At 56.5% G+C, this 48,086-nt stretch carries 57 protein-coding genes and 1 tRNA gene; 49 read left to right on the top strand and 9 right to left on the bottom strand.

Annotated features, from left to right (window positions below; translation table 11 throughout):
* The first annotated feature begins 350 nt into the window (after nucleotides 1–350).
* From rpsL to rplQ, 34 genes are all read left to right on the top strand, one after another.
* The gene (gene rpsL, locus VFU50_12330; GenBank protein HEU5233641.1) at nucleotides 351–725 is read left to right on the top strand and encodes a 30S ribosomal protein S12; all 375 of its coding nucleotides are present in this window, start codon (nucleotides 351–353) and stop codon (nucleotides 723–725) included.
* A 20-nt stretch (nucleotides 726–745) separates the two neighbouring features.
* The gene (gene rpsG, locus VFU50_12325; protein ID HEU5233640.1) at nucleotides 746–1,216 is read left to right on the top strand and encodes a 30S ribosomal protein S7; all 471 of its coding nucleotides are present in this window, start codon (nucleotides 746–748) and stop codon (nucleotides 1,214–1,216) included.
* Between the two features lie 48 nt (nucleotides 1,217–1,264).
* Nucleotides 1,265–3,361 carry an elongation factor G gene (fusA, locus tag VFU50_12320; protein HEU5233639.1) on the top strand — a complete coding sequence of 699 codons (2,097 nt, stop codon included), beginning with the start codon at nucleotides 1,265–1,267 and terminating at the stop codon, nucleotides 3,359–3,361.
* Nucleotides 3,362–3,429: 68 nt separating this feature from the next.
* Nucleotides 3,430–4,617 carry an elongation factor Tu gene (gene tuf, locus VFU50_12315; protein ID HEU5233638.1) on the top strand — a complete coding sequence of 396 codons (1,188 nt, stop codon included), beginning with the start codon at nucleotides 3,430–3,432 and terminating at the stop codon, nucleotides 4,615–4,617.
* A gap of 194 nt (nucleotides 4,618–4,811) precedes the next feature.
* Entirely contained in the window at nucleotides 4,812–5,129 is a 318-nt protein-coding gene (gene rpsJ, locus VFU50_12310) for a 30S ribosomal protein S10 (GenBank protein ID HEU5233637.1), read from the top strand.
* A gap of 49 nt (nucleotides 5,130–5,178) precedes the next feature.
* Entirely contained in the window at nucleotides 5,179–5,949 is a 771-nt protein-coding gene (gene rplC / locus VFU50_12305; protein HEU5233636.1) for a 50S ribosomal protein L3, read from the top strand.
* Nucleotides 5,950–5,951: 2 nt separating this feature from the next.
* The gene (gene rplD, locus VFU50_12300) at nucleotides 5,952–6,626 is read left to right on the top strand and encodes a 50S ribosomal protein L4 (protein ID HEU5233635.1); all 675 of its coding nucleotides are present in this window, start codon (nucleotides 5,952–5,954) and stop codon (nucleotides 6,624–6,626) included.
* Nucleotides 6,626–6,967, top strand: coding sequence for a 50S ribosomal protein L23 (rplW, locus tag VFU50_12295; protein HEU5233634.1), 342 nt, complete (start codon nucleotides 6,626–6,628; stop codon nucleotides 6,965–6,967). The genes rplD and rplW overlap by 1 nt, the downstream gene beginning before the upstream one ends.
* Before the next feature lie 81 nt (nucleotides 6,968–7,048).
* A complete protein-coding gene (gene rplB, locus VFU50_12290; GenBank protein ID HEU5233633.1) occupies nucleotides 7,049–7,873 on the top strand; it encodes a 50S ribosomal protein L2 in 825 nt (274 codons plus the stop codon).
* Nucleotides 7,874–7,959: 86 nt separating this feature from the next.
* Nucleotides 7,960–8,271, top strand: a complete 312-nt coding sequence (gene rpsS / locus VFU50_12285; GenBank protein HEU5233632.1) for a 30S ribosomal protein S19 — start codon at nucleotides 7,960–7,962, stop codon at nucleotides 8,269–8,271.
* Nucleotides 8,272–8,283: 12 nt separating this feature from the next.
* Nucleotides 8,284–8,772: a 50S ribosomal protein L22 gene (gene rplV / locus VFU50_12280; GenBank protein ID HEU5233631.1), complete on the top strand. Its 489-nt coding sequence runs from the start codon at nucleotides 8,284–8,286 to the stop codon at nucleotides 8,770–8,772.
* A gap of 2 nt (nucleotides 8,773–8,774) precedes the next feature.
* A complete protein-coding gene (gene rpsC / locus VFU50_12275; GenBank protein ID HEU5233630.1) occupies nucleotides 8,775–9,440 on the top strand; it encodes a 30S ribosomal protein S3 in 666 nt (221 codons plus the stop codon).
* A 113-nt stretch (nucleotides 9,441–9,553) separates the two neighbouring features.
* Complete coding sequence (gene rplP / locus VFU50_12270) at nucleotides 9,554–9,967, top strand: 50S ribosomal protein L16 (GenBank protein HEU5233629.1); 414 nt, start codon at nucleotides 9,554–9,556, stop codon at nucleotides 9,965–9,967.
* Nucleotides 9,968–10,107: 140 nt separating this feature from the next.
* Nucleotides 10,108–10,488 carry a 50S ribosomal protein L29 gene (rpmC, locus tag VFU50_12265; protein ID HEU5233628.1) on the top strand — a complete coding sequence of 127 codons (381 nt, stop codon included), beginning with the start codon at nucleotides 10,108–10,110 and terminating at the stop codon, nucleotides 10,486–10,488.
* A gap of 43 nt (nucleotides 10,489–10,531) precedes the next feature.
* Nucleotides 10,532–10,855 (top strand): 30S ribosomal protein S17, encoded by a 324-nt coding sequence (rpsQ, locus tag VFU50_12260; GenBank protein HEU5233627.1) that lies wholly within the window; start codon nucleotides 10,532–10,534, stop codon nucleotides 10,853–10,855.
* 109 nt (nucleotides 10,856–10,964) lie between these two features.
* Nucleotides 10,965–11,336, top strand: a complete 372-nt coding sequence (gene rplN / locus VFU50_12255) for a 50S ribosomal protein L14 (protein HEU5233626.1) — start codon at nucleotides 10,965–10,967, stop codon at nucleotides 11,334–11,336.
* Between the two features lie 113 nt (nucleotides 11,337–11,449).
* The gene (rplX, locus tag VFU50_12250) at nucleotides 11,450–11,779 is read left to right on the top strand and encodes a 50S ribosomal protein L24 (protein HEU5233625.1); all 330 of its coding nucleotides are present in this window, start codon (nucleotides 11,450–11,452) and stop codon (nucleotides 11,777–11,779) included.
* Nucleotides 11,780–11,781: 2 nt separating this feature from the next.
* Nucleotides 11,782–12,327, top strand: a complete 546-nt coding sequence (gene rplE / locus VFU50_12245) for a 50S ribosomal protein L5 (GenBank protein HEU5233624.1) — start codon at nucleotides 11,782–11,784, stop codon at nucleotides 12,325–12,327.
* 41 nt (nucleotides 12,328–12,368) lie between these two features.
* Nucleotides 12,369–12,593 (top strand): type Z 30S ribosomal protein S14, encoded by a 225-nt coding sequence (locus VFU50_12240; GenBank protein HEU5233623.1) that lies wholly within the window; start codon nucleotides 12,369–12,371, stop codon nucleotides 12,591–12,593.
* A gap of 154 nt (nucleotides 12,594–12,747) precedes the next feature.
* Nucleotides 12,748–13,146, top strand: a complete 399-nt coding sequence (rpsH, locus tag VFU50_12235; GenBank protein ID HEU5233622.1) for a 30S ribosomal protein S8 — start codon at nucleotides 12,748–12,750, stop codon at nucleotides 13,144–13,146.
* Nucleotides 13,147–13,212: 66 nt separating this feature from the next.
* Nucleotides 13,213–13,752, top strand: coding sequence for a 50S ribosomal protein L6 (gene rplF, locus VFU50_12230; GenBank protein ID HEU5233621.1), 540 nt, complete (start codon nucleotides 13,213–13,215; stop codon nucleotides 13,750–13,752).
* Between the two features lie 189 nt (nucleotides 13,753–13,941).
* Nucleotides 13,942–14,316 (top strand): 50S ribosomal protein L18, encoded by a 375-nt coding sequence (rplR, locus tag VFU50_12225; protein ID HEU5233620.1) that lies wholly within the window; start codon nucleotides 13,942–13,944, stop codon nucleotides 14,314–14,316.
* Nucleotides 14,317–14,321: 5 nt separating this feature from the next.
* Nucleotides 14,322–14,834 carry a 30S ribosomal protein S5 gene (rpsE, locus tag VFU50_12220; protein ID HEU5233619.1) on the top strand — a complete coding sequence of 171 codons (513 nt, stop codon included), beginning with the start codon at nucleotides 14,322–14,324 and terminating at the stop codon, nucleotides 14,832–14,834.
* A gap of 3 nt (nucleotides 14,835–14,837) precedes the next feature.
* Nucleotides 14,838–15,047 (top strand): 50S ribosomal protein L30, encoded by a 210-nt coding sequence (gene rpmD, locus VFU50_12215; GenBank protein HEU5233618.1) that lies wholly within the window; start codon nucleotides 14,838–14,840, stop codon nucleotides 15,045–15,047.
* Nucleotides 15,048–15,161: 114 nt separating this feature from the next.
* A complete protein-coding gene (rplO, locus tag VFU50_12210) occupies nucleotides 15,162–15,605 on the top strand; it encodes a 50S ribosomal protein L15 (GenBank protein ID HEU5233617.1) in 444 nt (147 codons plus the stop codon).
* 16 nt (nucleotides 15,606–15,621) lie between these two features.
* Nucleotides 15,622–17,019, top strand: a complete 1,398-nt coding sequence (gene secY, locus VFU50_12205; GenBank protein ID HEU5233616.1) for a preprotein translocase subunit SecY — start codon at nucleotides 15,622–15,624, stop codon at nucleotides 17,017–17,019.
* A gap of 298 nt (nucleotides 17,020–17,317) precedes the next feature.
* Nucleotides 17,318–18,070, top strand: coding sequence for a type I methionyl aminopeptidase (gene map / locus VFU50_12200; GenBank protein HEU5233615.1), 753 nt, complete (start codon nucleotides 17,318–17,320; stop codon nucleotides 18,068–18,070).
* Between the two features lie 42 nt (nucleotides 18,071–18,112).
* Nucleotides 18,113–18,331 (top strand): translation initiation factor IF-1, encoded by a 219-nt coding sequence (infA, locus tag VFU50_12195; protein HEU5233614.1) that lies wholly within the window; start codon nucleotides 18,113–18,115, stop codon nucleotides 18,329–18,331.
* A 96-nt stretch (nucleotides 18,332–18,427) separates the two neighbouring features.
* A complete protein-coding gene (gene rpmJ, locus VFU50_12190; protein ID HEU5233613.1) occupies nucleotides 18,428–18,541 on the top strand; it encodes a 50S ribosomal protein L36 in 114 nt (37 codons plus the stop codon).
* 6 nt (nucleotides 18,542–18,547) lie between these two features.
* Nucleotides 18,548–18,934 (top strand): 30S ribosomal protein S13, encoded by a 387-nt coding sequence (rpsM, locus tag VFU50_12185; GenBank protein HEU5233612.1) that lies wholly within the window; start codon nucleotides 18,548–18,550, stop codon nucleotides 18,932–18,934.
* Between the two features lie 2 nt (nucleotides 18,935–18,936).
* Complete coding sequence (gene rpsK / locus VFU50_12180) at nucleotides 18,937–19,374, top strand: 30S ribosomal protein S11 (GenBank protein ID HEU5233611.1); 438 nt, start codon at nucleotides 18,937–18,939, stop codon at nucleotides 19,372–19,374.
* A 210-nt stretch (nucleotides 19,375–19,584) separates the two neighbouring features.
* On the top strand, nucleotides 19,585–20,214 hold the full coding sequence (gene rpsD, locus VFU50_12175) for a 30S ribosomal protein S4 (GenBank protein ID HEU5233610.1): 630 nt from the start codon (nucleotides 19,585–19,587) through the stop codon (nucleotides 20,212–20,214).
* A gap of 206 nt (nucleotides 20,215–20,420) precedes the next feature.
* A complete protein-coding gene (locus tag VFU50_12170) occupies nucleotides 20,421–21,488 on the top strand; it encodes a DNA-directed RNA polymerase subunit alpha (protein HEU5233609.1) in 1,068 nt (355 codons plus the stop codon).
* A 252-nt stretch (nucleotides 21,489–21,740) separates the two neighbouring features.
* Nucleotides 21,741–22,244, top strand: coding sequence for a 50S ribosomal protein L17 (gene rplQ, locus VFU50_12165; protein HEU5233608.1), 504 nt, complete (start codon nucleotides 21,741–21,743; stop codon nucleotides 22,242–22,244).
* Nucleotides 22,245–22,485: 241 nt separating this feature from the next.
* Here rplQ and VFU50_12160 read toward each other — a convergent pair whose 3' ends face one another.
* Nucleotides 22,486–23,022, bottom strand: coding sequence for an isoprenylcysteine carboxylmethyltransferase family protein (locus tag VFU50_12160; GenBank protein HEU5233607.1), 537 nt, complete (start codon nucleotides 23,020–23,022; stop codon nucleotides 22,486–22,488).
* A 156-nt stretch (nucleotides 23,023–23,178) separates the two neighbouring features.
* A complete protein-coding gene (locus tag VFU50_12155) occupies nucleotides 23,179–23,430 on the bottom strand; it encodes a hypothetical protein (GenBank protein ID HEU5233606.1) in 252 nt (83 codons plus the stop codon).
* A gap of 360 nt (nucleotides 23,431–23,790) precedes the next feature.
* On the opposite strand from VFU50_12155, the gene VFU50_12150 reads away from it, so the two are divergent.
* Nucleotides 23,791–24,234 carry a hypothetical protein gene (locus VFU50_12150; GenBank protein HEU5233605.1) on the top strand — a complete coding sequence of 148 codons (444 nt, stop codon included), beginning with the start codon at nucleotides 23,791–23,793 and terminating at the stop codon, nucleotides 24,232–24,234.
* A gap of 198 nt (nucleotides 24,235–24,432) precedes the next feature.
* Here VFU50_12150 and VFU50_12145 read toward each other — a convergent pair whose 3' ends face one another.
* The 3 genes from VFU50_12145 to VFU50_12135 all read right to left on the bottom strand — a co-directional run bounded on the left by VFU50_12145 (nucleotide 24,433) and on the right by VFU50_12135 (nucleotide 27,937).
* The gene (locus VFU50_12145) at nucleotides 24,433–25,113 is read right to left on the bottom strand and encodes an NAD(P)-binding domain-containing protein (protein ID HEU5233604.1); all 681 of its coding nucleotides are present in this window, start codon (nucleotides 25,111–25,113) and stop codon (nucleotides 24,433–24,435) included.
* Between the two features lie 212 nt (nucleotides 25,114–25,325).
* Nucleotides 25,326–26,870 (bottom strand): hypothetical protein, encoded by a 1,545-nt coding sequence (locus VFU50_12140; protein HEU5233603.1) that lies wholly within the window; start codon nucleotides 26,868–26,870, stop codon nucleotides 25,326–25,328.
* Between the two features lie 215 nt (nucleotides 26,871–27,085).
* Nucleotides 27,086–27,937: an arsenite methyltransferase gene (locus tag VFU50_12135; protein HEU5233602.1), complete on the bottom strand. Its 852-nt coding sequence runs from the start codon at nucleotides 27,935–27,937 to the stop codon at nucleotides 27,086–27,088.
* An 88-nt stretch (nucleotides 27,938–28,025) separates the two neighbouring features.
* On the opposite strand from VFU50_12135, the gene VFU50_12130 reads away from it, so the two are divergent.
* From VFU50_12130 to VFU50_12120, 3 genes are all read left to right on the top strand, one after another.
* Nucleotides 28,026–28,430: a metalloregulator ArsR/SmtB family transcription factor gene (locus tag VFU50_12130; GenBank protein ID HEU5233601.1), complete on the top strand. Its 405-nt coding sequence runs from the start codon at nucleotides 28,026–28,028 to the stop codon at nucleotides 28,428–28,430.
* A 91-nt stretch (nucleotides 28,431–28,521) separates the two neighbouring features.
* Nucleotides 28,522–28,644: a hypothetical protein gene (locus VFU50_12125; protein HEU5233600.1), complete on the top strand. Its 123-nt coding sequence runs from the start codon at nucleotides 28,522–28,524 to the stop codon at nucleotides 28,642–28,644.
* 690 nt (nucleotides 28,645–29,334) lie between these two features.
* The gene (locus tag VFU50_12120; protein ID HEU5233599.1) at nucleotides 29,335–30,216 is read left to right on the top strand and encodes a hypothetical protein; all 882 of its coding nucleotides are present in this window, start codon (nucleotides 29,335–29,337) and stop codon (nucleotides 30,214–30,216) included.
* A 38-nt stretch (nucleotides 30,217–30,254) separates the two neighbouring features.
* Here the strand turns inward: VFU50_12120 and VFU50_12115 are convergent, their stop codons facing one another.
* On the bottom strand, nucleotides 30,255–31,007 hold the full coding sequence (locus VFU50_12115; GenBank protein ID HEU5233598.1) for an SDR family NAD(P)-dependent oxidoreductase: 753 nt from the start codon (nucleotides 31,005–31,007) through the stop codon (nucleotides 30,255–30,257).
* Between the two features lie 94 nt (nucleotides 31,008–31,101).
* Here VFU50_12115 and VFU50_12110 point away from each other — a divergent pair, with 94 nt between their 5' ends.
* Entirely contained in the window at nucleotides 31,102–31,875 is a 774-nt protein-coding gene (locus VFU50_12110) for an SDR family NAD(P)-dependent oxidoreductase (protein HEU5233597.1), read from the top strand.
* A gap of 62 nt (nucleotides 31,876–31,937) precedes the next feature.
* Here the strand turns inward: VFU50_12110 and VFU50_12105 are convergent, their stop codons facing one another.
* Entirely contained in the window at nucleotides 31,938–34,412 is a 2,475-nt protein-coding gene (locus tag VFU50_12105) for an ADOP family duplicated permease (GenBank protein ID HEU5233596.1), read from the bottom strand.
* A 396-nt stretch (nucleotides 34,413–34,808) separates the two neighbouring features.
* Between VFU50_12105 and VFU50_12100 the strand changes: the two genes are divergently transcribed.
* The 3 genes from VFU50_12100 to VFU50_12090 all read left to right on the top strand — a co-directional run bounded on the left by VFU50_12100 (nucleotide 34,809) and on the right by VFU50_12090 (nucleotide 38,435).
* Complete coding sequence (locus tag VFU50_12100) at nucleotides 34,809–36,491, top strand: 30S ribosomal protein S1 (GenBank protein ID HEU5233595.1); 1,683 nt, start codon at nucleotides 34,809–34,811, stop codon at nucleotides 36,489–36,491.
* Between the two features lie 160 nt (nucleotides 36,492–36,651).
* Complete coding sequence (locus VFU50_12095; protein HEU5233594.1) at nucleotides 36,652–37,104, top strand: DUF2844 domain-containing protein; 453 nt, start codon at nucleotides 36,652–36,654, stop codon at nucleotides 37,102–37,104.
* Complete coding sequence (locus VFU50_12090; GenBank protein HEU5233593.1) at nucleotides 37,101–38,435, top strand: DUF3443 family protein; 1,335 nt, start codon at nucleotides 37,101–37,103, stop codon at nucleotides 38,433–38,435. The genes VFU50_12095 and VFU50_12090 overlap by 4 nt, the downstream gene beginning before the upstream one ends.
* Before the next feature lie 220 nt (nucleotides 38,436–38,655).
* Here the strand turns inward: VFU50_12090 and VFU50_12085 are convergent, their stop codons facing one another.
* Nucleotides 38,656–39,063, bottom strand: coding sequence for a hypothetical protein (locus VFU50_12085; protein ID HEU5233592.1), 408 nt, complete (start codon nucleotides 39,061–39,063; stop codon nucleotides 38,656–38,658).
* A gap of 472 nt (nucleotides 39,064–39,535) precedes the next feature.
* Between VFU50_12085 and VFU50_12080 the strand changes: the two genes are divergently transcribed.
* From VFU50_12080 to VFU50_12050, 7 genes are all read left to right on the top strand, one after another.
* Nucleotides 39,536–40,093 carry a hypothetical protein gene (locus tag VFU50_12080; protein ID HEU5233591.1) on the top strand — a complete coding sequence of 186 codons (558 nt, stop codon included), beginning with the start codon at nucleotides 39,536–39,538 and terminating at the stop codon, nucleotides 40,091–40,093.
* 170 nt (nucleotides 40,094–40,263) lie between these two features.
* Nucleotides 40,264–40,980, top strand: coding sequence for a VTT domain-containing protein (locus VFU50_12075; protein ID HEU5233590.1), 717 nt, complete (start codon nucleotides 40,264–40,266; stop codon nucleotides 40,978–40,980).
* 52 nt (nucleotides 40,981–41,032) lie between these two features.
* Entirely contained in the window at nucleotides 41,033–42,121 is a 1,089-nt protein-coding gene (locus tag VFU50_12070) for a beta-propeller fold lactonase family protein (protein HEU5233589.1), read from the top strand.
* Nucleotides 42,122–42,175: 54 nt separating this feature from the next.
* A complete protein-coding gene (locus VFU50_12065) occupies nucleotides 42,176–42,532 on the top strand; it encodes a helix-turn-helix transcriptional regulator (protein HEU5233588.1) in 357 nt (118 codons plus the stop codon).
* A 5-nt stretch (nucleotides 42,533–42,537) separates the two neighbouring features.
* The gene (locus VFU50_12060; protein HEU5233587.1) at nucleotides 42,538–45,282 is read left to right on the top strand and encodes an ABC transporter permease; all 2,745 of its coding nucleotides are present in this window, start codon (nucleotides 42,538–42,540) and stop codon (nucleotides 45,280–45,282) included.
* A 154-nt stretch (nucleotides 45,283–45,436) separates the two neighbouring features.
* The gene (locus tag VFU50_12055) at nucleotides 45,437–47,470 is read left to right on the top strand and encodes an aconitase family protein (GenBank protein HEU5233586.1); all 2,034 of its coding nucleotides are present in this window, start codon (nucleotides 45,437–45,439) and stop codon (nucleotides 47,468–47,470) included.
* Between the two features lie 149 nt (nucleotides 47,471–47,619).
* Nucleotides 47,620–47,695, top strand: a tRNA-Ala gene (locus VFU50_12050).
* Between the two features lie 58 nt (nucleotides 47,696–47,753).
* Here VFU50_12050 and VFU50_12045 read toward each other — a convergent pair.
* A partial coding sequence (locus tag VFU50_12045; protein ID HEU5233585.1) for a tyrosine-type recombinase/integrase occupies nucleotides 47,754–48,086 on the bottom strand: 333 nt, incomplete at its 5' end.

The raw sequence follows: 48,086 nt of genomic DNA, 5'->3' as shown, positions 1-48,086 counted from the left end.
GGTTCTGCGAGTCAGTTTAGTTCTTCTAGAGCGGTAGAGCTTTAGTTCGAATCGGTTCTCTGGTTAACCTGCCAGAGGCTTCCTCGCTGACGATGCCTGCGCTGCCTTCTCCCAAGAAGGATATGTGGGCCGGGAGTGACGAAACGGATCGCCTGTCTTCATCCTTGGCGACACCGTCGGCATTCAACCCTAGGTCGTTCAATTTCTCGCTTTTAGTGCGAGAGTATGGCCCCGCTCGGCGGTGGTCAGCCTAAACCAAGTTTGTGCGCAGTCCTATTCGGCTGCGTGGAAGTGTGAGTTGCAGGCCGCCTGCAGAGGCGGATGCCTCGGAAAGCCCTGAGGAGTGGAATTTGCCGACATTTAATCAGCTTGTGCGCAAAGGCCGGACGGCGCCGCGATACAAAACGGCTAGCCCGGCGCTGCAGGAGTCGCCCCAGAAGCGCGGCGTTTGCACCCGCGTCTATACCCAAACGCCCAAGAAGCCGAACTCGGCGCTGCGCAAAGTAGCTCGCGTGCGCCTGACAAATGGAATCGAGGTCACGACCTACATCCCCGGCATCGGCCACAACCTGCAGGAGCACTCGATCGTGCTGATCCGCGGAGGCCGTGTGAAGGACCTTCCCGGCGTGCGTTATCACGTTGTGCGCGGAACGCTGGACACCGTGGGCGTAGCGAACCGTAAGCAGAGCCGCTCCAAGTACGGAGCCAAGAGGCCGAAGGCCTAAGTTTTTGAAGGTGAAGACACATGCCGCGTAAAGGACACATAGCAAAGCGCGAAGTTGCCGCAGACCCGATCTACAACTCGACTCTGGTGACCAAGTTTGTGAACTCGATGATGTACGAGGGCAAGAAGAGCACTGCCCAGTCGATCTTCTACCAGTCCATGAAGAACCTGGAGCAGAAGGGCGGGGACGAAGCCCTGAAGCTCTTCAAGAAAGCAGTCGAGAACTGCAAGCCGCTGCTCGAAGTCAAGACTCGACGCGTAGGCGGTGCGAACTATCAGGTTCCGGTCGAAGTGAATCCCGATCGCCGCACGTCGCTTGCGATCCGTTGGCTGGTGAGCTACGGACGGGCCCGCGGAGAGAAAGGCATGATCGACAAGCTCACGAATGAGCTGCTCGATGCCGCCAACGGTCGCGGCGCGGCGATGAAGAAGAAAGAAGATGTCCACCGTATGGCTGAGGCCAACAAAGCGTTCGCGCATTACCGGTGGTAGTCCCACGTCGGAACAGAGTTTAGTTTTTCAGGAAAGTTTAGGAATACAGTGCCAAGACAGGTCCCATTAGAGCGTTGCAGGAATATCGGCATCATGGCCCACATCGATGCCGGCAAGACCACTACGACTGAACGCATCCTTTTTTATACCGGCATCACCCATCGCATCGGCGAGGTGCATGAAGGCACCGCCACCATGGACTGGATGGAGCAGGAGCAGGAGCGCGGCATCACGATTACGTCTGCCGCTACGACGTGCTTCTGGCGCGACATCCGCATCAATATCATCGATACTCCTGGCCACGTCGACTTTACCGCCGAGGTCGAGCGCTCGCTGCGCGTACTCGACGGCGCTTGCGCCGTGTTTGACGCCGTGCATGGCGTCGAGCCGCAGTCGGAGACCGTATGGCGTCAGGCCGATAAATACGGCGTTCCGCGCATTTGCTTCATTAACAAGATGGATAAGATGGGTGCCGATTTCGAGCATGCCGTCGATACCATCCGCAAACGTCTTAACGCCCGCCCCGTAGCCATTCAGATTCCCATCGGACAAGAAGCTGCTTTCAAAGGTGTAGTCGATCTCGTCAACATGAAGGCGATCTACTGGCGCGATGAGACGATGGGCGCCAAGTATGAAGTCGAAGAGATTCCCGCCGAACTGAAGAAGAAAGCCGAAGCGTTCCACGCGCAACTCGTAGAGAGCGTCGCCGAAAACGACGATGAGATGCTGCACAAGTTCCTCGAAGGCGAGACGATCACCGCCGATGAGCTGCGCAAGTCTCTGCGTAAGAGCGTGATCGAGCTCAAGCTGTTCCCGGTTCTCTGCGGAACAGCGTTCAAGAACAAAGGCGTGCAGACGCTGCTCGATGCAGTCGTCGATTATCTGCCGTCGCCGCTCGATATTCCTCCGACCGAGGGTACCGATCCCGATCATCCGGAAAAGGTTCTCACGCGCAAAGCCGACGACAGCGAGCCGTTCTCGGCTCTGGCGTTCAAGATCATGGCCGATCCCTTTGTCGGTCAGCTCACGTTTATTCGCGTCTATTCAGGACACCTGAAGACTGGCGACAGCGTTTTTAATACGACAAAAAGCAGAACCGAGCGTATTGGGCGATTGCTCAAGATGCATGCCAACAAGCGCGAGGAGATCACCGAGATTTACGCCGGCGACATCTGCGCTTGCGTCGGACTAAAGAATGTCACGACCGGTGACACGATCTGCTCTGAGAAGGCGCCGATTCGGCTCGAATCGATTGAGTTCGCGGCGCCTGTCATCTCTGTAGCAGTCGAACCAAAGACGAAGAGTGACCAGGAAAAGATGGGAATGGCGCTGAACCGGCTGGCGCAGGAAGATCCCACTTTCAAAGTGCATACCGATCCCGATTCGGGACAGACGATCATCAGCGGCATGGGTGAGCTTCACCTCGAAATCATCGTCGACCGCATGATGCGTGAGTACAAGGTTGAGGCCAACGTCGGCAAGCCTCAGGTCGCGTACCGGGAGACCATCCGCAAGGCTTCCGAAGGCGAAGGCAAGTTCATCCGCCAGACCGGCGGCTCTGGTAACTATGGCCACGCGAAGATCAAGCTCGAACCGAATCCGGGCAAGGGTTATGAGTTCGTGAACGACATCGTTGGCGGCGTGGTTCCGAAGGAGTACATCAAGCCGATCGACCAGGGAATTAAGGAAGCGCTGCAAGGCGGCGTGCTCGCAGGCTACGAAGTAGTCGACGTGAAGGCCACGCTCTACGACGGCAGCTATCACGAGGTAGATTCGAATGAAATGGCATTCAAGATCGCCGGTTCACTGGCGTTCAAAGATGCCGCAAAACGGGCGCATCCAGTTCTGCTCGAGCCGGTTATGTCCGTTGAAGTTGTGGTTCCCGAAGAATACATGGGCACCATCATTGGTGACCTGAACTCCCGCCGCGGACGCATTGAAGGCATGGAGCATCGCGCTGGATCACAGGTGATCAAAGCCAACGTGCCGCTTAGCGACATGTTCGGCTATGCCACGCAAATGCGCTCGAACACGCAAGGCCGCGCGACCTACTCGATGCACTTCAACCGTTACGAGGAAGCACCAAGAGCGATCTCCGAAGAGATCATCGCCAAGGTGCAGGGCAAGGCAGGCGCTTCGAAATAGTTTGGGAGTACGAGTTAACGAGTTCAGCTTAGGAGCTAAGAAGCTAAGCAGCTTAGGAGCTTATTTCAATGGCGAAAGAGAAATTTGACCGCAGCAAGCCGCACGTGAACGTGGGCACGATTGGGCATATCGATCACGGCAAGACGACGTTGACGGCCGCGATCACGAAGGTGCTCTCGAAGCACAACCCGAAGATCCAGTTCCGCTCGTTTGATTCGATCGATAACGCTCCTGAAGAGCGCGAGCGCGGAATCACGATCGCGACCGCGCACGTCGAGTACGAGACGCCGAATCGGCACTATGCGCACGTCGACTGCCCGGGCCACGCCGACTACATCAAGAACATGATCACCGGCGCGGCACAGATGGACGGCGCCATCTTAGTCGTGGCGGCGACCGATGGTCCGATGCCACAGACGAAGGAGCACGTGCTGCTCGCTCGTCAAGTTGGCGTGCCGTACATCGTGGTGTTTCTCAATAAGTGCGATGCGGTTGAAGATCCTGAGCTGATCGATCTGGTGGAAGTCGAAGTTCGCGAACTGCTGAATAAGTATCAGTTCCCGGGCGACAACTTGCCGGTCATTCGCGGCTCAGCGCTTGGAGCGCTCAATGGCGAAGCCAAGTGGGAAAAGACGATCGACGAGCTGATGGAAGCCGTCGATAAGAATGTACCGCTGCCAGCGCGTGATGTGGACAAGCCATTCCTGATGCCGATCGAAGATATCTTCTCGATCTCAGGCCGTGGAACTGTGGTTACCGGCCGAATCGAGCGCGGCAAGGTGAAGGTCGGCGAGGAAGTGGAAATCGTCGGTTTCCGTGAGACCAGAAAGACGGTCGTAACCGGAGTCGAGATGTTCAAGAAGCAGCTCGACGAAGGCATGGCCGGCGACAACGCCGGACTGTTGCTCCGCGGGACTGCGAAAGAAGACGTGGAGCGCGGCATGGTGCTGGCGAAGCCTGGATCGATCACGCCCCACACCAAGTTCAAAGCTGAAGTCTACGTGCTGACCAAGGAAGAAGGTGGACGTCATACGCCGTTCTTCAAAGGTTATCGTCCACAGTTCTACTTCAGAACGACGGACGTAACCGGAGTAGCCGAACTGCCCGCCGGAACAGAGATGGTGATGCCCGGCGACAACGTGGCACTGGTGATCGAGCTGATCACGCCGGTAGCTATGGAGAAGGGACTCAGGTTCGCGATCCGCGAAGGCGGCCGAACTGTGGGTGCAGGAACGATTAGCGAAATCCTCGCTTAGAAGAAGCGTTTCAAGAGAGGCGTTTCTCAGAAAGGCGTTTCGGCTGAGGCGTTTCAACACCGAAAGCGAAGTGAAGTTGAAACGCAGTTTCCTGAAACGCAGTACTCGAAACGGTTTATCTGAAACGAATTTATTGAAACCAAGTTTTGAACCACGCAGCGGCACAGACCGCAGCAGATCTTTGAGAGACAAAAATGGTAGGACAACGAATACGCATCCGGTTGAAGGCTTATGACTACCGCGTTCTTGACCAGTCAACTGGAGAGATCGTGGAAACAGCACGTCGCACCGGAGCGCAGGTAGCAGGACCGATCCCGCTGCCGACGATCAAGAACAAGTACTGCGTGCTGCGTTCGCCGCACGTCGATAAGAAATCCCGCGAGGCCTTCGAGATTCGCACGCACAAGCGGCTGCTCGACATCCTCGATCCCACGCAGCAGACGGTCGATGCATTGATGAAGCTCGACCTGCCCGCAGGTGTGGATGTTGAGATCAAGGCGTTCGGCAAGTAACAAAATACCTACAGTCCCATATACGGGATGATGAGGAGTCGGTAAAGAAATGGTTTCAGGAATTCTAGGAAAGAAAGTCGGCATGACGCAGCTCTTCGACGATAGGGGCGAGATTCGTCCTATTACAGTGCTGCAGGCTGGCCCGTGCGTGATCACGCAGCGCAAGAATGCCGCGCGTGATGGCTACGACGCTGTGCAGATCGGACTCATCGAGTTCGTGAAAGGGAAGCGCGTCACCAAGGCGATGCAGGGACACTTTGGCAAGCATAATCTGCCGCCGGTGAAATTCATGAAGGAAGTCGCAGTCACGACTCCCGGCGAAGCAGGTGAGAAGCAAGCGAAAGGCGAGAATCCCGCAGCCGAAACCAACGGACAAGTCAAAGTTGGTGACAAGGTTCTGGTCGATATCTTCCAGGACGAAAAGTTTGTCGATGTAACCGGCACGAGCAAGGGACGCGGATTCGCGGGCGTTGTTCGCCGCCACCACTTCGGCGGTGGTCCTAAATCGCACGGACACATGTTCCAAGTGCAGGGTTCGATCGGCGCATCGTCGTTTCCGTCGCGCACCTTCCCTGGCCAGCGCATGTCCGGCCACATGGGGGTCGATCAGTGCACCGTTCGCAATCTGCGCATCCTGGGTATCGATCTTGAAGACAACCTGCTGATGGTCGAAGGCGCAGTGCCCGGTCCCAAAGGCGGATACGTTGTGATCAACAAGGCCAAGCAGCCGCCGCGTGAGCGTCGTGGATTCGCGGGCGCGACTACGGTCGATCCTCTGAAGGCCGCGAAGAAGGCCGCTGCCGGAAAGGCCAAGAAATAGCCATGGCAAAAGTTGACGTTTTAGATCTGAACGGCAAGAAAGTCGGCAGCTTCGAGCTGGCAGATGAGGTCTTCGGCGTAATTAACGAAGACTTGCTGTGGGAGGCGGTGCAGCACTATCGTGCGGCTCAGCGCGCAGGTACGCATGCCACCAAGAACAAGAAGCTGGTTTCAGGTTCGGGCAAGAAGCTGTGGAAGCAGAAAGGCACCGGACGTGCCCGAGTGGGTTCGATCCGCTCGCCTCTTTGGCGCCACGGCGGAACCGTTCACGGACCTCAGCCGCGCAGCTACGATTATCAGTTTCCCAAAAAGAAACTGCTGGGCGCTTTGCGCTCTGCGCTCGCGAGCAAGCTCTCTGACGGCAAGTTAACGGTCGTCGAAAGCCTCGAAGTGCTCTCCGGCAAAACCAAAGAGATGCGCAAGGCCCTGGATACACTGGGAGTCGAAAAGACTTCGCTGCTGGTGGCCAACCTGAATCCGGAAAACCGCCAGCACAGCCGCAATCTCTATCTGAGCTCGCGGAATCTGGATGGCGTCGAACTCGTGGCCGGACACGAAGTCCATCCTTATCATCTGCTGCGCTATGACCGCGCCATCTTCTCGCGCCCGGCGATCGAGCAGTTGCAGGAGACGCTCAAGAAGACCGTCTCCAAGCGGCAGAAGGCGGAGGTGGCCTAGTGAAATCTGCATACGAGATCATCCGCCGTCCCGTAGTCACGGAAAAGGCCGAGCGCGCGAAAGAGTTCGATCCTAAGGCGGCGAAGGACAAGACTTCGCGCAAGAAGGAAGCTACCTCCGGCCAGTTGGTATTCGAAGTGGCTGCCAAGGCGACCAAGACTGAAATCAAGCAGGCCGTGCAGCAGGTGTTTAAAGTGAAAGTGGAGGACGTTCGCACTGCGAACTTCCACGGCAAAGAACGCCGCCGCGGCAAATTCGCCGGACACCGTCCGGATTGGAAGAAGGCATACGTTCGCCTCAAAGTAGGCGAGAAGATGCCGGAATACGCGGATAACGCGTAGAAAGAAATTTCGTGATTGGGTGATTTCGCGATTTCGTGATTTGAAATCACACAATCGCGAAATCACGAAATGGTTTAGCTCATGCCGATTAAGACATACAGACCGCTTACTCCGTCGCTGCGTTTCAAGACCACGCTGGTTAACGACGAGATCACGACTAACCGTCCGCACAAGGCGTTGACCGAGATCAAGCTGCGCACCGGTGGGCGCCGCAACTCGGGAGACTTGACGAGCTGGCATCGTGGCGGAGGACATAAGCGCAAGGTCCGCATCATCGACTTCAAGCGCGACAAGGCTGGCGTTCCGGCGACTGTCGCCTCGATCGAATACGATCCCAACCGCTCCGCGCGTATCGCTTTGCTGTCGTACGCCGATGGCGAGAAGCGCTACATCCTGCAGCCCGTGGGATTGCAGGTTGGGCAGAAAATCGTGAGCGGGCCAGAGGCTGACATCCTCGTCGGCAATGCCCTGCCGTTGCGCAATATCCCAGCCGGCACGACGGTGCACAACATCGAGCTGAAGCCCGGTAAAGGCGCGCAGATGGTGCGCTCGGCGGGCGGCGCCGCTCAGTTGGTCGCGAAAGAAGGCGACTACGCGCTGATCAAGCTGCCTTCCGGTGAGACGCGCAAGATCCTCATCGACTGCATGGCGACGATTGGGCAGGTAGGCAACACCGACCATGAGAACGTCTCGATCGGCAAGGCCGGTCGTAAGCGCTGGCTGGGACGTCGTCCGGTGAACCGCGGTGTGGCGATGAACCCGGTCGATCACCCGCACGGTGGTGGTGAAGGCAAGACCTCCGGCGGACGTCATCCTGTGACTCCGTGGGGACAGCCCACACGCGGATACAAGACGCGCAATAACAAGCGCACTGACAAATTCATTGTGGCGCGGAGAAGCAAATAGGATCGGGTGATTTCGTTATGAGTGATTTCGCGATTTTCAAATCACGCAATCACGCAATCGCGAAATCGCGAAATTGAGAAGAGATTATGGCGAGAAGCACAAAAAAAGGTCCATTCATCGACGGTCACCTGATGGTCAAGATCGAAACGATGAACCGCTCGAACGATAAGAAAGTCGTGCGCACGTGGTCGCGGCGTTCGACGATTCACCCGGATATGGTCGGACACACCATCGCCGTGCACAACGGACGCAAGTTCATTCCGGTGTACATCTCGGAGAACATGGTCGGCCACAAGCTGGGCGAGTTCAGCCAGACGCGCAACTTTAAAGGACACTCGGTGAAAGCGGCTGCAACTGAAACCGCCGCGAAGCCGGCACCGGCACCGTCGGCTAGATAGCGGAGAAGAAGCATGAATTTTGCAGAACAGGAATACAGAGCCGAAGCGCGCTTCCAGAGAGTCTCTCCGCAGAAGGCGCGCCTGGTGCTGGACCTGATTAAAGGCCAGCAGGTAGAGCAGGCGATGAACACTCTGCTCTTTACCAAAAAGGGAATTGCTCCCGCCATCGGCAAGCTTTTGCGGTCGGCGATTGAGAATGCGAACTATGTGAGCCAGGAAAAGGGCGCTGACGTCGATGTCGATCAGCTGTATGTGAAGCGGGCAATCGCGAATGACGCGCCGCGTATGAAGCGTATCCGTCCGGCACCGATGGGACGCGCGTACCGCTATCAGCGACGCATGGCGCACATCGAGATCGCTGTGGCCGAGCGTCTGCGCGCTGGAGCCAATGGCGCTGCCACAGTAGTCGGCGAAGAAACTGGAACGACGGCGAAGCGGCGCGCTCCACGCAAAGCGGCGAAGAAGAAATCCGCCTCGAAGAAAGCGACGGCGAAAGGATAGGTATGGGTCAAAAAGTACATCCCTACGGATTCCGGCTCGGCTACACCAAACCGTGGAAGTCGCGCTGGTTCGTGGAGCGCGATTACGACAAGCTGCTGCTTGAAGACGTGAAGCTCAAGAAGGAGCTGAAGGACAAGCTGAAGTCGGCGGGCGTGAGCTCGATCGAGATCGAGCGTCCCGGCAACAAGCTGCGCATCATCATCAAAACCGCACGTCCGGGAATCATCATCGGACGCAAAGGCGCTGAGATCGACAAGCTCAAGATCGAACTGCAGAAGCGCACGAGCCGCGATGTCTTCATCGACATCCAGGAGGTGCACAAGCCGGAGCTCGACGCTCAGCTTGTGTCTGAGTCGATCGCGCTGCAGCTTGAGAAACGCGTGGGATTCCGTCGCGCCATGCGCAAGAGTGTCGATTCGGCACTGCGCTTCGGATGTAAGGGAATCAAAGTTCGAGTTTCGGGCCGTCTGAACGGAAACGAAATCGCGCGCTCGGAGTGGTATTTGCAAGGACGTCTGCCGCTGCACACGCTCCGTGCAGATATCGAGTACGGATTCACCGAAGCGCGCACCACCTATGGCGTAATCGGAGTGAAGACCTGGATCTACAAAGGCGAGATTCTGTCGCAGAAGAAGCGCGAGCCGCACGTAGCGGCGACGGCGTTCTAAGGAATTTCGTGATTTCCCGATTTCGTGATTTCGCGATTGCAAATCACGAAATCACATAATCACGAAATCGCGAAATTGAGTAAAGGGGAGTATTCCCAAAAAGGCAATTCATCATGTTGATGCCGAAAAAAGTTAAGTACCGCAAGCAGCAGCGCGGACGCATGGCGGGTAAAGCCTGGCGCGGTTCCGAGCTCTCTTTCGGTGATTACGGACTGAAGGTCCTCGAGTGCGGCTACATCACCGACCGGCAGATCGAAGCCAGCCGTGTTGCTATGACGCGCTTCGTCAAACGCGGCGGCAAAATCTGGCTGCGCCTGTTTCCGGATAAGCCGGTGACGAAGAAGCCCGCCGAAACCCGTATGGGCAAAGGCAAAGGCGCGCCGGATCACTGGGTCGCCGTCGTTCGTCCAGGCAAAGTGCTGTTTGAGATGGAAGGCGTGACCCGCACGGACGCTCAAGAAGCGTTGCGTCTCGCCTCGCACAAGCTGCCGCTGCGAACCAAGTTCGTGGCGCGCGAAGGACACTAGGGAGAAAGGCGTTTCGAGTTTCAGGTTTCGAGTTTCGGCCAAGCCAGTCCGAAACAGTTTGAACGAAGCCAAGGCTCGGGAATGAAGGTCGCATCTGGCTTTGCCGAAACCGGAAACGCGAAACTTGAAACAGGTTCTAAATGAATATCGAGAAGATCAGAAATCTTGGTCCTGACGAGCTTCTGCATCAGCAGCGCGAAGCCGCCGACCAGCTCTTTCGTCTGAAGTTCCAGCTCAAAATGGGACAGACGATCGGCTTGAAAAAAATGCGCGAGCTGCGCAGGGATCTGGCGCGGATCAAGACCATCGCTCGCGAACGTGAGTTGGGCATCACGACCACGGCTGTAGGCAATGCGACCGGCTCCTCGGCGGCAGCAGAACCGAGCCAGGAAGCAGCGGCTGCAGCAGCACCGGCGAAGGCGGCTGCAGCGAAGCGTCCGGCGGCGAAGAAGAAATCGGCGGCAAAGGCTGCTCCGAAAAAGAAAGCGGCAGCCAAGAAGAAGACCAAGGCGAAGAAGTAGTCTTCGCGCTCCCGCGTGAGCGGGATGAGGAGAGAGTTTCAATATGGCTCAGCAAGCAACCGGAAGCGAAACGCGCAAGACCGATTCGCACCGCAACGAGAAGATCGGGTACGTCCGCTCCACCAAGATGGCGAAAACCATCATTGTGGAAGTGATGATGAAAAGAGCACACGCGAAGTACAAGCGAGTGATCGCGAAGTCGAAGAAGTTCTACGCACACGACGAGCAGAACGCCGCTCGCACCGGAGACGTAGTGCGCATCGTCGAGACGCGTCCGCTATCGAAGCTGAAGCGCTGGCGCTTGGCTGAGGTTATCCAGCGAGCGGCAATCGTTCCGGGCGAGGAGAAGCTGGAGCAGGCGAGCTAGCAGGCGGCAATAGGCAATAAGCGATAGGCGATAAACAGAAAGCCTATTGCGTACCGCCTATCGCCTATCGCCAATCGCAAATGCAGGCGATTGGAAGGAGTCAAAAGATATGGCTGTCATGATGCGAAGCATGTTGGAAGTCGCCGACAACTCCGGCGCGCGCAAGCTGCAGATGATCCTGCCTCTCGGAGGGTCTAGCGGCTTGCGAGCCGGTCTGGGCGACATCATCACTGCCGCGGTAAAGGAAGCGTCGCCGGATGGGACGGCGAAGAAGGGCACAGTAGTGAAAGCCGTGGTCGTGCGCATGCGCAAAGAATCGCGCCGCCGCGATGGCACCTACATTCGTTTCGACCAGAACGCAGCAGTGCTGATCAACGATGCCGGCGAGCCGGTCGGCACGCGCGTCTTTGGTCCGGTAGCCCGCGAGTTGCGCGAGAAGAAGTTTTTGAAGATCGTTTCGCTGGCGCCCGAAGTTCTCTAAGACAGTTTCGAGTTTCAGGTTTCAAGTTTCGGCAAAGCCTGATCTCAGCATCACTGTAAGGAACTGGCTTTGCCGAAACTTGAAACTGGAAACTCGAAACAGGTTTTACGATCATGATGCAAAAGACATACGACATTCGCCGCAACGACCAGGTCAAGGTCATTGCCGGCCGCGATAAGGGTAAGGAAGGGCGCGTGCTTCGCGTATTTCCCGACACGGGACGCGTACTCGTGGAGCACGTGATGGTCGCGAAGAAGAACGTCCGTCCGAACCCGCAGAAGAACATCAAGGGCGGCATCGCCGAGCAGGAGAGCCCGATCGATATCTCGAACGTGAAGCTCATCTGCCCGAGTTGCGGCCCGGTGCGCGTCGCCCACGAACGCCAGGGCGACAAAAACGTGCGCGTCTGCAAAGAATGCAGGACCACGCTGGAGAAGAGTTAGTTATGGCATCCCGGCTGCGCGAAAAATTTCATAAAGACATTGCTCCGGCTCTGCAAAAAGAGTTGGAACTGAAAAATCCGATGGCAGTGCCGCGCCTACACAAGATCGTTGTGAATATGGGCGTCGGCGAGGCAACGCAAAACGCGAAGATTCTCGATCCGGCGGTTGGCGAATTGGGACAGATCACGGGACAGAAGCCCGTCGTGACCAAAGCAAAAAAGTCGATTGCGGCATTCAAAGTTCGTGAAGGCATGCCGATCGGCGCAATGGTAACCCTGCGCGGTGATCGCGCCTATGAGTTCCTTGACCGGCTGATCAACGTCGTGCTGCCGCGCGTGCGTGACTTCCGCGGCGTCTCGACGAAATCGTTCGACGGCCGCGGCAATTACACGCTCGGCCTGCGCGATCAGTTGATCTTCCCGGAGATCGACTACGCCAAAGTCGATAAGCTCAAGGGAATGAATGTCACGATTGTGACAACGGCGAAGAACGACAACGAAGCACGCGCTCTGCTGCGCAGCTTCGGCATGCCCTTCCGCGCTGCATAGAGTTCAGATCCAGAGTTAACACAGAGAGTTTTAAGGATTGCATGACTATCGCAAAACGAGTTAAGGACGAAAAGATCGAGGCCAAGTTCAAGCAGGCGCGCGACAAAAAAGCCGAGAGGCCAAAGTTTTCGACACGCCGGCATAACCGTTGCAAGCTCTGCGGACGTCCGCGCGCGTACCTGCGCAAGTTCGGTATCTGCCGCTTGTGCTTCCGCGGTCTGGCGCTGCGGGGAGAGATTCCCGGCATCGCGAAGTCGTCCTGGTAGGAAAGAGGCATTCGGCAGTCGGCAATCAGCACTCGGCAACAGCTCAGGTTCAAGCCGAATGCTGAGTGCCGAATGCCGAATGCCAGTGCAGTACCGTTTCGGAACTGGTTCTCCAGCATTGGAGATAACGCGAAACGTTGAAGAGGAGATAAGAATGAGTTTCACTGATCCGGTCGCAGATTTGTTGACCCGTATCCGTAACGCGATCAATGCCCGGCAGCAGAAGCTGGACGTTCCTGCGTCGAAGCTGAAGACGGAGATCGCCCGCATCCTTAAAGAAGAAGGCTATCTCGCGAACTTTAAGGCGACGGAAGAAAACGGGCGCAAACTGCTGCGGCTCTACATCAAGTACGGTTCTAACAATGATGCTGCCATTACCAACCTCGCGCGTGTGTCGCGTCCGGGATGCCGCGTCTACGTCGGTCACAACGAGATCCCCCGTGTGCTGGGCGGTCTTGGAATCAGCATTCTCACGACGCCGAAGGGCGTGATGACCGGTCGCGAGGCGCGCAAGAGTGGCGTAGGCGGAGAGATACTCTGCGAGGTGTGGTAGCTGCCAGCTACTAGCCATTAACTGCTAGCGGCCAGAAGCTAACAGTTAGAAGCTATCGAGGAATTTATGTCGAGAATTGGAAAAAAGCCGATTGCCGTGCCCGGTGGAGTGAAGGTCAACATCCAGGGCAATGTGGTTTCGGTGCAAGGGCCCAAGGGCAAGCTGGATACACCGGTTCCAAGCGGAATCAAGGTTGAGCAGAAAGACGGGCATCTCGTTGCCACGCGCGAGAACGACTCGCAGGCGGCGCTGCATGGACTCGCTCGCGCGTTGGTTTTCAACGCCGTCGAAGGCGTGACCAACGGCTGGAAGAGGGAACTGGAAATCGTCGGCATCGGATACCGTGTGGAACTGAAGGGCAAAGGAACCGTCGTGTTCACCTTGGGATACTCGCATCCGATCGAGTTCCCGCTGCCTACTGGAATCGACGTAGCCGTCGATCCCAAGCAGACGCGCCTGACGGTCAGCGGCATCGACCGCCAGAAGGTCGGACAGGTTGCGGCCGATATGCGGGCGCTGCGTCCGCCGGATCCGTACAAGAATAAGGGCGTGCGCTACGTTGGCGAGCGGCTGAAGAAGAAGGTTGGTAAGACGGGAGCGAAGTAACGCAGGCCGTCAGTCCGAAGACCTGTCATTCCGAACGAAGTGAGGAATCCCTACCTCACCCAGATGTATGGTTCAGTAGGGATTCCTCCCTTCGGTCGGAATGACAAAGCAAATGCAATTTCATCGCGGCGCACAGAACGTTGCGAAGGAAAGGGATTCGACAGCGGCGAAGCTGTTGAACTAAGAATTATGATTCCTCAGATTTCAAAAGACGAAGTACGGCGGCGGGTGCACACTCGCATTCGCAAGAAGATGCAGGGAAGCGATGAGCGTCCGCGGCTGAATGTATATCGCTCGCTCAATCACATCTACGCGCAGGTGATCGACGATGCGAAAGGCTTGACCATCGTCTCCGCCTCGACCGCTTCCGGAAAGAAAGAAACGAAAGGCAAGAAGCGCACCGGAGGCAACGTGGCCTCGGCGAAAGAGATTGGCAAGCTGATCGCGCAGCGTGCGCAGGAAAAAGGCGTGAAGCAGGTGGTCTTCGATCGCGGCGGATATCTCTATCACGGACGCATCAAGGCCCTGGCCGACGCGGCTCGCGAAGCAGGATTGGAGTTCTAATCAACATGGCAGCAACTGCAAAGAAGAGAATTGACGCCGGCCAGTTCCAATTGAAAGATCAGGTCGTCGCCATCAATCGTGTGACCAAGGTCGTCAAAGGCGGCAAGAACCTGTCGTTCGCGGCGCTGGTGGTGGTCGGAGATCCATCCGCGGGAGTGGTCGGCTACGGCTCGGGCAAAGCCAAGGAAGTTCCGCAGGCGATCCGCAAAGGCATCGAGTCGGCGAAAAAGAATCTGATCAAGGTGAATCTCACGCAGACCACCGTGCCGCACATCGTGCTCGGACGTTTCGGTTCCGGACAGGTTCTGCTCAAGCCGGCTCCGGAAGGAACTGGCGTGATCGCCGGCGGCGCCGTTCGCGCGGTCATGACCTCGGCTGGAGTGCAGAATGTGCTCACGAAATCGCTCGGCACCGCCAATCCGCACAATGTAATCAAAGCTACCTTCGATGCGCTCGGCAAGCTACGAGATCGCGGGGAAGTGGCCGCGCTTCGCGGCAAAACCGCGCAGGAGCTGTAATCCATGGCAGAGAAAAAGACAACAAGCGCGGGAGCGAAGGGCACGGTTCGTATCCGCTGGGTGCGGTCGTACATCGCTTCGCCGGTAAAACACAAGAAGATCGTCAAGGGTCTTGGCTTCACTCGGCTGAATCAGGTAGTCGAGCGCGAGGACACACCCTCTATTCGTGGCATGGTGAAGAAGGTTCCGCACCTGCTGGAGTTTGTGCAGTAAGGCGGCTTCTGGCTCTTGGCTACTGGCTTCTGGCTAAGTCCTGAAGTTTTTCAGGCTTTAGCCGGAAGCCGGCAGCCAGCGGCCAGCAGCCCTGAAGAGTTCGTAGGAAACACAATGAATCTTTCTAATCTACGCGCCCCTAAAAAGGCGAATTCGAACAAGAAGCGCGTCGGACGCGGTATGGGATCGGGCATGGGCAAGACCTCGACCCGAGGACACAAAGGACAGCGCTCGCGCTCCGGATCGCGCATGATGCGCGGCTTTGAAGGCGGCCAGATGCCGCTTCACCGCCGTCTCCCCAAGCGCGGATTCACTAATATCTTCCGGACCGAGTACACCATCCTCAACCTCGACCGCATTGCCGAACTCGGCGAGGCGGAAGTCACGCTTGAGGCGTTGGTTAAGGCCGGTCTTGCGAAAGACGGCGCTCTGGTGAAAGTTCTGGGCGATGGCGAGCTCAAGAAGAAAGTAAACGTGCAGGCGCACAAGTTTTCCAAGTCAGCGCAAGAGAAGATCACCAAGGCCGGCGGCAAGGCAGAAGTCATCGGCGCAGCATAAGGATGTTTGATTCACCATGTTTGAGAAGTTAGCCAATATCTTCCGCGTGCCCGACCTGCGGACCCGTGTTCTGTTTACCGCATGGATCCTGGCGGTCTACCGCCTGGGCGGCCACATTCCCACTCCGGGAATCAATGGCGACCTGCTGGCGCAGTTCTTCGACCAGCAGCGCGGTACCGTGCTCGGCTTCGTCGATCTGTTCAGCGGCGGCAACCTGCGCAAGCTCACCGTCTTCGCGCTCGGCATCATGCCGTACATCACGGCGTCGATCATTCTGCAACTGCTGACAGTCGTGTATGAGCCGCTCGCGAAGCTGCAAAAGGAAGGCGAGCTGGGGCGCAAGAAGATCACGCAGTGGACCCGCTACCTCACAGTGGTTCTCGGGTTGCTGCAATCGTTGGGAATCGCGATCACGCTGCAGAAGAGTTCGGTATCCGGCGGCGTGCAATACGTGGTTAATCCAGGAATGGGATTCATTGCTCTTACGGTGCTGACTCTCACAGCGGGCACAGCATTCGTCATGTGGCTGGGCGAGCAGATCACCGAGCGCGGCATCGGAAACGGAATGTCGCTGCTGATCTTTGCCGGCATCGTTGTTGGCCTGCCGCGCGGTGTGGCTGACCTCTACGAAAAAGCCCGCACCGATGCATGGGGCGGCTTCACCGTTCCGGCCATGGCGCTGCTGATCATTGTGATGATCGTCGTCGTGGCGTTCATCGTCTTCGTGGAACGCAGCGAGCGGCGCATTCCGGTGCAGTACGCCAAGCGCATTGTGGGACGCAAAATGATGGGCGGCCAGAGCACCTACATGCCATTCCGCGTAAACGCGGGAGGCGTGATGCCGGTGATCTTTGCGGCGTCGATCCTCAGCGCTCCGCTTTTTCTTGCTCCGTACTTCAAGAATGTGCGCGGCTTCGGATGGATGTTTGACCAGTTGCGCGGTGGCGAGCCGCTCTACGAGCTGCTCTACATCATCGGCATCATCTTCTTTGCTTACTTTTATGTCTCGATCATCTTTGATCCGGCACGCGTTGCCGATGATATGCGCCGATACGGCGGATTTATCCCGGGCATCCGCCCGGGCAAGCGCACCCAGGAGTACGTGAACGACATCCTCACGCGCCTGACGCTGGTTGGCGGCATTTACCTGTGCATCGTTTCGATCATCCCTCAGTGGATGATCGGCGGCATTCACCTGAACCACTTGCCTGGATTCATGGGCAACTTCTTCGAACGGTTCCCGAATTGGTTTACGAACGGACTAGGCGTCAACTTCTACTTTGGTGGAACCTCACTGCTGATTGTGGTGGGCGTGGCCATGGACACGGTGAACCAGATCGAAGCGCAGTTGGTAATGCGTCACTACGAAGGCTTTACGCCGCGCAGCGGTCGTATTCGCGGGCGAAGATGGTAAGAGGAAGCTGCCGGCTACCAGCTGCCAGCTACCAGCCAAGTTCAGGTTCCGCTGGCTGCGTGGCTCGTTTTCAGGAGATCGCTGGTTGGGCAGCTGGTTTTGCTGTTGGGTTCGACTGGAAGCTGGTAGCTGGAAGCTGGCAGCTCAGTTATAATCAAAGACTGCAACGGCTCTCTGGACGTCGTTCTTGTCCCGCCCGCGGCAGCAACGATCATCTCAAGCCTAATGGTTCCGATGCCGTTCTCCGACGAGGAAACGAGCCTATGCGGAATCCTGCATTTTTTGAGAGTGTGGCCTGATGGCCATTATGTGCAAGTCGCCGGCTGAAATTGAGAAAATGCGTCGCAGTGGGCGCATCGTTCGGCAGGTTCTCGACGCGACAGTGGCGGCAGTGAAGCCGGGCATTAGCACCATGGATCTTGAGTCTGTGGCTGCGGCCAAGATCGATGAGCTCGGAGCCAAGCCGGCGTTCAAGGGTTATTACGATTACCCTTGTGTGCTCTGCACCTCGGTGAATCAGGAGATCGTACACGGCATTCCTTCCGCTAAGCGCATGCTGAAGGAAGGCGACATCGTTTCGATCGACTGCGGCGTAGTGCTCGACGGCTACTACGCGGATTCGGCTGTGACGGTCCCGATCGGGAACCACCTGAAGCCGGAGATTAAGAAGCTGCTGGATGTTACTAAGGCTTCCCTGGAGCGTGCGATTCAGACGGCGCGCATTGGCAGTACGGTCGGGGATGTCGGCGCGAGCGTGCAGGAGATGGTCGAAGCTAATGGTTTCAGCGTAGTCCGAGAATTTGTCGGACACGGGATTGGAACCAGGCTGCACGAAGAGCCGCAGGTTCCCAATTACGGAACACGGGGACACGGTCCGAGATTGCGCGAAGGCATGGTGCTCGCGATTGAACCGATGGTGAATGTCGGCAGGCCGGACACGCGACTGCTCGACAACAAGTGGACAGCCGTGACCGTGGATGGAAGTCTGAGCGCTCACTTCGAGCACTCGGTGGCGGTCACCAAAGATGGACCTGTAGTTTTGACGGCATAGAATTTCAAGCTGCTGACAGAAAGTCGGCAGCTAAGGAACTGATTGAGCAAAGAAGACGCGATTGAAGTAATGGCGGTGGTTCTAGAGCCGCTGCCCAATGCAATGTTCCGGGTCGAGCTGGAGAACAAGCATCAAGTTCTCGCCCATGTTTCCGGACGTATGCGAAAAAATTTCATCAAGATCCTGCCCGGCGACCGCGTCGCTGTAGAGCTATCACCGTACGACCTGAACCGCGGCCGGATTGTTTATCGGTATAAGTAAGCTCCTAAGCTGCTGAGCTTCTGAGCTGGCAGCCTGGATACCAAAAGGGGATTTAGCTAAGCAGCTCAGAAGCTGAGCAGCTTAGCAGCTTGTTTTATGAAGGTCAGAGCATCAGTTAAGAAGATTTGCGATAAGTGCAAGATCATCCACCGCCGCGGAGTGGTGCGCGTGATCTGCGAAAACTCAAAGCATAAGCAGCGTCAAGGATAAGTAACTATGGCACGCATTGCAGGCGTCGATCTTCCGCGCAACAAGCACGTGAACATCGCGCTCACTTACATCTACGGCATCGGCAATCCGCGTTCGGCGCGCATTCTCGCCACCGCGAAGGTCGAGCCTGACAAGAAGGTCCAGGACCTAAACGAAGACGAGGTCAATCGCATCCGTCAGGTGATCGAAGCGGAGGGCAACGTCGAAGGCGATCTGCGGAAGGACACGTCGATGCACATCAAGCGGCTCATCGAGATCGGCTCCTATCGCGGATTCCGTCATCGCCGCAACCTCCCGGTGCGCGGACAGCGCACGCACACCAACGCCCGCACGCGCAAAGGTCCGCGCAAGGGCACGGTAGCGAACAAGAAGAAAGCGGCGGCGAAGACATAACCATGGCAAAACCGGCAGCAGCAGCAGGCGGCGCGGCAGCGCCCGAAAAGAAAACAGGCAAGAAGAAGCAGTTCAAGAAAAAAGAACGCAAGAATGTGCCGTTTGGGCTGGCGCACATTCAGGCTTCATTCAACAACACCATCATCACCATCACAGATAATGAGGGTAAGGTGGTGTCGTGGAAGAGCTCCGGATCGCTCGGCTTCCGCGGTTCCCGAAAAGGGACTCCGTTCGCCGCGCAGCAGGCAGCGATGAACGCAGCCAATCAGGCGCGCGATCACGGCATGCGCTCGGTTGACGTTCGCGTGAGCGGCCCCGGATCGGGACGCGAATCCGCAATCCGCGCTCTCGCAGCGGCTGGCATCGAAGTGCGCATGATCCGCGACGTGACGCCGATTCCGCACAACGGATGCCGTCCGCCGAAGCGGAGACGAGTGTAGGTTTTTGTTTGTCATTCCGAGCGTAGCGAGGAATCCCTATAGCCACGAAACGGCATGGGTACAGTAGGGATTCCTCGCTACGCTCGGAATGACAAGAGGAAAGTAGCCTGAACAACTAAGAAGCGTTCAGGGTGCTTAGGAAAGCTGGATCGGGACGAAGGGCAATGCCGCCTGTAAACCGATCACAACAACCCGAGGTTTGGAGAAACAATGGCACGTTATAAAGGACCAGTTTGCCGCCTTTGCCGACGCGAAGGCATGAAACTCTTTCTCAAGGGCACCAAGTGCTTCAGCGATAAGTGCCCAGTCGAGAAGCGCAACTTCGCTCCCGGACAGCATGGAAAAGATCGCAAAGCCAAAGTCGTTGGCTACGGTCTCCAGCTCCGCGAGAAGCAGAAGACCAAGCGCATCTACTTCACGCTGGAAAAGCAGTTCCGCAACTACTTCGAGAAAGCCTCCCGCGCCAAAGGCGTAACCGGCGCCAAGCTGCTGGAGCAGCTCGAACGTCGTCTCGACAACGTGGTCTATCGCCTGGGCTTCGCGATTTCGCGTCGCCAGGCTCGCCAGCTTGTTCGTCACGGACACGTTGCGGTAAATGGACGCAAGGTGAACATTCCCTCGTACCAGGTTGCGGTCGGTGAAGAGATCGTGGTGCGGGATAACAGTAAGAAGATGACAGTGCTGGAGATCGCGAAAGAATTTACGAGCCATCAGCCGGCAGTGAACTGGTTGGAAGTCGATCGTGACAACTACAAGGGAAGAGTCACGGCTCTCCCGAAACGGGAAGACATCAATCTGCCGGTCAACGAACAGTTGATCGTCGAATTGTATTCGAAGTAAAAAGCGGAATTGAACACGGAGGTCACGGAGGAACACGAAGGATTTCGATTGTTTCCTCTGAGTCCTCCGTGACCTCCGTGTTCAATCCAAAACAAAACTGACTAACTCGAAAGGGAACCACGGCGTGGCCGCCGCAGAATGCTTCGCGACGCATTAGCCGCGCAGGAAACTTCAGCTCACTGAATTAACAGAAAAGGACAATGAACATGCTCTGGAAGGGATTTCAAAAACCGAAGCGGCTCGCCGCTGACACCGACACGCTCACCGATAAGTACGGCAAGTTTTACGCACAGCCGTTTGAGCGTGGATTCGGAACCACTATTGGAAACGCGCTCCGTCGCGTTCTGCTCTCCTCGATTGAAGGTGCTGCAATTACTGCGGTCCGCATTGAGGGCGTTCTGCACGAGTTTCAGTCGATTCCAGGGGTCGTCGAAGACGCCACCGACATCATCCTGAATCTCAAGCAGGTTCCATTCAAGTTGAACAGCGAAAATCCCAAGGCGATCTACCTGAAGACCGACCAGCCAGGCGTGATCACCTCCGGCATGATCGAAGCCGACGGTGATGTCGAGATCCTCGACAAGGATGTGTACATCGCCACAGTGAGCGAAGGAGGCAAAGTTGACATGGAAATGCGTCTGAAGCGCGGACGCGGCTATGTCTCTGCCGACAAGAATTTCGACGAAGACCTCGGACTGGGCTTCATTCCTATTGATTCCGTCCACTCGCCGGTGCGCAAATGCAACTACACCGTCGAAGCCGCGCGTCTGGGACAGATCACAGATTATGACAAGCTCACGCTCGAAGTCTGGACCAACGGCGCAGTAGCTCCGGCAGATGCCATCGGCCTCTCGGCGAAGTTGTTGAAAGATCATATGAACATCTTCATCAACTTCGAGGAAGAGCTCGAAACCGAAGGAGCGGACGATCGCAAGCCCGAGATTCGCAACGAGAATCTCAATCGTTCGGTCGAGGAGCTGGAGCTCTCGGTCCGCAGCTACAACTGCCTGAAGAACGCGAACATTCAGACGATTGGCGAGCTGGTACAGAAGTCCGAAGCCGAGATGCTGAAGACGAAGAACTTCGGGCGCAAGTCGCTGAACGAGATCAAAGAGATCCTCGCGCAGATGGGACTGAGCTTGGGCATGAAGATCGATGAGCACGGAAACGCCGTGCCAGGTCCAACGAGCCAGGCTCCAGCTGCCGTTCTCGCTGGAACATATCGCACGCCGGAAGACGATCTGGAAGACGATGAACCGGCAGGGACGTTCTGAAAACAGGCATTCGGCACTCGGCATTCGGCTTTCGGCCAGCAACCGTCCGTAGCTGAATGTCGAGGGCAGATGCTCCGAAACTGATTTTCAAAATTCGAAGCTCAGTTTCAAGAGAAGTTCAGTTTCAAAGTAGGATCACTCGGCAACATAGGTTCTCGTGAGGTTCTGCCATGCGGGTTAGTGGCCGAACGCCGACAGCCGAAAGCCCGCTCCAGAGCGGTCGCAAACTACAGCAAGGCTTAGGACAACACCATGCGTCACCTGAAAGCAACCTGGAAACTAGGACGTAACACCAGCCATCGGCGCGCGCTGCTGCGCAACCTGGTGAGCTCGCTGATTCTCGAAGAGCGAATCGAGACGACGGTCGCAAAAGCGAAAGCGATGCGTCCGCACGTGGAAAAGATGATCACCTTCGGCAAGCGGGGCGACGTAGCTGCTCGCCGTTCGGCAGCATCGTTTCTCACTTCGCGGGAAGCCGTCGATCGGCTCTTCGCCGAAGTAGCTCCGCGGTACGGCGATCGCAGTGGCGGATATCTGCGCATCATCCGCACCGGTTTTCGCAAAGGCGATGGAGGCGAAAAAGCCTTCATCGAGCTGATCGGCTCGGAAAAGATTCTCGACGAGCGTCGCGAAAAGCGTGCCGAGCTGCGCGCCAAGCGGCGCGAGGAGATGGAAAAGGCGATGCAGGAACAGCAAGCCAACATTGAAGCCAGCGGTGGTCCCGCAGCGGGCGAAGGCGAGAACAAGTCCGAGTAAGCTTCAGTTTATTTCATTTCAAAAGCGCGGATTTATTCCGCGCTTTTTTGTTCGGTGGAGCCGGCCCGGCCTCGGCCGGGTGTTCGGCGGGATTGAATACGGATGGCATGGAGGAACACGGAGGAATGCTGGATTCTCGGAATTTTGTAACCAGCAGTGAGTGTAGAACCCTGAGGCGACGTCGAGCTGTGAAGCATACAAGAAATCCTCTGTCCTCTGTGTTCAATCTTTGACAATTGAGTTAAGTTCCAGCAGCAACCGAGCGCGAAGATTCCAGCTGCCATGGTCGCAAACGTGGAACCCACCTGCGTACATTGCGAGAATATTCGCGGTAGTCACCGCCAAACTTCCTGCGCAGCGTTGGTTCTTCATACAACAGGATGAACAAATTCACTCCAACCGAGATCGCGAGTGCGTACCACAATAGAACGGCCGAAAATTCCGAAAACAGAATCGCGCAGCTTGCGAGAAACAAGCCACTCCCCACATACATCGGATTTCGGACATAGCGATAGGGTCCACTCACGACCAGCCGACGCGGAGCGTCGAACGGAGCAGGTGTTCCTCGCCCACTGCTTACGAAGTGTATGAAGCATGAGACTGCAATGGCAGCGCCGAGAGAAAGTGGGATCAATCCGAGCCAGCGTAAAGCGCTCACCGAAGCTAACTGCAGCGATGTATGCAGACCGATCCAACGCGGAATCAACCAGAGCCATACCAACATGAATCCGCAGATGTAGATGAGACTTCGCCCCGCCACAAAAACTCGTTGTCCCATCGCTGCCTCCTCGATTGATGGGAAGTATAGACCTCTATGAGGCGATCACGGCAGCAAGCGGTAGCTCCTTGGAGTTCTTTTCAGGATTGCTCGCCTGAGTAAATGCGTAGGTTTCCGAAACCCAATCCGTGGGCTTCCACCGGCCTTGGAAATGGCTCAAATACTTTCTCCCAGCTGCTTGAGCTGGTCGCGCAAATGTTCGAGACGATCCTTCAACTCGGCGGTGATGTTGGGAGTCGGCGAATCAGTGCTCATGAACCGGAGCGCGGTGTCGTAAGCCTTGCGCGCATTGGCTTTGTTCCGCTCACGGCGGTCGTTATGCCGGGCGCTCAGGGCAAGGTCGGCAAAGGTGATGCCGGTTTGCAATTCGTTTTTCAGGAAATCCGCCGTTACTTCTTGTTGATCCATTGGACTCGGCCCAGCACTCTTCTTATATCCACGGCAAAGCACTGCAAGTTTGGATGCCGGTTATTTGCTTTCGGCTTTCAGCTAACAGCTTCCGCGAGCAACAACGAAAGCAAAACACGACATGGACTGCACGGACGGCACGGATCACACGGATGCGCCAGCGGTGTCTGCTTTGTCCGCTCCGCAGCTCGGGGGCTTCGTGGCTTGGCAGGCTCGGTGCTCCCGTTAAGATCCGCCGCACTGAGTCGCGGGCACATCCCGCCACACCAGGGCAGCATCTCATCGCATGTTGTAAATCCCCTACGCACTATTCCGCCTGCATAGGCGACGGTGTTCTGCGCAGAGAGAAGGGCGCGCAGAATGCCGAATACTACCAGTGTATTTACGCCGAAATCTGTCACTCAACGCAAAGTGCTGCATTCCTGGAAAGACATCGCCAGCTACACAGGCAGAGGTGTGCGTACGCTTCAGCGATACGAAGTTCAGCTTGGCTTCCCTATCCACCGGCCGGCGGGAAGAAGTCGAAGCGCGGTGCTTGCGTTTTCCGACGAGGTCGATGAATGGTTGGGCAAGCCAATGGCTGTTATTGGGCCCATCGTTGTGGCGCCGCACGCATCAACAGCAGACCAAGGTCGGGAGCGACGAGAATGGCTGGCGGTTGCAGCTAACGCAAAACTCAGTTGCGAGAGAGCACGGGCGGCGTACGACGGTTGCAGGCGGCAATCGAAGCGCGTGGAAGAAATGATTGAAAGGCTCAAAGCAGCCCGCGTGCGACTGCAAAACCGACCGGCGCTCTTCGTATAAGCTAAGGGAAACCGAGCCCGCGGCTAAGTCCCAAAGATTTTTCGCTGCATTTAAGGCGACGTTAAAGCATCGTCCACGGATAAATCCGTGAGCTCCCACCTCATAAGACGAGGCTAAAGCCTCACCCGCGGATAAATCCGCGCGCTCCTACCAATGCAGCGCGCACTCCACTTGTAGGCTCCTGCGCAACGCTGCTTCTCAGGCGGCCTGGCTTCCAGACTTCGATCTGAACTCGGGTGTTCGCTCCCTGCTGGCTTCCGAAAGCGCTTGGCGCACGCCTTCGGCGTCGTGGTCAGTCGCATAAACGGGAGTCGCGGGCTGCTGACGCCATGATTGGTCCAGGCCATCGTTGTCGACAGGATCGAAGCCCAGCTCATCGACGAGTTTGAAGACAATCTCTTTCGTTCTCCGATCATCCCCCGACACCGGCAACGCGATGCGACCTGCGCTTCCTGCGGGTTGGCCTTTTCTCAACAGGTGATCGGCGTAGATATTGTTGAAGGCTTTCACTACCGGTCGGCCCAACTGCTGTTCGACCCAGCGGCTCTCGACCATGCCGTTCTCGATCGCATCGATACGGCCGTCGCGCTGTTGCGGGTAATAATTGTTGGTGTCGATGACCACAACATTTTCGGGAACGCCTTGGAACAAATCGCGCGGCAGTTCAGGAATGTTCTTCATCGGGATGGTCACAACGATGACCTCGCCGCTGTGAGCTGCCTCTTCGACCGTGACAGGAGTTGCGCCAGTCTCCGCCGCCAAGTCCTTGAGAGTTTCCGGACCTCTTGAATTCGCCACAAAGACTTTATGTCCGAGCGCGCTGAAGCGCCGCGTCAGCGTGCCGCCGATGTGTCCTGCTCCAATAATGCCGATGTTCATAAGCTTTCCTCGTGATCGATCTCTAGCTTAGTAGATTAGAACAAGCCGCTAAGCTCCGGAGCTGCTAGGTAGAGAAGCTGCCGGCTACCGGCTTCCGGGGGCTCCGGCGGCAGCAACAAATGTAAAACAGACGATCGCTTGACTTCGCTCACCATAGGCGGCATCCCTTTCTCACAACGATGTCGCGGCTTCCACGAAACAGCATCGGTTACTCAAGCCAACTCTCTTAGAGCATCTCCTGCTCCGGCCAGATTGGTCAGCTTCATCTCAGCGTACTTGCGCGAGAGGACGACTCCAGGGGCTCCTGCGCGAAAAGCGGCGAGTACCGCGGCTTTCACGTCGGCGGGCTGCGTGCGCTTCTCCTTCAGACCCGTAGGAATATCGATATCGATGCCGGGGTAAATCGGAATCGCGCCATTTACTTCCGCGAGTGCGCGGCGGGTTTCGCGCGCGACATATTCGGCTGACATTCCCGAAGTGGGCAAAGCTTCCAGGCTGGCTTCGTGCTGGTATCCGAGCAGACGATAGTGCAGTTCCAGAACCTCGTCGCCAGTCAGGTCGCGGAAGACGGTTGAATTTACATTGCGGATATAGTGCGCAAAGCGCGGCCCGGCACAGTTGTTGTAAGGGCAAGGTTTGAGAAAATCGGAGACCTTGGCAATGCGCGCATAATCCTGATCGGCCTGATAAAACGGGCTCATCGTCACCAGGTGCATGATGTGCCATCCGACCTGAGCCTTGGGATTGATCGCCTTCACCGCCTGACGCAGCAGTTCATACACTTCTTCCTGGCTGCGGAACCAGAACCTGTGCCATTCCAGGATCTCGGGATAGTCGAGCAACACTCGCCACAACGACACAAAATCACCCGCCGCAGCGTTCGCACTGGGCTGCGTGACCTGCTTCACCCACTGATGGAGCGCCGTGTAGCCCGCCCGCGCGCGCTCAACCTTAATACCTTGGTCCGTCGCTTTGCTGACGCAGTACTTGCAGAAGCAGTAGATCCTTGAATTGCCGTTAAAGTTCCCAAAATGCGCACCGATGGTGTTGTTGAACGGCCCCTGGCGCTCGGATTCCCACATCATGCCGTCGAGATCGTTGTGGCGAAACCAGGTTTCAACCAGCGCGACGAGAAAACTGCGCGCATTCGGATTATTCAGGCAGGTGCTGCCGCCGGGACGCCCTTCGAGATCGATTTCGGCAATCTGCTCGAAGGCCGGCATCAGGCGCGGATTGTAGGCTTCTTCGAAGAGGCAGTACGTCTGCATCCCGCGCGCTTTGGCTTTTGGGATCACGTCGGCGAGAATGTCGAAGTCGCCCAGTTCAGGCGCGCGCACATCTTTGATCACTGACTTCGAAGCAAACTCGGGATACATTTTTGAATAACTGCCGCCATGGATTTCGTCGTCCGCATGCACACCATGATCGGGCAGCGGCTGGCCGGGAATCTGCCGTCCGGAGAGACCGCGTCCGTAGGTGAAGACAGCGGGCATGACGACGTTGACGCCGGCCTTCTGCTGAAAGGTATCGAGAACCTGATCGACACCTTCATCGACGAACGATCTTGCTCCCACTTGGATAGCGACAAAGCGCTTTCCGCCGTTCAGCGATAGATTGGCAGGTTGTTGCTTGGCGGCATCGGTGGCCGCGTCAACCCAGGTCCTCACACCGGCCTTTGAGAGGACCGGCAGCGCAGTAAGGGCTTTCAGGAAGTTGCGGCGCGAGGGTTCCGGGGCTTTATTGGATGATTCGTCCATATTGTCTATCCAGCGACAGAGTTTCTGCGGATCATGATGTGACCGCAGTTAAAAGGCGGGAGTTAACACGAAAGGCACGAAGGTTGACGAAGTTCACGAAGCTCCGTGACCTTGATCTTTATTTTCGCGATATTCGTGTTAGCTCTGGCTGTCGTTGGATAATTTATACGATTAATGCAAAGACGGGAATATGCGATCGCTTTGGCAGCACCTCGTCATTGGCAGCACCCGGAAGAGCAGCAGGGTGCAGGCCGCGGTTTCTTCGCGCGGACAAAGGCACTGATGAACTTATCTTCCACTTCTTTGGCAATCCCATCCACATCGATCGCTTCGGTGCTCAGAAATGCGCGGGCGTGTTCGATGTTGTAAACGCGAGTTGGTTCGATCTCAATTGATTCAAAGCCGGCGTTGGTTAGCTTGGCGACGTAGTCGGCATCCTTGAGCGCGCCGCCGATGCAACCTACCCATAGCAGCATGCTTTTGCGGATGTCGTCGCGAAGGTCTCCCCGCACTACGACGTCGGAGACGGCAAAGCGGCCTCCTGGCTTGAGTACGCGGAAGGCTTCGCGCAGCACGCGATCTTTGTCGGCAGAAAGATTGATGACGCAGTTGGAGATGATCACGTCGACCGAGCAATCGGGAAGTGGAATATCTTCGATTTCCCCTTTCAGGAATTCAACATTCTCTATGCCGGCTTTCTTTTGGTTCTCGCGCGCGAGGGCCAGCATGTCGTCGGTCATGTCGAGGCCATAGGCTCTTCCAGTCGGACCAACGCGGCGTGCAGAGAGCAGCACATCAATTCCTCCTCCGGAGCCGAGGTCCAACACGATTTCGCCAGGCTTGAGTTCCGCGGAAGCAGTTGGGTTCCCGCAGCCCAGAGAGGCCCTTATCGCTGCATCGGGAAGCAAGTTCTTCTGCGAGTCGTCGTAGAGATCTTTGGTGATCGGATCGATCTCCGTGCCACAGCACGCCGATGCTCCACAACATGCGCTTTCTTCGCCGATCGCGGCGCGTCGCGCAGCCTCGCCGTATTTCGCCTGGACTGCTTGCTTTACATCTCGGTTCATAACTGCTCCTCATATTCGCATACGCGAATGCAATGAATCTACACCCGCCCGATATATTCGTCAAGGCGAATGTGTATAATGGCTAATCGTGAAGTCAAACGAGAAGCCGGTTTCTCTGGACCAGTTGTTCCGGGCGCTTGCTGATCCCACACGGTTGCGGCTGATCCATCTGATGTCGGAGCAGGAAATCTGTGTGTGCTATTTCATCGAGGTGATTGGGGCACCGCAGCCGACGATCTCGCGACATCTCGCGTACCTGCGGAGAGCAGGGCTGGTGGCTGCTCGGCGGCAAGGGAAGTGGATGCACTATCGGCTGACCGCCCCTCGCGATCCTCATGCCCTCGCGATTCTCAACACCACACTGGACGCGCTGAAGAACAGCGCTGAGATGCAGCGCGACTGCGAGCGGCTCAACCGCGCCTGCTGCGGTCCGAAGAGCCTGGTGCAGGTGCTCGGCGCTCCGGCGCCGATGCGAATTGACTCGGTGAGTTGAGCATGGAGAGATTCAGCCGCCCTGTAAGTATGCCTTTTTCTGCAACGCGAGACCATCGCTGCACATCTTGGACGCTAAGGAGAAAGAGTTCATGAAGATTGCAGTTACCTGTGTGATTACAAAACAGCGGGCTCCTACTGTGAATAGTCTGAGTCCCATTATGGGAATGTGGATCGACGGGCCGGAGGTCGGCGCGAGATCCACATTGCCCTGAAGTTATATTTGTGACCGAGTCCTCAGCGTCCGCAGCAAAGGACGGGGTATTCCCCGGATCTTTGGCTTGGTGTCCCAAACCAACTTCCAGCCCGGCATCCCGGCGGCACTGCTGTGGATTTTAACTGGGGTCCAATCACGCTTATCTGCTCGATGGATGCGGCACGTTCGCTTGGTTCTGCGCTGACGCGCAGAGTCAAGTAGATGGAGTGCTTAGTTGAAGCCCGATGACCTCGGTGCCTAGCTGCATAGTTCCTGTGCTAGTTCGGTTTCCGAATCGAAGAAGCCCGAAAATACCTCTTCCTAGGACCACCGCAGGCCATGCCCTTCCGGCTTTTTAAAGCAGGTTCTCCCCGAAAAACCTGTTGGGAATTCGGCCTTTGGTTGGTATCGTCGCATCATAAGGTAACCAGCAGGATGTTTTGGAAGGTTACTGCTTTATTGATTGGGGGTTACACCATGAAGAAGTCGTTTCGCATGCTAGTCGGAACCATAATTCTCGGAGCCGCGGTCGCTGCGGCGAGTGTTTCGCACAATCGGCCAGCGTCGGCTGGCGCAGACCCAGTGCCGGCATGCCCTCCGGGCGGATGCCTTATCAACTAGCCGCCCGAACAGGCACTGAGAGCGGCATTAACTTTTCTGCTTGTAGAAGGCCGGGCGAAGGAATATCCTCCTCGAAACGGATTCGACGATGTCCGGCCTTACCCTTCAAGCGGTCTTAATATGGTCGTCAGCTCCGATTCTGCAGCTGTTGTGTGTCTACCTGTTATATCGACGTAAGCTGCTGAAACAGTTCACATTCCTTGCCTCCTATTTACTGTTTCTCACACTCCTGAATGCGATTCGCTTAGTTTGTTACCGCGAATTTGGTTTGTCTTCCTGGGCCTATTTTTCTGTGTACTGGGTCGGGACTGCGCTGGCGAACATTGCCGCAATTGCGGTGCTCTATGAGCTTTTCTGCGGCGCCTTCAAGCCATTCGCGGGTTTGCAGGATTTAGCGAAGATCGTATTCAAGTGGGCTGCTGGATCTATTTTGTGCATAGCCTTTGTTGTGTTCATCAGCAATGCGGCATCTGTCGCCAGTACGCCCAACCATTGGTTGACGCTCACTATCCACGATTTCGAGCGCACCGTGGCTCTAATGCAGTGTGCGTTATTGATCTTCCTGTTCGTCGGTTCCCAGCATCTCGGCCTCTCGATGAAGAATCGGGTATTTGGTTTCGCGCTGGGATTCGGATTCGATGCCTTGTGCCAGCTCTTGGTGTTCAGCACGTTGATGAATCGAGTGAGTAAGATTCACCTTGGGTCACAGTTACTGCCGATGGGGTACTACGTCTCGCTATTGGTCTGGATGGTCTATCTCTTGAAGCCAGAACCTTCACGCGAGTCGCTCCACATTCCCCTTACTTCTCCGTTGCTGCGCTGGAACGAGATCGCTCTGCAAATGGGCCACACCGGTAAGCTCGCGGTTGCAAATCCAGAGCCGTTCATGCCGCAGGTTGAGCGGCTGGTTGAGCGAGTATTACAGAAGGAATTCGTAGAGCGACGCCACGCACAATCGCACGTCGAATAGCTCTCACCTCCTCACGTCAGGCAACTCACTTGCACCTTTCAGTATGTTGCGCGGCCGCCGCTTAGATCGAAGACTGCGCCGGTAGTAAAAGAATTCTCCTCAGAGACAAGCCATGCGACCATGGCGGCAATCTCATCGACTTCAAGAAAGCGTCCACGAGGAATGCGAGCTAGCATGAAATTGATGTGTTCCGGAGCCATCTGATTAAAGATGCTCGTCTTTGCCGCCGCCGGTGTAATGCAGTTAACAGCAATATTCTTGTCCGCCGTCTCTTTGCCAAGAGATTTCGTCAGCGCTATCACACCGGCTTTCGATGCGCTGTATGCAGATGCATTGGGATTGCCTTCCTTTCCGGCGATTGAAGCCACGGTCACGATTCGCCCATATCCATGGCGGAGCATGTGCGGAATTACCGCATGGCAGCAGAAGAAGACGCCGTTGAGGTTGACCTCCATAATCTTTTTCCAGGCATCGATGGGATACTCCCACGTCTTATGGTTGCTTCCCGCGATGCCTGCGTTGGCGACGAGAATATCGATTCTTCCGAAGCGCGAGATAGTCGATGCAGTCGCGGCGGCGACACTGGAAGCATCCGACACGTCGGCGATTTCGGATGAAATCCGACCCGCAGTTTGAAGCTCTTTGCCAGCATCTGAAAGACGTTCCGCATCTCGGTCCCACAACGAAACGGCGGCACCGGATGCCAGAAGGCGCCTGGAGATCGCGAAGCCAATTCCTTGCGCAGCCCCGGTGACTACCGCGCAACGGTGCTTGAGATCAATTTGGTTCATGTTCCTCCATGCGCGGCGTTTCAGCTTAGGTGGCTTGCAATGGAAATGGAGTATATACAACTGATTTGTTCTGAACATTCGAGGAGAGCCCAGCATGCAGAACGAGGGGATGTTCGCAACCTATCCAAGCCTGCGAGACAGAGTCGTTCTAGTCACAGGGGGCGCGAGTGGCATTGGGGAGGCCATTGTGGATGAATTCGCTGTGCAAGGAGCGCGGGTCTGCTTTTTCGACGTGCAGGACGAAGCCGCAGCTGCCCTCATGGCCCGATTGTCATTGTCACGGAATCCTCCCGCCTACTACTCCTGTGATCTCACCGATATCGCCGCGGTACAAGATAATGTGAAAAGAGTGTTGGAGCGTTTTGGGACAGTGGACGTGCTCGTCAACAATGCCGGCAATGACACCCGCCACAAAATTTCAGAGGTGACGCCGGAGTTCTGGGATTACACCATTGCTGTCAACCTGAAGCATCAGTTCTTTATGACACAGGCAGTCATCCCTTGCATGCAACAGGCGCAGCGCGGCTCGATTATCAACATGAGTTCGATCGGCTGGGTCATTCCGTCCGTCAATCAGGCGGTGTATGTAACAGCGAAGGCCGGCATTATCGGAATGACTCGCACGCTTGCTCACGAGCTTGGGTCAAGCAACATACGAGTGAATTCGATCATGCCCGGAGCTGTGCTTACCGAACGACAGCAAAGACTCTGGCTGACAGAAGCCTACAAAGGAGAAGTACTCTCGCAGCAGGCTCTGAAGAGAATGATTTTGCCTGAAGAAGTGGCGCGACTTGTGCTTTTCCTCGCTGCCGACGATAGTTCAGCAATCACGAACCAGAGCTACATCATCGACGCCGGCTGGGTCTAACAATTTTCCGAATTAGGACAGCGCATATAAAAGCATAAAAGAAGACGTGTGACTCCAGGCTATCACTCCGTTCGGAGCGCCTGCATAACGTCGACTCTCGCAGCCCGCGCTGCCGGAACTAGCGATGCGATTACCGCTGCCGCAAGCAGCACAAACGCAGCAGCAATCAGAGGCAGGACGCTTGGCTTCTGAAGATTAAAAAGATACGTTCCCGCCACGCGGCTTAGCACCTCGCCTAGGACTGCTCCGGCTACTACTCCAATTGAGGCAATGATCGCTCCCTCAGTGATCACGCCCACCAATAGATCACGAGGTTGGGATCCGAGCGCCAACCGGATGCCAAATTCCCGAATCCGTCCGCTCACTGAAAACGCCAAGACTCCCGCGACTCCGACGATCGCAATCGTCAGCGCAACCGCAGCGAATCCGCCAAATACGAAAGTATTCAGGCGTTCTGGAGTCAGCACCTCGGCGCGGACATCGTCGAGTGTGGCAGCGTGTTCGACTGGTTCATCTGCAGATAAGGTGCGGATGATTCGTGTGACCGGAGTCACCAGCGCATAGGGATCGGTGTGGGTGTGAATGAAGACGCGCCCGCCGAGCAGGAGTCCCTCCTGGAACGGAGAATAAACAGTCAGGGTTGGCTCGGGGATCATGTGTTCGTCGTCAATATCCGCGGCAACGCCAACAATCCGTCGCGGCGTCGGCTTGATGCCGATGAATTTCATTACGGGATCCGTCCACATGATATGGCGATTCAGTGGGTCCTGATTTGGGAATATGCGCTGGGCAAGGGTTTGGCTGATGATCACAACGCTGTCTGTATCTTTTCGGTCCAGGTCATTGAAGTCGCGCCCCGCGAGGATAGGAACCCGCAGAGTTGAGAAGAATCCAGGCGAGATGGTCCGGAGCTGAGCGCGAGGTTCTTCCCCCGCGGGTTGGACGTGCCCTTCAGCCTCGAATAGGAACCCGGTGCCGAACGAACCGGCGTCGCGCCAGGGAACGATAAGGCCGAAAGCAGCATTATCTACACCAGGGAGCTGCCTGATTTGTCGCATTGCCTCCTGATAAAAGTCGACGACCTGCTCCGGCGTCTTGCCATAGGAAACTGCGGGAACATTGATGGCGAGCACGTTCTGAGTATCGAATCCAGACTGCGCCGTTCGGAGTGAGAGCAGTGTCTTCAGCAACATGCTCGCGCCGGCGAGCAGAATGAACGACGCAGCGATTTGCGTGATGGCAAAAGCGCGCAGCCGCTTGGTGGTATTGCCGGTGATCCGCAGCCCACCGCTGGCAAGGCCAATTCCCTGCGAGGTATTCGCCTTTGGCAGACGAGGTACGAATGCCAGAACCACAGCCGCGATGAGAGCCAATCCTGCGCTCACCCACAGCATGCTCGAGTCCACGTTTAGATCGAGCGCACGTACGGAGAACTTCGAAGCATAGCGGGCAAGAATGGCGACCATTGGTCTGGCGCTCAAGACTCCAAGCGTGGCTCCGGCTAGGCACAGAAGAAGACTTTCACACAGCAGCGTCCAACGCAGCGCCCGGTTGCTGGCGCCCAGTGCAGCGCGAATCGCGAGTTCGCCTTCGCGGCGCACGGTGCGAGCCAAAATCAGGTTGGCGACATTTGAACATGCGATGACAAAAACCAGTGCGGACGAGATAAGCAGCACCAGCAGCACCGTGCGCGCATTCGAAGTGATCTGGTCGCGCAGCATTCTTGCTTCGATCGCGAAATTTGCTTTCGCCGGATAATCTTTTGGGTACTCCTTCATGACGGCGTTGTGCACACTCGTCAGTTCGGCGCGAGCTTGATCGAGCGTGGCGCCGGGTGCGAGGCGTCCAAAGAGCTCGGTCATGCGGTGGACGCGTCCCGTCACCATCGTGGCCGACAGGTGATGAGGACTGGTAACGATATTGCTGATGATCTCGGTCTCGGTGGGATAAGGCACAGAAGGTTCGAGCACCCCGACGATGGTTGCAGAACGGGTGCCGATCGAATCGAGCCGGACGGTCTTGCCAATTACGGTTGGATCGCTTTTCAATGCGGTCGTCCAGAAGCGATGAGTCAGCACAATGGCGCCGGCGGCGTTGGGGCCATCGTCGTGCGCGTCGAGCAAGCGGCCAAGCTCAGGTTTCAAGCCGACAACATCGAAATACGAGCCGCTAACCACTCCTCCGCGTACGACCCGAGGCTCGCCCAATCCGATCATGGTGAAGCCCATGGTAGAGAAGTCGCCAAACTCGCCGACTGTCTTGACTCGATCCTTCAGGTCCTGGATCTCCGGCACGGAGAAATTCGCGTTTTCAGTGTCGAGTCCGCGCGCACTCTGGCGGATGTAAATCAGCCGGTCTTCGCCGCGATTCACCAGCGGTTTGAGGAGCACTCCTCGAACCAGTGTGAAAATGGCAGCGTTGGCGCCAATACCGAGAGCCAGCGTGAGGATGACCGTAATTGAGAGGCCCTTCACGCGCATCAACGAACGCGCTGCAAACTTCAGGTCCTGGAACATCACGCCTGGGTTGAGTGTCATGGCTGCATCTCCATCGCCGAGTTGGTCACTGGTTCGACGTTTGCTTCAATGGGTTTCGACAATCGTCTATCGGGAATCTGATAAGGAATGTTATCGATACCCGTGCAGGTTTGATTCCCGGTCAGGGCGATTTGCAAGTAATGGATTTCAGGAACCTAGCCTCACGTTCCCCGGGGAGTCAAGCGCTCCTTTTGTTCATTGCCGAAGGGTTCTGTTCAATAACGCACAGTTTGGTTCTGAGGCCCGGGATTCGGCGCAGGCCTGAGGGAAGTGCAGCGTCAAAATCGTGGCAAGCCGGTAAAAGCGAGCGTTGCGGAAACCCAGCAATCACAGTCTCCTTTGCAGGTGTCGATCCGATGTTATCGTTGATGAAGACTCTACCTCACGAGACTAGCAGTGACTCCCAATCCAGATACTCCCGAAGTGCCGAGCTCCGAAACCACCGAATCTTTCAGCGGACTTCTCTCTCAATACCAGCCAGGCAGATCGCGTCCACAGTCGGCGGGCAATCAGATCGAAGGGACTGTTATCGCGATCTCGACCGACTCGGTCTACGTGGATATTGGTTTCAAGACCGAAGGCATTCTGCCGTTGGCCGAAGTTCAGCTTTCCGGTCAGGTTCCCAAAACGGGCGAGAAGATTCTGGTCGCGATCAAAGGACGCGATCCCGAGGGCTACTATCAGCTTTCCCGTTTCAAGATTTCGCGGCCGACAGATTGGGATTCGCTGCAGAAAGCCTTTGAAGAGAAGGCCACAATCGTAGGAACCGTGACTGGAGTAGTGAAGGGTGGCCTGAGTATCGACCTTGGGGTGCGCGCTTTCATGCCGGCTTCGCGTACCGGCACTCGCGATGCTGTAGAGATGGAAAAACTGATCGACCAGGAGATTCGCTGCCGGATCACGAAACTCGATGTTGCCGATGAGGATGTTGTCGTGGATCGCCGGGTCATCGCTGAAGAAGAGGAGCGTTCGCAGAAAGAGCGGCGCTACTCGGAACTGAAAGAAGGAAATGTCATCCGCGGAGTCGTGCGCAGTCTCACCGATTACGGAGCGTTCATCGACCTCGGCGGAGTGGACGGGCTCCTGCACGTAGGTGAGATCTCATGGGCACGAATCAGCAAGCCTGAAGATGCGCTCAGCGTTGGTCAGGAGATCGAAGCGAAGGTCATCAAGATCGAATCGGACAAGCGACGAATCGCGCTCAGCCTTCGCCAACTCCAGCCACATCCGTGGGAAGCAGGCGCGGGGAAGTACAAGATTGGTGATCGTGTACGCGGCGTCATCACCCGTGTTTTAGAGTTCGGTGCGTTCATAGAAGTGGAACCAGGAATCGAAGGCCTCATTCACGTTTCCGAAATGTCGTGGGTGAAGCGTGTACGGAAGGCAAGCGATTTGCTGAAGGCCGGCGAAACCGTTGAGGTCATCGTGCTCGGCATCAATCCAGCGGAGCGCAGGATGTCTCTTGGATTGAAGCAGGCCCTCGGTGATCCATGGAAGGACGCAGAGCGAAAATTCTCCTCCGGCACGGTTGTCGAAGGCCCGGTCACGCGAATGACAAACTTTGGCGCGTTCATCGAAGTGGCGGAAGGAATCGAGGGAATGATTCATGTCAGCGAGATCAGTGCAGAAAAGCACATCAATCATCCACGTGACGTTTTCAAAGTGGGACAGCGCGCAAAAGCACAAGTGCTCTCAGTCGATAAAGAAAAGCGCCAACTTCGACTGAGCATGAAGCAGATGGTCCCCAGCAGCCTCGAGGAGTACATTGGCGATCGAAAACAAGGGGATGTTGTGAGCGGTCGCGTGATCAGCATCTCTGGCGACACTGCCCAAGTGGAGCTTGGAGAAGGCGTACGTGGGACCTGCAGGATCACGCAACCTGGAGCAGAGTCTCAGGAACACGCGTCTCCAGGAACTCTCGATTTGTCGGCCCTCAGTTCGATGCTGAGTGCTCGCTGGAAATCCGGAAGCGCAGCTGGTTCCACGGGCAAAAGCGGGCTCGTCCCAGGTCAGGTGCGCAGCTTTCGTATAAGCAGACTCGACGCCGAATCAAAGCAGATCGAATTAGAATTGGCGTAATTCGCCAACGGCTGTGCAGTCGCGAGATTACTGCGCGCGCCTTACTTCTCAATGGCCATGTCCTTTCGATAGCTACGCGGAAGCCCGCAACTTAGGCATCCTTTCTGTGTTTACCCAGTTCAACCAATAGAGACACAGGTGTGTCTTTCGTGAGGCATGAATGCGTGTGCTGTCTCCCCGCCCCTTCCTTCTCTGCTTAATTGTTTCTGCATTCTCGTACTCCGCTTTCGCTGCGCTTGGAGGTGATGTCACTTCAATTCAGGCGGATCAGGCGCACATGCGCGCGCAGCGCCGAGTGATTCAAAACGCCGCCTACACAGTGCACGAGATGCAAAGCGAGTCGACCACAGTCGTGCGCGAGTTCGTGTCGCCTGACGGCAAAGTATTCGGCATCTCCTGGCAGGGTCCCAGCCGTCCCGATTTGCAACAAATGCTTGGAAGCTACTACTCAGAATTTACAGCCGCCAGGCCAACGCACCGCATGCATGGGCCAGTAACAATTCGAACCCAAAATTTAGTGATTCAATCGGGCGGGCATATGCGCGCTCTGACTGGAAGAGCCTACATTCCCGCAATGGTACCAGCCGACGTACGCCTCGAGGACATTAAGTGAAAAACACATTTCGCGTTCTTCGATTTGCTGCGCTATTCTCATTCGCCTTTCTTCTCGCGGCATGCGGAAGCGGAGGAAGTTCGTCTTCATCCGGAGGAGGATTCAGCTCTGGAGGCGACGGATCAACTGGCACGCAATCCAGCAATAATTCGACCCAGCTGGTAGTCGATTTCGGACCAGCTGAGTTGCTGAATGCTGGATTCGCCGATGAAGATGTGCCATTCATAAGCGTTACAGTCTGCGTTCCGGGAACCCCAACCTGTCAGATCATCGATCACGTGGAAGTAGATACCGGATCGGAAGGACTGCGAATCGTTTCCCCGGCCTTAACTTTGTCCCTTCCACAGCAGACTTCCGGCAACAACGCAATCGCTGAGTGCGTTCAATTTGGCGATCTCACGTATGGCTGGGGACCTGTCGAGAGTGCCGATATTCAGATCGCCGGCGAAGTTGCGAAGAGCGTTCCGATTCACATCCTGGAGCAGGACTTCCAGACAACACCCACAAGCTGCAGCTCTGGCCAGACCGGTGGCCAGCTCTTCGATATTCAAAGTTTGGGAGCCAAAGCGCTTCTCGGAATCGGAGTATTTCGCCAGGACTGCGGGCCGGGGTGCTCAACCGGAGCTCCTTCCGGAGCTTACTACAGCTGTGACGGAACCAACTGCACGCCTACTTCAGAAAGTCTGACTGCACAGGTGCAAAACCCAGTATGGATGTTTCCTACCGATAACAACGGGGTCATGATGACGCTGCCATCTGTGCCCGATACGGGACAAACGACCGCAACCGGAACCCTAACGTTTGGCATCGGGACTCAGTCCAACAATGGATTGGGGAGTGCAACCGTGCTTCCGGTGGATCCCGGCACGGGAAACTTTGCCGCTCAGTTCATGGGCACCTTGTACAACGATTTCAACGGAACCGGCAGTGGTCACGGATCGAGCTTCATCGATAGCGGTTCGAACGGCTTCTTCTTCCTTGACTCGGCTACCTTGAGCAACCAATTTGGGTTGAATATTCCTGACTGTCCGCAATCAGGGCCGAACGCGCTCATGGGCTTCTATTGTCCAGGAACTACACAGCAGATTTCCGTGAACGTCTTAGGCGAGACTGCAAATGGGACGCCTGTGGGTTCGGCTCGCACCATCACGTTTAACGTCGCGAACGCCAGCACACTATTCCAAAATAATTTCTCGGCATTCAACGATGTGGGGGGAGAAAACTCCAACAGCTTTGACTTTGGACTCCCGTTCTTTTTTGGGAAGACGGTGCTTACCGCGATTGAAGGGCAAGCTACTCCCGCCGGGAACGGCCCGTATGTTGCCTTCTGAGCAGCCGGTACTCCCCGGCTCTTGTTTCTGTAGAGCGCACGTTTTCGCGCTGCGAAGCAAACCTCGTGGAATTGTTTTGAACAGTCACGACTTTAGTTGTGCCTTGCACCGTCGCAATAGAATGAGCGCCAAATTCGCGGCATAATCTTGCGTCATCCCGCGGTTCAGCGCTCGATCGTTCTCCGTTTCTCGACGACGTAACACCACTCGTCCCGATCGGTCAGCGACCTGATTGCTCCGCTACAACGCCCTCAACGGACGTGTGGTTTGCATTCACCATCACTTGTACACGCTTACGTGAGAGCGGAAAATGCAGAGTTCCAGTCGGAGTCACCACATCGGTTAGGAAGTACTGGTTGCCGATCTTCACAAACTCCAGGCGTGCTCCATTGACTGTCGAATCGATTGCGCTCGCTCGGCTTAGTACTAACGAGCCATCAGCCACAAACGCAATGCCGGTGCTGTCGTTCGAAGATGGCCTTTGAATGTTATAACTCGCAGCCTGCAGTGTGTTTTTGCCGACAACGAAATCGAACGGCACCGTCACCTTCAAAACTGTCTGAGCATTCACCAAATTCGCCGCGCACAGAGTGCCCGCAATAAACAGCAGAGACAACATTTTCTTCATTACTACTTTCTCCTGAGCGCATCACAATCCGCGCTGGCATATCGACGCTTTCGCTGTGTCAAAGATTCGTTACGGGACGTAAATCGCGGGAGCAAATGTCATTTTGGGAACACGGAGCATGAATGCGGGACGAAGATTCAGAACGGTGCTGAAGGCTTGATGATGAGGGGAAGACCGCGGCTGCTGAGCTCCAAAGCGGTCGAGCACCAGCCTCAAACGTGGACAGGCAGCAGGATCGCCCCATGCTGTTGGTCTGTAATTTTCAGCGGAGCCTGATTCGCCCCAATCACGATTTGTTCCAAAACGGACCAATTAATCAATTAGTAAACGTTACATAAGGACTGGGTAACGTTACTGTCTATAGAAATCTATTACTCGGCTATGCCTTCCCAGTATCTTTGACGCTAACAGCCCCAGGAAATCCAGTTCCAAAAGCGAACGCATTTTGTTCGCGACGGGAGGAATGAGTTTCATGAGGAAAGTACTGTTTGCGAGTTTCTTCGTATTGGCCGCCAGCTTCTCGCTCTTCGCGCAGAAGTCGTCGGACAAGATGGACGTATTCGGCGGATATTCATTTGTCCGCTTTAACCCGGGCCAGGGTGCCGATGCTATCAACCAGAACGGCTGGGAGAGCATGGCAACGTTTCGCCTGAACCCGGTATTCGGCATATCCGCTGACGTGGACGGCACCTACAAGAGCCAGAGCGGAGCCAACCAGCACATCTACACCTACTTGTTCGGTCCCGAGTTCAAGAAAGCGAACGACAAGGGTGCGTTGTTCGTTCACGGGCTTATGGGCTTCGCCCATGATAGCGTGAGCGCAAACATCCTGGGCACCAACGTGTCGGTTGCGGACAACGCATTCGCGATGGCGTTCGGCGGTGGCTATGACTGGAGAGCATCTCAGTCGATGTCGATTCGCCTTTTCCAGGCTGACTATCTGGTCACGCGCTTCGGAAGCGCAACCCAGAACAATATTCGCCTCTCCTTCGGTGTGACCTTCCACCCGAAGTTCGGACGCGGTTTCTAATCGAGCTGAGACCAACTGAAAACAGCAAGCCCATCTCTGCAGCCGCAGGGATGGGCGCTCTTTTTGTGCCGTTTCCTTCCCCTCTGCTGCCGAACCTCCATTGCCACTCGTTTACAAGCTTTAAGCTACGCAAAGATCGATGGCAGCATTAAGCTGCATCTAAAAGCCAGATGTTTTGGAAGGTTGCCAAGTCGATTGCGACGCATCGAGCGCTGGGCGCTGCGATTCAGCAGCAGCACCGCCGCACGCAGAGTCCTGCGATCCTGCGCCTGTTCTCCCACTGGGGTGGGCTGGGGCTCGTGCCGCTGGCGATTCTCGACAGCTCACTCATTCCAACCTTTGGCAGTGTCGATATCCTCACCGCGTTTCTATCTGCCCGGCACCCCGATCTCTGGCTGTACTACGCCAGTATGGCGACGCTCGGCGCAATGATTGGCGCCTACATTACGTACAAGCTCGGAGCGCGTACTGGACGCGGATGGATGGAACGCAAGTTCGGCGAGCGTCGCTCGCACCAGGTGGAGTATGCGCTCGAGCGCTGGGGATTTGGCGCGGTATTCGTTTCTACTGTTGCGCCGCCGCCGTGGCCCACGGCGGTGTTTCTGCTCGCTGCAGGAGCTTTTCAATACAAGCTGCGCAAGTTCTTCGCAGCGGTATTCTTCGGTCGCGCAACCCGCTATACGTTGCTCACGATTGTCGCAGCTCACTACGGTCGGCGGATTATGCGTTACATGCGGCATCCCGGACAGTATCTTTGGATCTCGCTCGGAGTTACCTTCCTGATCGTGGTAGCGACATTTGTGGCAATGAAGTTTTTGGGAACGTCTGCCCGCGTTCCGCAATCAAACGTGCCGCAGTCGAGTCCGCGCGGCTACAGCGCAAGCTAATCCCCCGCTGCTTACATTCCTTAACGTCTTACACTGGTAGTGACACATATTCTTGAATTCAAAGCCAATCGTTCTGGAGTGGGAGCAAGTGCGCGTAAGACTTCTATCAGCTTTCTTTGTATTGGGATTGTCAGTTCTGCTGTCGGCCTGCGGCAGCTCCCATCGTCATTTTGTTTATGCCCTGGGTAGCAATGCGGAGACCATCTTTGGTTTTGAGGAGCAGTCGTCGGCAGGCCTCAGCAGCATCTCCGGATCGCCTTTCGCGACCGGCAGCATCCCCACCGCGATCGCGGTAACGCCTGCACGGAACTTTGCCTACGTGCTCAGCTCCGGCGGTAACGGCATCCTTGCATATACCTTTGACAAGAGCAAAGGCGGACTTACAGCTGCGGCGGGAGCTGTCGCGACGCAAACGAACCCGGTCGCGATCGCAATCGATCCTTCCAGCCAGCACGTTTACGTGTTGAATCAAGGCTCCAGCAGTATCTCCGCCTATTCCATCGACCAGACTACCGGTGTGCTTACTCCCATTTCGGGATCGCCTTTTTCAACCGTTTCTGGTCCTGTGTCGATGGCGATGTCGGGCAAAGGAGATGCTTTGTATGTTGTCAGTCCCACGCAAGGTGTGGCGTCGTTCTCGATCAAATCGGATGGGACGCTAGCAGCAGGACAGGCACCCATGGCTGTCGGCACTTCGCCGGCGTTCGTGACCGTCGATCCCGGCAATCACTTCGTCTACGTTGCCGATCAAACGAGCAATGCCGTTTTTGGCTTCACCGTGTCCGGGACATCTCTGACGGCAATCAGTGGATCATTCGCCACCGGCACCACTCCTGTGAGCCTGGCCATGCGTCCAGATGGCAAGTTCCTCTACGTCGCCAATCAAGGCTCGAACAATGTCTCGGCATTTGCCATCGGCTCCGGCGGAGCGCTCACCGCCGTCTCGGGCTCGCCATTCGGCGCAGGAACAGCGCCAACTTTCGTCATTGTGAACCACAACGGCGATCACCTCTACGTAGCCGATCGAGATTCGAACGACATCACCGATTTCGCCATCTCCGGCAGCGGTTCTCTCACTGCAGCTGCAGGATCGCCATACACGATCGGAACCAATCCCGTGTGGATCGCGGTTACGGACTAGCGCGCTGTAGGTGCTCTTGACCACAATATATATTAAGTAATATATATTGTGGTTGTGACTAAGTCTGTCTCGCCCGACGATTTTCTCCCTCTCAAACCACACTGGTTTCACGTGATGCTCTCGCTGGCGAACCAGGAGCAGCATGGTTACGGAATCATGCAGGAAGTCCTGGAGCGCACCGACGGCAAGGTGCGGCTCTGGCCAGCCACACTCTATGGCACATTGAAGCGGCTGATCGACGAAGGACTGTTGGAGGAATCAAGCGAACGGCCTGATCCTGTACTAGATGATTCTCGCAGGCGATATTACCGACTTACCAAATTGGGAAAGCGGGTGCTTGCCGCCGAAACCGAACGACTGGAGGACCTGGTCAAGGTCATACGTGCGAAACGCAGGCTTGCGGAGGCGTAGCTGCCATGAATATTTCTTCCAAGCGCAAGCTCGCTTTCACTTCGCGCCTTTATCGCTCGTTGGCGAGCGCCTTCCCACGCGAGTTCAAGAACCTGTATGGAGAGGAACTGCTGCAGGCGGGCGACGGTGCCATCCAATTTGCCGCCGAGGAATACGGCGTAGTGGGAGTGATTCGTTTGCTGTGGGATATCGCTTGTCGTATCCCAGCCGAGTACGCGGCAGAGATTCGGCAGGACCTTCGCTTCGGCTTGCGTACGCTGGCCAAGTCGCCTGGCTTTACAGCAGTCGCCTTGATTTCTCTAACACTCGGCATTTGCATCGCAACCTGCGCGATCAGCGAGATGAATGGCATTGTGCTGCGCAATCTGCCCGAAGTGCCTCATCCCGAGCAGTTGGTTGCGTTGCTTGCGCCCACCTCTTATCCCAATTTCGAAAGCTACCGCGATCGAAAGGACTTATTTTCTTCCACTGCCGCGTATGTAGCACCAGTGTCGTTCGCGGTCGTGCTCGGCGCTCGCAGCGAGCGCACCTTCGGCCAACTGGTTACGCCTTCGTATTTCGAAACTTATGAAGTCGTTCCTGTGTTGGGACGATTCTTCAGCGCCGACGAAGAACAAACTGATCGTGCTCCAAACGTCGTCGTGAGCTACCGGTTTTGGACAGATAACCTCGGCTCTGATCCGCAGGTGGTCGGCAAGGCTCTTACGCTGAACGGTCATCCCGCGACCGTGATTGGTGTTGCTCCAGAGAATTTTTTCGGTGCTTCTCCCGCTCTTTTTGCAGCCGACATCTGGCTGCCCATGTTCGCCGGTGAGGCGATTGCCCCTGAACTTTCCGACGGCGCGCTGACTCGGCGGGATGTAGCACTCTTCCGTGTCGTTGGGCGATTACAGCCGGGCGTCACCGCCAGCCGTGCCGAAGCGGCGCTCGATGCGATCACCCAGCAGCTTGAACAGGACAATGGCGAAAAGCAGAGTAAACGAAGAGGCCGACGTGTGTTCCTGGTGGATGGTGGCAAGCTTTTGCCGCTGCGCAAGCAAGACCGTCCGTTCTTTACTTCATTCCTTCTGCTGATGGCTGGACTAGTGGTGCTGATCGCTTGCGCGAACGTCGCCAACATGATGCTGGCTCGCGCCACTGAACGGCGCCGGGAGATCGCGGTCAGGCTAAGCCTCGGCGCAAGCCGCGCGCGCCTCGTCCGCCAGCTGGTGACGGAGAACATGATCATTGCCGCTGCAGCGGGCGTGCTCGGGCTGCTTGCGTCCGCATGGCTCATGCATTTGCTCTCACAGCTTCGCCTGCCACTGCCGATGCCTGTCAGTTACGACCTCACGCCGGATGCTCACGTCCTTTTCTTCAGCATGGCTTTGACGCTGATGACCGGATTCTTCTTCGGATTGGCGCCGGCGCTGCACGCAACCGGGCCGCACATTGCCGAAGCATTGAAAGATGGCCGCGACGTAAGGTTCACAAAATTCCGCCGCATTGGATTACGCAATCTGCTGATGGTTTCGCAGGTCGCGGGATCGCTCACGGTTCTCATAGTGCTGGCGCTCATGTCCATCGGTATCCAGACCACAATGGGAGTGAGAGCCGGCTTCGACGCTCGTAATCTTTACCTGCTCTCGATGGACCCGGTGCGCGACGGATATCCGTCGGAGAAGGTCGGCGATTTTCTTGAAAAGCTTCTCGAACGACTGCAAGCGCTACCGACAGTTGCGGCTGCAACGCTCACGGAATCGATTCCCGTATCGCTACCCAGCCGCTTTGTAAGCTTGTCCGCACCCACCGACCGCTTCGGGCATTCCGAGATTGCGGATGCGGTTGCGAGTCACGTTGTCGGCAAGGATTACTTCGAAACCACGGGAGTTCCAATTCAGCTAGGTCGTGCATTCCTTCGCAGCGATGAAACCAGCGATACAAAAGCGGTCATTGTGAGCCAGGCGTTGGTCCAGAAGCTGTGGCCGGGAGAAAATCCGATTGGCCGACGGGTTGAAATTGCGAACGATGCCCTCACCCCGCCGAAAATCTTACCGGGATCCTTCGACTATCGTGCTCAAGTCGGGACCGGAGACGTGCAGGGGTATCAGGTAGTTGGAGTCGCGGGCGATGTCGCCGAGGGCCTCGTCGTGCAAAAGCCGCGGCCTGCCGTCTATTTTCCGCTGAATGGCTCGACATTTCAGCGACCTTCGCTTGATGGAGTCACGCTGATCGTTCGCGGAACGCCGGGGGCGAATCCCACCGACGCAGTGCAGAACGAAATCACCAGGCTCAGCGCGAATGTGACGCCCTTCAACGTAATGTCGATGAATGAACACATCGAGCAATTCATGTCGCCGTTGAAGATGGCTGCGTGGACGTACGGCGCGATTGGAATCTTTGGCCTGCTGCTCGCCTGCGTCGGCCTTGCGGGAATGAGCGCGTATTCCGTGTCGCAGCGTCGCCAGGAACTTGCGGTCCGACTGGCGATGGGAGCGCAGAAACGAGATGTGCTGCGGCTGGTGATCGGCGAAGGATCTTTTCTGCTCATCTTGGGCTCCATTTGGGGAATAATGTTGGCTTTGGCCGCGGAGCGAGCGCTTTCGGCGATGTCGTCCACAGCGGGCCAGGTGAATAGCACCAGCAGCTCGAATCCTGTCGTGCTGATTGGCGCACCACTGCTGCTTATTGCACTTGGATTGCTCGCCTGCTATTTGCCCGCACGGCAATCGGCGTTGATCGATCCGGCACATGCGCTCCGGCAGGAATAGACTGAACCGGCGCCGGTAGGCGGTGGGCCGGAGATGCCGAATGGCAGCTCCGGGCTCACAATGATCGTTGCACTGTGAAAGTAAGCGCAGCCGCAACACACGCGGCCGCCCGCCGGCGGTTCTGTTGCCGTCTCCAGTCAGCTAAAATTTACTTGTGCCCAGGCCTCTCCTCACGAGTGAAGTTCGCAAGCGTCCTGCGTCGGTCAAGCTCACCGGACGCATCCTCTTTCTCACTGAAGATCCCGAGGTCATCCGTCGCCAACTCGCGGGAGAAGACCTGCCGTGGGACACGAAAAATCCGGCAAACAATCCCAAGCTGCGCGACGACATCTCCACGGATGAGATCACGCCAGCGCACATCTGCTTCTTCTTCGATGAAACCCTGGGCGAGTTTCCCTACACCGGTCTGAAGTGCGGCAGCGATCTGCCGATTAAGCGCGGAGACGTAAAGCGCGGCGGATTCGTCGCAGCCGTGAGCGGGAAGAGGCGCGGCAAAGGATCAAGCCGCGAACAGTCGCCATATGCGGAGCTGTCGGCGGGAATCAAGCTGGTGATCGCCGAAAACATCGAACGCATCTACAAACAAAACTGCCAGAACCTCGGCGTACTCACGTCAACCGACTTCAGCCTCATCGATTGCATCCGCCGTGGCGAAGAGATTCCACTCGAGGTCTTCACGCGCGGAGAAGACGAGATTACGCGCCAGGTGATCGAATACGGTGGACTCTTCCCGTTCAACGTCGCGCGGATGCAGGGCAAGGTTTCCATTCCGGGAATCGACCCTAAGCTTCACCCTATGACGGTCACAGAAAAGATTTTCGCGCGCCACATGATCGCTCCCGATGGCAAAGTGGGAGTCCCGGCAGTGAAGCCCGGCGACTCCGGATTCGCGCGCACCGACTTGCGCTTCAGCCATGAGTACGTAACGCCTATGGCGGCGATCTTCTACGAGCACTTCGTCGGCAAGGACGCGCCCGTAAACGATCGCGAGAGCATCATGTTCTTCCGCGACCACCTCACGTTTCTCGACGAGGTCTTGTCGGAAGAAAAGAAGAAGATGGGCCTGCTTGACTTGGCCACGCAGCTCAAGATGAAGCAGGAGGCCTTCGCGCAATCGCAGGGCATAAAGCTGCACGGCGAGTTGAAGGACCGCAAAGGTTCCGAAGGCATCTGCCATTCCGTTATGGCCGAGAGCTATGCTCTGCCCGGACAGCTAAACGTCGGCTCAGATTCGCACACTCCGCACGTGGGAGCAGTCGGATGTGTCGCGTTCGGAATCGGGACTACCGACGTCTTCAACTCCTGGATCACGAAAGACGTCCGCGTGAAGGTTCCCGAATCGGTGAAGGTGATCGTTCGTGGCAAGCGCCGCACGAACGTCACCGCCAAGGATTACATCCTCAAGCTGCTCGCGATGGATTACATCCGCAGCGGCAAAGCTCTTGCCAAAGTGATGGAATACTCCGGTGAGGCCATCGAAGAGCTCGGAGTGGATGAGCGCGCCACGATGTGCAATATGGCCGCCGAAATCGGGGGCTTCACCGGTATCGTCGCTCCTGACAAAAAAGTCGTGGAGTTTCTCGTGGAGCGCCGCGGCATAAATCCTGGGAAAGCCGAAAAACTGCTCGGCGAGCTCTACAGCGATCCTGGAGCACAGTACGCGCATGTAATCGAGATGGACGCCTCTGAGATCTATCCCATGGTCGCTACGCCCGGAGATCCCGGCAACGGCAAGTACGTGCGCGAGCTGCACACGCCCGTTCCCATCGAGATCGCCTACGGCGGCACCTGCACCGCCGGCAAGAACGAAGACATGGACATGTACGCCGCCGTTCTAAGTGATGCCCTGCGTCAGGGTAAGCGCGTCTCGCCGTCGGTCCAGTTCTACATCCAGTTCGGCTCGCAGGAAACGCGCGAGTACTGCTTGCGCAAGGGCTATCTCGACATCTTCCGCCAGGCCGGAGCTAAAATGATCGAGCCGAGCTGTGGCGCCTGCATCAATGCCGGTCCGGGAGTGTCGACTCGTCCCGATCAGATCGTTATCAGCGCGCAAAACCGCAACTTCCCCGGCCGCAGCGGACCGGGACAGATGTATCTCGCGAGCCCCTACACGGTAGCAGCCAGTGCCATTGCTGGATACATCACCGAGTATCTACCCGCCGAAGCTCGCGAACGCGCACTGGTATAACAGAACCGCCGCCCGCAGGTGGTGGGGAAGCGCATGTTTTTGCAGGTGTAGGGCTGATTTTGGTGATCTCCCCGAAATGACGCGCTACACATCACGCAAACACCCTTCCTGCGCAGCACAGTCACTGTTAAAATCGAAGTACCTCAAGGGGGGCTATAGCTCAGCTGGGAGAGCGCATCGTTCGCAACGATGAGGTCGTCGGTTCGATCCCGACTAGCTCCACCATATTTTCAACCACTTAGCGCGCTCGCTTCAGGCATTTTCCGTTCCAAATCGTTCCAATTCAGTTGACTCTTCTGCTGTGAACTTGCTGCAACTGAGCTTGTCGCGTTTCCACCATCGCCATCGTGCGCTCAATGGCCCGCCGCTGACTGTCGGGAACATACTGCGCGTAGACGTCCATGGTGGTAGAGATGCGCGCGTGTCGCATCTGTCCTTGTACATCCTTCGGGTTTGCTCCAGCCTCGACCATCCACGTGGCGCAGGATGTTCGTAGTGAACGCCAAGTGGCCTTCTTCGGATCGAGCCCGAGCTTGATGGCTGCGGGGCGCAAGTGGCGGCGCAGGACGTTTCCGTCGCTGAGCGGGGCGCCTCGGCGGAGCGACTGAAACACCAG

The sequence above is a fragment of the Terriglobales bacterium genome (assembly GCA_035764005.1).
In the GTDB taxonomy this organism is placed as follows: Bacteria; Acidobacteriota; Terriglobia; order Terriglobales; family Acidobacteriaceae; genus Gp1-AA112.
The sequence above is the reverse complement of the archived record's forward strand: the minus strand, read 5'-3'. Positions and strand labels throughout refer to the sequence as shown.

Bases quoted from the DNA above. Each gene is read 5' to 3' on its own strand.
- rpsG (HEU5233640.1), top strand. From the start codon at position 746: ATGCCGCGTAAAGGACACATAGCAAAGCGCGAAGTTGCCGCAGACCCG.
- tuf (HEU5233638.1), top strand. From the start codon at position 3,430: ATGGCGAAAGAGAAATTTGACCGCAGCAAGCCGCACGTGAACGTGGGC.
- rpsJ (HEU5233637.1), top strand. From the start codon at position 4,812: ATGGTAGGACAACGAATACGCATCCGGTTGAAGGCTTATGACTACCGC.
- rplC (HEU5233636.1), top strand. From the start codon at position 5,179: ATGGTTTCAGGAATTCTAGGAAAGAAAGTCGGCATGACGCAGCTCTTC.
- rplD (HEU5233635.1), top strand. From the start codon at position 5,952: ATGGCAAAAGTTGACGTTTTAGATCTGAACGGCAAGAAAGTCGGCAGC.
- rplB (HEU5233633.1), top strand. From the start codon at position 7,049: ATGCCGATTAAGACATACAGACCGCTTACTCCGTCGCTGCGTTTCAAG.
- rpsS (HEU5233632.1), top strand. From the start codon at position 7,960: ATGGCGAGAAGCACAAAAAAAGGTCCATTCATCGACGGTCACCTGATG.
- rplV (HEU5233631.1), top strand. From the start codon at position 8,284: ATGAATTTTGCAGAACAGGAATACAGAGCCGAAGCGCGCTTCCAGAGA.
- rpsC (HEU5233630.1), top strand. From the start codon at position 8,775: ATGGGTCAAAAAGTACATCCCTACGGATTCCGGCTCGGCTACACCAAA.
- rplP (HEU5233629.1), top strand. From the start codon at position 9,554: ATGTTGATGCCGAAAAAAGTTAAGTACCGCAAGCAGCAGCGCGGACGC.
- rpmC (HEU5233628.1), top strand. From the start codon at position 10,108: ATGAATATCGAGAAGATCAGAAATCTTGGTCCTGACGAGCTTCTGCAT.
- rpsQ (HEU5233627.1), top strand. From the start codon at position 10,532: ATGGCTCAGCAAGCAACCGGAAGCGAAACGCGCAAGACCGATTCGCAC.
- rplN (HEU5233626.1), top strand. From the start codon at position 10,965: ATGGCTGTCATGATGCGAAGCATGTTGGAAGTCGCCGACAACTCCGGC.
- rplX (HEU5233625.1), top strand. From the start codon at position 11,450: ATGATGCAAAAGACATACGACATTCGCCGCAACGACCAGGTCAAGGTC.
- rplE (HEU5233624.1), top strand. From the start codon at position 11,782: ATGGCATCCCGGCTGCGCGAAAAATTTCATAAAGACATTGCTCCGGCT.
- VFU50_12240 (HEU5233623.1), top strand. From the start codon at position 12,369: ATGACTATCGCAAAACGAGTTAAGGACGAAAAGATCGAGGCCAAGTTC.
- rpsH (HEU5233622.1), top strand. From the start codon at position 12,748: ATGAGTTTCACTGATCCGGTCGCAGATTTGTTGACCCGTATCCGTAAC.
- rplF (HEU5233621.1), top strand. From the start codon at position 13,213: ATGTCGAGAATTGGAAAAAAGCCGATTGCCGTGCCCGGTGGAGTGAAG.
- rplR (HEU5233620.1), top strand. From the start codon at position 13,942: ATGATTCCTCAGATTTCAAAAGACGAAGTACGGCGGCGGGTGCACACT.
- rpsE (HEU5233619.1), top strand. From the start codon at position 14,322: ATGGCAGCAACTGCAAAGAAGAGAATTGACGCCGGCCAGTTCCAATTG.
- rpmD (HEU5233618.1), top strand. From the start codon at position 14,838: ATGGCAGAGAAAAAGACAACAAGCGCGGGAGCGAAGGGCACGGTTCGT.
- rplO (HEU5233617.1), top strand. From the start codon at position 15,162: ATGAATCTTTCTAATCTACGCGCCCCTAAAAAGGCGAATTCGAACAAG.
- secY (HEU5233616.1), top strand. From the start codon at position 15,622: ATGTTTGAGAAGTTAGCCAATATCTTCCGCGTGCCCGACCTGCGGACC.
- map (HEU5233615.1), top strand. From the start codon at position 17,318: ATGGCCATTATGTGCAAGTCGCCGGCTGAAATTGAGAAAATGCGTCGC.
- rpmJ (HEU5233613.1), top strand. From the start codon at position 18,428: ATGAAGGTCAGAGCATCAGTTAAGAAGATTTGCGATAAGTGCAAGATC.
- rpsM (HEU5233612.1), top strand. From the start codon at position 18,548: ATGGCACGCATTGCAGGCGTCGATCTTCCGCGCAACAAGCACGTGAAC.
- rpsK (HEU5233611.1), top strand. From the start codon at position 18,937: ATGGCAAAACCGGCAGCAGCAGCAGGCGGCGCGGCAGCGCCCGAAAAG.
- rpsD (HEU5233610.1), top strand. From the start codon at position 19,585: ATGGCACGTTATAAAGGACCAGTTTGCCGCCTTTGCCGACGCGAAGGC.
- VFU50_12170 (HEU5233609.1), top strand. From the start codon at position 20,421: ATGCTCTGGAAGGGATTTCAAAAACCGAAGCGGCTCGCCGCTGACACC.
- rplQ (HEU5233608.1), top strand. From the start codon at position 21,741: ATGCGTCACCTGAAAGCAACCTGGAAACTAGGACGTAACACCAGCCAT.
- VFU50_12160 (HEU5233607.1), bottom strand. From the start codon at position 23,022: ATGGGACAACGAGTTTTTGTGGCGGGGCGAAGTCTCATCTACATCTGC.
- VFU50_12155 (HEU5233606.1), bottom strand. From the start codon at position 23,430: ATGGATCAACAAGAAGTAACGGCGGATTTCCTGAAAAACGAATTGCAA.
- VFU50_12150 (HEU5233605.1), top strand. From the start codon at position 23,791: ATGCCGAATACTACCAGTGTATTTACGCCGAAATCTGTCACTCAACGC.
- VFU50_12145 (HEU5233604.1), bottom strand. From the start codon at position 25,113: ATGAACATCGGCATTATTGGAGCAGGACACATCGGCGGCACGCTGACG.
- VFU50_12140 (HEU5233603.1), bottom strand. From the start codon at position 26,870: ATGGACGAATCATCCAATAAAGCCCCGGAACCCTCGCGCCGCAACTTC.
- VFU50_12135 (HEU5233602.1), bottom strand. From the start codon at position 27,937: ATGAACCGAGATGTAAAGCAAGCAGTCCAGGCGAAATACGGCGAGGCT.
- VFU50_12125 (HEU5233600.1), top strand. From the start codon at position 28,522: ATGAAGATTGCAGTTACCTGTGTGATTACAAAACAGCGGGCTCCTACT.
- VFU50_12120 (HEU5233599.1), top strand. From the start codon at position 29,335: ATGTCCGGCCTTACCCTTCAAGCGGTCTTAATATGGTCGTCAGCTCCG.
- VFU50_12115 (HEU5233598.1), bottom strand. From the start codon at position 31,007: ATGAACCAAATTGATCTCAAGCACCGTTGCGCGGTAGTCACCGGGGCT.
- VFU50_12110 (HEU5233597.1), top strand. From the start codon at position 31,102: ATGCAGAACGAGGGGATGTTCGCAACCTATCCAAGCCTGCGAGACAGA.
- VFU50_12105 (HEU5233596.1), bottom strand. From the start codon at position 34,412: ATGACACTCAACCCAGGCGTGATGTTCCAGGACCTGAAGTTTGCAGCG.
- VFU50_12095 (HEU5233594.1), top strand. From the start codon at position 36,652: ATGCGTGTGCTGTCTCCCCGCCCCTTCCTTCTCTGCTTAATTGTTTCT.
- VFU50_12085 (HEU5233592.1), bottom strand. From the start codon at position 39,063: ATGAAGAAAATGTTGTCTCTGCTGTTTATTGCGGGCACTCTGTGCGCG.
- VFU50_12080 (HEU5233591.1), top strand. From the start codon at position 39,536: ATGAGGAAAGTACTGTTTGCGAGTTTCTTCGTATTGGCCGCCAGCTTC.
- VFU50_12075 (HEU5233590.1), top strand. From the start codon at position 40,264: ATGTTTTGGAAGGTTGCCAAGTCGATTGCGACGCATCGAGCGCTGGGC.
- VFU50_12060 (HEU5233587.1), top strand. From the start codon at position 42,538: ATGAATATTTCTTCCAAGCGCAAGCTCGCTTTCACTTCGCGCCTTTAT.